The 57671-nt window shown below is 73.8% G+C and carries 41 protein-coding genes (1 of these 41 running past the window's edge); 21 read left to right on the top strand and 20 right to left on the bottom strand.

Going from position 1 to position 57671, the window contains the following annotated elements; genetic code table 11:
• From MCM47_RS35770 to MCM47_RS35755, 4 genes are all read right to left on the bottom strand, one after another.
• Nucleotides 1-1259: the 5' portion of a Dyp-type peroxidase gene (locus tag MCM47_RS35770; protein WP_238951185.1), read on the bottom strand. The gene continues 232 nt to the left of window position 1, outside the view; 1259 of the gene's 1491 nt are visible here — the first part of the coding sequence; the start codon lies at nt 1257-1259; its stop codon lies off the left edge, out of view.
• A 303-nt stretch (nt 1260-1562) separates the two neighbouring features.
• Nucleotides 1563-2447 carry a DMT family transporter gene (locus MCM47_RS35765; protein WP_238951184.1) on the bottom strand — a complete coding sequence of 295 codons (885 nt, stop codon included), beginning with the start codon at nt 2445-2447 and terminating at the stop codon, nt 1563-1565.
• Nucleotides 2448-2676: 229 nt separating this feature from the next.
• Nucleotides 2677-3468, bottom strand: a complete 792-nt coding sequence (locus MCM47_RS35760) for a trans-aconitate 2-methyltransferase (protein ID WP_238951183.1) — start codon at nt 3466-3468, stop codon at nt 2677-2679.
• Nucleotides 3469-3639: 171 nt separating this feature from the next.
• On the bottom strand, nt 3640-5013 hold the full coding sequence (locus MCM47_RS35755) for a histidine-type phosphatase (protein WP_238951182.1): 1374 nt from the start codon (nt 5011-5013) through the stop codon (nt 3640-3642).
• Nucleotides 5014-5454: 441 nt separating this feature from the next.
• On the opposite strand from MCM47_RS35755, the gene MCM47_RS35750 reads away from it, so the two are divergent.
• Nucleotides 5455-6177, top strand: a complete 723-nt coding sequence (locus MCM47_RS35750; RefSeq protein WP_238951181.1) for a hypothetical protein — start codon at nt 5455-5457, stop codon at nt 6175-6177.
• Between the two features lie 341 nt (nt 6178-6518).
• Nucleotides 6519-7919, top strand: coding sequence for a diaminopimelate decarboxylase (lysA, locus tag MCM47_RS35745; RefSeq protein WP_238951180.1), 1401 nt, complete (start codon nt 6519-6521; stop codon nt 7917-7919).
• Nucleotides 7920-7962: 43 nt separating this feature from the next.
• On the opposite strand, the gene MCM47_RS35740 is transcribed toward lysA, so the two are convergent.
• Nucleotides 7963-9411, bottom strand: coding sequence for a PLP-dependent aminotransferase family protein (locus MCM47_RS35740; RefSeq protein WP_238951179.1), 1449 nt, complete (start codon nt 9409-9411; stop codon nt 7963-7965).
• A 53-nt stretch (nt 9412-9464) separates the two neighbouring features.
• Between MCM47_RS35740 and MCM47_RS35735 the strand changes: the two genes are divergently transcribed.
• Together MCM47_RS35735 and MCM47_RS35730 are read left to right on the top strand one after the other, a co-directional pair.
• Nucleotides 9465-11003 carry a DUF885 family protein gene (locus MCM47_RS35735; protein WP_238951178.1) on the top strand — a complete coding sequence of 513 codons (1539 nt, stop codon included), beginning with the start codon at nt 9465-9467 and terminating at the stop codon, nt 11001-11003.
• Nucleotides 11000-11629, top strand: coding sequence for a LysE family translocator (locus tag MCM47_RS35730; RefSeq protein WP_238951177.1), 630 nt, complete (start codon nt 11000-11002; stop codon nt 11627-11629). The genes MCM47_RS35735 and MCM47_RS35730 overlap by 4 nt, the downstream gene beginning before the upstream one ends.
• Before the next feature lie 51 nt (nt 11630-11680).
• On the opposite strand, the gene MCM47_RS35725 is transcribed toward MCM47_RS35730, so the two are convergent.
• Together MCM47_RS35725 and MCM47_RS35720 are read right to left on the bottom strand one after the other, a co-directional pair.
• Nucleotides 11681-12847 carry a low temperature requirement protein A gene (locus MCM47_RS35725; RefSeq protein ID WP_238951176.1) on the bottom strand — a complete coding sequence of 389 codons (1167 nt, stop codon included), beginning with the start codon at nt 12845-12847 and terminating at the stop codon, nt 11681-11683.
• Between the two features lie 239 nt (nt 12848-13086).
• Nucleotides 13087-14343, bottom strand: a complete 1257-nt coding sequence (locus tag MCM47_RS35720) for a M64 family metallopeptidase (RefSeq protein ID WP_238951175.1) — start codon at nt 14341-14343, stop codon at nt 13087-13089.
• Between the two features lie 339 nt (nt 14344-14682).
• On the opposite strand from MCM47_RS35720, the gene MCM47_RS35715 reads away from it, so the two are divergent.
• Nucleotides 14683-15033, top strand: coding sequence for a hypothetical protein (locus MCM47_RS35715; RefSeq protein WP_238951174.1), 351 nt, complete (start codon nt 14683-14685; stop codon nt 15031-15033).
• A gap of 89 nt (nt 15034-15122) precedes the next feature.
• Here MCM47_RS35715 and MCM47_RS35710 read toward each other — a convergent pair whose 3' ends face one another.
• From MCM47_RS35710 to MCM47_RS42060, 4 genes are all read right to left on the bottom strand, one after another.
• Nucleotides 15123-15638: a nitroreductase/quinone reductase family protein gene (locus MCM47_RS35710; RefSeq protein ID WP_238951173.1), complete on the bottom strand. Its 516-nt coding sequence runs from the start codon at nt 15636-15638 to the stop codon at nt 15123-15125.
• Nucleotides 15639-15815: 177 nt separating this feature from the next.
• On the bottom strand, nt 15816-18740 hold the full coding sequence (locus MCM47_RS43570; protein ID WP_238951172.1) for an AAA family ATPase: 2925 nt from the start codon (nt 18738-18740) through the stop codon (nt 15816-15818).
• Between the two features lie 145 nt (nt 18741-18885).
• Nucleotides 18886-19101 carry a hypothetical protein gene (locus tag MCM47_RS35700; protein WP_238951171.1) on the bottom strand — a complete coding sequence of 72 codons (216 nt, stop codon included), beginning with the start codon at nt 19099-19101 and terminating at the stop codon, nt 18886-18888.
• Between the two features lie 83 nt (nt 19102-19184).
• On the bottom strand, nt 19185-22529 hold the full coding sequence (locus MCM47_RS42060; RefSeq protein WP_308222588.1) for a type 2 lanthipeptide synthetase LanM family protein: 3345 nt from the start codon (nt 22527-22529) through the stop codon (nt 19185-19187).
• 416 nt (nt 22530-22945) lie between these two features.
• On the opposite strand from MCM47_RS42060, the gene MCM47_RS35685 reads away from it, so the two are divergent.
• Complete coding sequence (locus MCM47_RS35685; RefSeq protein WP_238951170.1) at nt 22946-23092, top strand: hypothetical protein; 147 nt, start codon at nt 22946-22948, stop codon at nt 23090-23092.
• 1010 nt (nt 23093-24102) lie between these two features.
• On the top strand, nt 24103-24549 hold the full coding sequence (locus MCM47_RS35680; RefSeq protein ID WP_238951169.1) for a hypothetical protein: 447 nt from the start codon (nt 24103-24105) through the stop codon (nt 24547-24549).
• Between the two features lie 105 nt (nt 24550-24654).
• Here the strand turns inward: MCM47_RS35680 and MCM47_RS35675 are convergent, their stop codons facing one another.
• The 3 genes from MCM47_RS35675 to MCM47_RS35665 form a co-directional block, all read right to left on the bottom strand.
• Nucleotides 24655-25059, bottom strand: a complete 405-nt coding sequence (locus MCM47_RS35675; RefSeq protein WP_238951168.1) for a hypothetical protein — start codon at nt 25057-25059, stop codon at nt 24655-24657.
• Between the two features lie 122 nt (nt 25060-25181).
• Nucleotides 25182-26615 (bottom strand): NAD(P)/FAD-dependent oxidoreductase, encoded by a 1434-nt coding sequence (locus MCM47_RS35670; protein ID WP_238951204.1) that lies wholly within the window; start codon nt 26613-26615, stop codon nt 25182-25184.
• Between the two features lie 216 nt (nt 26616-26831).
• A complete protein-coding gene (locus tag MCM47_RS35665) occupies nt 26832-27560 on the bottom strand; it encodes a hypothetical protein (protein WP_238951167.1) in 729 nt (242 codons plus the stop codon).
• 762 nt (nt 27561-28322) lie between these two features.
• Between MCM47_RS35665 and MCM47_RS35660 the strand changes: the two genes are divergently transcribed.
• The 7 genes from MCM47_RS35660 to MCM47_RS35630 all read left to right on the top strand — a co-directional run bounded on the left by MCM47_RS35660 (nt 28323) and on the right by MCM47_RS35630 (nt 37799).
• Nucleotides 28323-29678, top strand: coding sequence for an aminotransferase class I/II-fold pyridoxal phosphate-dependent enzyme (locus MCM47_RS35660; protein WP_238951166.1), 1356 nt, complete (start codon nt 28323-28325; stop codon nt 29676-29678).
• Nucleotides 29675-31279: a carboxyl transferase domain-containing protein gene (locus MCM47_RS35655; protein ID WP_238951165.1), complete on the top strand. Its 1605-nt coding sequence runs from the start codon at nt 29675-29677 to the stop codon at nt 31277-31279. The genes MCM47_RS35660 and MCM47_RS35655 overlap by 4 nt, the downstream gene beginning before the upstream one ends.
• 8 nt (nt 31280-31287) lie before the next feature.
• On the top strand, nt 31288-33456 hold the full coding sequence (locus MCM47_RS35650; protein WP_238951164.1) for a biotin carboxylase N-terminal domain-containing protein: 2169 nt from the start codon (nt 31288-31290) through the stop codon (nt 33454-33456).
• A 285-nt stretch (nt 33457-33741) separates the two neighbouring features.
• Complete coding sequence (locus MCM47_RS35645; RefSeq protein WP_238951163.1) at nt 33742-34989, top strand: ATP-grasp domain-containing protein; 1248 nt, start codon at nt 33742-33744, stop codon at nt 34987-34989.
• The gene (locus MCM47_RS35640; protein WP_238951162.1) at nt 34986-36299 is read left to right on the top strand and encodes an MFS transporter; all 1314 of its coding nucleotides are present in this window, start codon (nt 34986-34988) and stop codon (nt 36297-36299) included. Before MCM47_RS35645 ends, MCM47_RS35640 begins: the two co-directional genes overlap by 4 nt.
• Nucleotides 36300-36620: 321 nt before the next feature.
• Nucleotides 36621-37439, top strand: a complete 819-nt coding sequence (locus tag MCM47_RS35635) for a helix-turn-helix domain-containing protein (protein ID WP_238951161.1) — start codon at nt 36621-36623, stop codon at nt 37437-37439.
• 99 nt (nt 37440-37538) lie between these two features.
• Nucleotides 37539-37799 (top strand): hypothetical protein, encoded by a 261-nt coding sequence (locus MCM47_RS35630; RefSeq protein ID WP_238951160.1) that lies wholly within the window; start codon nt 37539-37541, stop codon nt 37797-37799.
• Between the two features lie 23 nt (nt 37800-37822).
• On the opposite strand, the gene MCM47_RS35625 is transcribed toward MCM47_RS35630, so the two are convergent.
• A complete protein-coding gene (locus MCM47_RS35625) occupies nt 37823-39292 on the bottom strand; it encodes a GH1 family beta-glucosidase (RefSeq protein WP_238951203.1) in 1470 nt (489 codons plus the stop codon).
• A 316-nt stretch (nt 39293-39608) separates the two neighbouring features.
• On the opposite strand from MCM47_RS35625, the gene MCM47_RS35620 reads away from it, so the two are divergent.
• Complete coding sequence (locus tag MCM47_RS35620; RefSeq protein WP_238951159.1) at nt 39609-40634, top strand: LacI family DNA-binding transcriptional regulator; 1026 nt, start codon at nt 39609-39611, stop codon at nt 40632-40634.
• 115 nt (nt 40635-40749) lie between these two features.
• Here MCM47_RS35620 and MCM47_RS35615 read toward each other — a convergent pair whose 3' ends face one another.
• From MCM47_RS35615 to MCM47_RS35590, 5 genes are all read right to left on the bottom strand, one after another.
• Nucleotides 40750-42570 carry a glycoside hydrolase family 6 protein gene (locus MCM47_RS35615; protein WP_305068064.1) on the bottom strand — a complete coding sequence of 607 codons (1821 nt, stop codon included), beginning with the start codon at nt 42568-42570 and terminating at the stop codon, nt 40750-40752.
• A gap of 106 nt (nt 42571-42676) precedes the next feature.
• Nucleotides 42677-44203: a cellulose binding domain-containing protein gene (locus tag MCM47_RS35610; protein ID WP_238951158.1), complete on the bottom strand. Its 1527-nt coding sequence runs from the start codon at nt 44201-44203 to the stop codon at nt 42677-42679.
• 477 nt (nt 44204-44680) lie between these two features.
• Nucleotides 44681-46066 carry a non-reducing end alpha-L-arabinofuranosidase family hydrolase gene (locus MCM47_RS35600; protein ID WP_238951201.1) on the bottom strand — a complete coding sequence of 462 codons (1386 nt, stop codon included), beginning with the start codon at nt 46064-46066 and terminating at the stop codon, nt 44681-44683.
• Between the two features lie 35 nt (nt 46067-46101).
• Nucleotides 46102-47571 (bottom strand): endo-1,4-beta-xylanase, encoded by a 1470-nt coding sequence (locus MCM47_RS35595; protein WP_374209265.1) that lies wholly within the window; start codon nt 47569-47571, stop codon nt 46102-46104.
• 549 nt (nt 47572-48120) lie between these two features.
• A complete protein-coding gene (locus MCM47_RS35590) occupies nt 48121-49146 on the bottom strand; it encodes a LacI family DNA-binding transcriptional regulator (RefSeq protein ID WP_238951157.1) in 1026 nt (341 codons plus the stop codon).
• Between the two features lie 153 nt (nt 49147-49299).
• Here MCM47_RS35590 and MCM47_RS35585 point away from each other — a divergent pair, with 153 nt between their 5' ends.
• From MCM47_RS35585 to MCM47_RS35560, 6 genes are all read left to right on the top strand, one after another.
• Nucleotides 49300-50592 carry an ABC transporter substrate-binding protein gene (locus MCM47_RS35585; protein ID WP_238951156.1) on the top strand — a complete coding sequence of 431 codons (1293 nt, stop codon included), beginning with the start codon at nt 49300-49302 and terminating at the stop codon, nt 50590-50592.
• 11 nt (nt 50593-50603) lie between these two features.
• Nucleotides 50604-51566, top strand: coding sequence for a carbohydrate ABC transporter permease (locus tag MCM47_RS35580; RefSeq protein WP_255753247.1), 963 nt, complete (start codon nt 50604-50606; stop codon nt 51564-51566).
• Entirely contained in the window at nt 51566-52384 is an 819-nt protein-coding gene (locus tag MCM47_RS35575) for a carbohydrate ABC transporter permease (protein WP_238951154.1), read from the top strand. The genes MCM47_RS35580 and MCM47_RS35575 overlap by 1 nt, the downstream gene beginning before the upstream one ends.
• A gap of 8 nt (nt 52385-52392) precedes the next feature.
• Nucleotides 52393-54753 carry a glycoside hydrolase family 3 N-terminal domain-containing protein gene (locus MCM47_RS35570; protein WP_238951200.1) on the top strand — a complete coding sequence of 787 codons (2361 nt, stop codon included), beginning with the start codon at nt 52393-52395 and terminating at the stop codon, nt 54751-54753.
• A gap of 106 nt (nt 54754-54859) precedes the next feature.
• Nucleotides 54860-56209 (top strand): PHB depolymerase family esterase, encoded by a 1350-nt coding sequence (locus MCM47_RS35565; protein ID WP_238951153.1) that lies wholly within the window; start codon nt 54860-54862, stop codon nt 56207-56209.
• A gap of 773 nt (nt 56210-56982) precedes the next feature.
• On the top strand, nt 56983-57671 hold a 689-nt coding region (locus MCM47_RS35560), incomplete at its 3' end, for an ABC transporter substrate-binding protein (protein ID WP_238951152.1).

Below are 57671 nucleotides of genomic sequence, written 5' to 3'. Positions count from 1 at the left end.
TTCGGGTCGTTGGCCCAGTGCTGCTGGACCAGCTCGAACTGCATCTCCAACGAGGTGCCGTAGCAGACGAACATCAGCCCGCGGTCCTTGCCGTCGTCCGCGCCGCCCGGGAACTCGGGGCCGTAGGGGATGCCCCGGCGCATCAGCCGGTGGCTCTTGGGCTTGCCGTCGCCGATGCCGGCGAAGGCGCGCGGGTGGGTGCGGCGGATGTGCGCGACCCAGGGGGTGTGCTGGCCGATCGGGTCGTTCTCGTAGTCGAAGTCGTTGCGGTCGGACCCGAGACCGGTCAGGGCGCCGGTCGGCGGGGCGAGCGGCGTGCCGTCCTTGGCACGGCCGACCAGGCAGGCGCCGAGCCGGTTGGGGTCCATCGTCCCGGTGAAGTTCTCGACGCCCTCCACCACGGCCTTGTTCCAGCCCGCGACGTCCTGGCGCAGCCGGCGCACCACCTGGAGCGAGCCGTTCGTCATCCAGGCGGGCGCCGTCCGGTCGCCCGCCTCGCTCTTGTGGCCGAAGACGAACTCGCCGGGTTCGATCAGCTCGGTCCCGGCGTGGTTGTCGCGGAAGCCCTTGTTGTCCGGGTCCTCGCGGTGGAAGTCCTTCACGCCGGGCTGGGAGATGCCGTCCTTGTACCCGAAGTGCTCGTGGCCCTTCAGCGGGCCCGTCAGGGTGCGGCCCTGGTCCACGTGGACACGGGTGATCTGGTGCGCGTTCTCGACCGCGTCGAGGTTCTTCAGCTTCTCGTTCAGCAGCTCGTCGGTGTCCGCGGCGACGATGAGGACGGCGTGCACGACCTTGTCGCCGGTCCCGGAGCCGAACAGCCAGTGCTCGGGGCCGCTCTCGCCGGCGTCCCCGAGGGCCTCGGCCCGCGCGGCCGCGCCCGCGCAGAACGCCGGGAAGCCGCTGAGGTCCTTCTTGACCTGATCGGGGTCGACGGCGACGGTCAGCAGGCCCTCGAAGGTGAGCGAGACCCCGCAGCGGACTGTCGCGAGGGCGGGGTCGCGGCCGCTGGCCCGGCGGGCGAACGAGTACTGCTCGTTGAAGTCCTCGGTCTCGTTGGTCGTCGCGACGGTGTTGAGGATCGCGGAGAGCCAGCCGCGGCCCTTGGCGGCGTCCGGGAAGTGCAGGTAGCGGAAGTCCGTGAAGTCCTTGTTGAACGCCGCCAGGATGTTGCCCTGGATGTCGGTGTTCGTGCGCAGCTTCGGCTGGGGCAGCTGCTCGATGGACGGCACGGTGGTGGGACGGGTGGGCGTCGTGGTCACGCTCGGGCTCCTCGCGGTGGGTAACAGGCAGGAGCTGTCACGAAATGTGACAGCACCACTACCCAACGTAGCTTCGTCGTCGAGAGCGCTGTCAACCGGAGGTCAGCCTCCCGACGGGCTCACGGAGCGTCACCGGGGAGTTCGAGTGATGGCCTGCGGGGGCGGTGCGGTCCTGCCGCCGGAGCCGGAGCCGGGGCCGGAGCCGGGGCCGGAGCCGGAGCGGGACCGGCGCCGGGTCCGCCTGGCCGGCGGCCGGACCGGTCGTTCGGCCGGCCCGGCGCGGAAGGCCCGTGGCCGCTCCTGTCAGCCGCGCCGGGAGACCGCGACGCCGGCCAGGCAGAGGGCGCCGCCCGCCAGGGTCAGCGCTCCGGGCGCCTCGCCCAGCAGCGTCCACGCCATCAGCACCACCAGGGCCGGCACGGAGTACGTCGTCGCGCCCATCCGGCCCGCCGTCGTGCGGGACAGGGCGTACGCCCAGGTGGTGAACGCCAGCGCGGTCGGGAACAGGCCCAGGTACACCACGTTCAGGGTCGCGGACAGCGGGGCGTCCGCGAGGTCCGAGACCAATTGCGGCGCGAACGGCAGACAGGCCACCGCGCCGATCAGGCAGCCGAAGGTCGTCGCCTGGAGCGGCGTGGCGTGCCGAAGGGCGGGCTTCTGGCTCACCACGCCCCCCGCGTACACCGTCGCCGCCAGCAGGCAGAGCAGGATGCCGAGCACCGAGCTGCCGCCCCCGCTCGACATGGAGAAGCCCACCACGACCGCCCCGCCCAGCGAGACCGCCATCCCGGCCAGCAGCTTGGGCGGGAAGCCCTCCTTGAGCAGCCAGCCGCCCAGCAGCGCGATCAGCACCGGCCCGATGCCGACCAGCATGGCGGCGGTGCCGGCGTCGACCTGCTTCTCACCCCAGTTCAGCGCGACCATGTAGAGCCCGAACCAGAGCAGGCCCGAGGCGGCGATCCCCGGCCAGGCCGCCCGCGGCGGCAGCCCCTCCCGCCGGTACACCAGCAGGGCGAGCAGCGCCACCGCGCCCACCAGCAGCCGGCCGAGCGCCAGCGCCCCCGGCCCGAAGTGCGCACCGGCGCTGCGGATCGCCACGAACGCGGACGCCCAGAGCAGCACCGTCGTGGAAGCGGCCGCCAGTGTCCTGCCGTCGATTCGGGTCGTGCCCGCCACAGAGAGATCCATGCCGGTGAACCTACGCCCCGCACGTTTCGGCTCCCACCGAAATACCGCGGGCCGGCCCGCCGGTCCCGCCGGTCCCGCCGGGCGCGACAACCGGCCGCCTCGCCCGGTCGCACCGCCCTGATGCGTCGTCCGGCCACCTCGCCCGGCCACCTCGTCCGGCCACCTCGTCCGGCCACCTCGTCCGGCCACCTCGCCCGGCCACCTCGCCCGGCTGTACCGTCCGGAAGCCTCACCCGGCCGTTCGCGCCGCCCGCCGGACCGTCAGCATGTCCTGGGTGTGGCCGATGACGTAGCCGCCGTCCGGCTGGGCGAAGTGCCGCCGGACGTAGGCGGCCAGCTCGCCGCGGTTGGGCAGCGGGTCCATGGTGGCGAGGTCGGCCACGTTCACCATGAACTCCGCGACGTCCACCGCCTCGTCGAGGCGGTCGGTCCGGTAGCGGAGGTCGAGCGTCTCCAGCGCGTACTCGTGCGCCGGCTCGCGCTCGCGCAGGCTCTCGGCCAGCGGCCGCAGGTCGTACCGGACGCCCGTGAAGTGCGCGGCCATCCGCATGCAGGGGCTCTCCGGGTTCTGGAGGACCACCAGGAGGGTGCCGCCGGGAGCCGTCCAGTCCAGGATCCGGCCGACCACCGGCAGCCACTCCTCGGCCGGCACGTAGTACAGCACGTGCGAGAGGTGGACGAGGTCCGCCGGCTCGGGCGGCCGGGCACGGTCGATCGGTTCGGGCAGCACCAGCGCCCCGGGGCAGGCCGCGTGGAGCTTCTCGCGCATCGCCGCACTCGGTTCGACGGCCACCGTGCGCTCGAAGTGGCGCGCCAGGTACGCGGTGGTCCTGCCCTCGCCCGCGCCCACGTCCAGCAGCACCCGGCGGCGCTCCAGGCCGGCGACGACCTCGCCCAGCCGGGCGTGGGTGAGCGGCTTCTCGTCGGTCCCGGCGAGGAAGAGTTCGAAGGCCCGGCGGTACGCGGGGCCGGAGACGTCCAGCACCTGCACTGGGCCGGAATCCACGATCCCTGCTTCCATGGGAAAGCCCCCTCCTCGACGGTCCGCGTTGCCGGGCCATTGCAGCGCGAACCGGCACGCCCGCAGTGCAGTGACGTTCCTGCCCGCGTGTCGCCGCCGGGTCCCACGCCGGTGGAACGGACGTCGCCCCGTGCCGGTCGCGGACACGGGGCTCGGGTGCGCCGGACTGCGTCAGCCGCGGCCGAGGCACCGCTGGAGCTCGTCGAGGTCGTAGAAGTGGCTGAGCGGCGTCACGGGCCGGCAGGAGGGCTTGAAGGCGGTCTCCTTCTCGTTGTAGAGCATCCGCACGAGGTAGCTGGCCGGCTTGCCGCCGGCGGGCTTGTTCGCGAACAGGTCCCACTGGATGTTCGCGCCCATCGGGGAGACGTCGGCGCCGCGCCAGGGGTTGTTCCGGTAGGTGTACGGCGTCCCCGGCTCGGCGGGCTCGGTGCTGCCGGGCAGGCCCATGAGCGCGGCGAGCGGCTCGATCTCCTCGGCGTGGGTGAAGCGCAGGACGGCGCCCTTGTCGCTGGAGCCGTCCGCCTTCGCCCGGGCCTGGGCGAGGAGGTCGTCGAGGAGGACGCCGGCCATCTTGTAGGTGATCGTGCGTCCGCTGAAGGCGGGGCCCTTCTGGTAGAACTCCTCGGCGTCGTCCAGGTAGGCGAACCACCGGGCGTCGCGCGGGGCGAGGAAGCGGGAGAGGTCGACGTCCGGCGCCTCGACGCTCAGGTCGGGCGCCGCGGCGAAGAGCCGGTGGAGCGAGCGCGCGAAGGACACCTGTGCGGCGGCCGGGAGGGCGGCGACGAAGTCGCGGTGGAACAGGCGGGCGACGACGCGGTGCGCGGCCTCGGCGGTGCGGGGGTCGGCGTCGATCCTCGCGAGGACCGCGGCCAGATCCGGGTCGCTCGCCAGGTAGGCCTGGTAGTCGGCGTTCTGCGGCTGCTTGTGGAAGTACAGCAGGTTCTTGTCGGTGACCGGAGCCTTGATCACGCCTGCCAGCGCCGGATCCCCGTCGGTCAGACCACGGGTGAAGGCTGCGGCACTCGCCACGGTGCGGGTCACGCCCGACGTCTCGACCACGACGGGCTCGTGCTCGGCGGCGATCCTCTCGAACAGGGCCGGAAGGCGCTGCTCCATGCGCAGTGCGGTCTCGTGGTGCTCCTGCGCGCCGCGCGCGGAGAGGTTGCCGTAGCCGAGGGCCGACGCCGCGTCCAGGAGCGACTGCACCTGGGGGCCCAGCTCCGCGCCGAGATCGGTGAGGGCGCCCCGCTGCTCGGCCTGCCGCAGCACGGCGAGCACCGCTTCGCCGTCCGCGCCGTCCGACATGGCCCGGGAGCCGTGACGGGCGACGTTCTCGGTGAACACCGGGCTGAAGCCCTTGGGCGGCTGCTGGTAGTGGCCCGGCTTCTCCTGCGGTGCGTACGGGGCCTTCGTGCCGTACAGGTCCTGGACGGCGTGCGGGGCGCCGGTCATCTCCCGCGCGGAAGCGGTTCCTGCGGCACACAGCAGGCCGACCGTCAGGGGGACGGTCATGGCGGCGGAGAGGAGGGCGGTGCGCTTCAACACGGGTCCTTCGGTCGATGCCGGGCTACTGGCCACGGGGCTGCCGGCCACTGCTGGGCGGCCGCGGTCGCCACCAGCCTCGCGTCGCGACGGGAATCGCCGCCGACACCGCGCCGTGAACCGGATGAAGGGTGGCTTAACGCTGGTGCGCGCGGGCCCGTTGCCCGCGGCCGCGGCGCCTCGGTGCCGGTGCTCGCACGCCCCGCCGGAACGGCGGGCGTCGGGGTGAGGCGTCGGGCGTCGGGGCGCTGCGTCGGGGCATCGGGGCGGGGCGTCGGGCGTCTGGGCGTCTGGGCATCTGGGCGCCGTGCGTTGGCAATTCGTTCGCCCTGACGGCGGCGACCAGCGAGGATGTCCGGATCAGGGGGCTGCGGTGCGCCCCGCCGTGGCCTCGGGTGCGGCGGCCGGCCACAGCGTCGACAGGACCGAACGGAGAAGAGACGAGTGACGATACATCTGGTCGGCGGCGGACGTGACGAAGGGCTCGCCAGCGAGCTGTACGGGCCGTTCCTGGCCGACGCGGGCAGCGATCCGGTGGTGGCCTGCCTGCTGCTCGACGAGGGCGACGTGCCGGAACAGTTCGAGCGCTGGACGCGGATCCTGACCGCGGCGGCCCCCTGCCGTCCACGCGCCGTCCCGGTGGCCGTCGGCGAAGCCTTCGAACCGGCGGTGCTGGACGGTGCGGACGCCGTGTTCGTCGGCGGCGGGCTGACGCCCGAGTACCAGGCCTCGCTGGCCGGACCGCTCGGCGCCGCCCTGGCCGGGCGCCGGCTGGCGGGCCGTCCGCTGCCGTACGCGGGCTTCTCGGCGGGCGCCGCGATCGCCGCGCGGCAGGCCGTGGTCGGCGGCTGGCTGGCGGCCGGTGTGCCGGTCTGCCCGGAGGACGCGGCGGAGGACCTGGAGGAGGTCACGGTCGGCCCCGGCCTGGCCCTGTTGGCGCCGGCCATCGAGGCGCACGCAGCCCAGTGGGGCACCCTGGCCCGTTTGGTCGAGGCGGTCGCCGCCGGCCTGGTGCCGTACGGGATCGCCCTGGACGAGAACACCGCGCTCTCCGTGAGCGACGGGGTCGGCCTGGTGCGGGGCACCGGCCGGGCCCATGTGGTGCGCCCGGACGGGGACGGCGTCTCTGTCCGTTCCCGTGCCGCCGGCGCGCGGCTGGCGCTCTGACGCACGGTCCAAGCGGGACGCACGGTCCAAGCGGGACGGGCGGCACGAGCGGGACGAGCGGGACGGGCGGCGGGTCGCGGCGGGTGGCGTGGTGGCGGGCGCCCGGACGAGCGCCCCGTCGCGCCCGGTGGGCGCGGCTCGCGTCGGGGCCGGGGGCGACGGGGGTCACCGTCCGTCAACGTCGCGGCAAAACCGGGCCGGTCCGTGTAAGGCACGCGTCAACGCAGGCGCCACGGGGTGGTGGCGGGGGTGCACTGGAACCGCGGGCGGAAGCCGTCGGGGCGATCCGCCCCGCGAAGCAACCCGCGCCGTCCTCTCCCACCCGAGCAGGAGCCTGTCCCATGACGACCACCGCCGCAGCCGCCACGTCCGCGCCGTCCGATCCGTCCACTCCGGCGAGCCCGTCGGGCGCGTCCGCTCCGTCCGGCCCGGCCGGTCGCGCGCTCGGCAGCCCGTGGCCGGCCTCGGCCCGGCCCGGTGCCGCCGGTGAGCTGCTGATCGGCGGCGTCGGGCTGGCGGAGGCCGCGGACCGCTTCGGTACCCCCCTGTACGTGCTCGACGAGGACGAGGTCCGGGCCCGCGCCCGGGCCTACCGCCGCGCCCTGCCGAAGGCCGACGTCCTCTACGCCGCCAAGGCGTTCCTGTGCAGCGCGATGGCCGGCTGGATCGCCGAGGAGGGGCTCGGCCTGGACGTCTGCTCGGCCGGCGAACTGCGCCTGGCCACCGCCGCGGGGTTCCCACCGGAACGGATCCTGCTGCACGGCAACGCCAAGACCCCGGAGGAGCTCCGGCTCGCCCGGCGACTGCGGGTCGGCCGGATCGTGGTCGACAGCCTCTCCGAGATCCCCCGCCTCGCCGCCCTCGCCGTCGCCGACGCCCCGCAGCGCGTGCTGGTACGGGTGGTGCCGGGCGTCGCCGCCGGGCACCACAGCGCCGTCCGGACCGGCGTCGACGGGCAGAAGTTCGGCTTCCGGATCGCCGGCGGCGACGCCGCCGAGGCGGTCGACCGCATCCTCGCCCAGCCCGGCCTCGAACTCACCGGCCTGCACTGCCACCTCGGCTCGCAGATCACCGACACCACGCCCTACCGGACCGCCCTGGACCGCCTCGTCGAGCTGCTGGCCGACCTCCGCGACCGGCACGGCGTCGAGCTGCCCGAGCTGGACCTCGGCGGCGGCCACGGCGTCCGGTACCGTGCGCAGGACGAGGAGTTGGGCCCTGACCGGTTCGCCGCCGGGACCACCGCCCACCTCGCCGCCCGCTGCGCCGAACACGGCCTCGCCGTGCCCCGGCTGCTCGTCGAGCCCGGCCGGGCGGTCGCCGCACCCGCCGCGGTCGCGGTCTACCGCGTGCTGGCGGTGAAGCACACCGCCGACGGCCGGGCCTTCGCCGCCGTCGACGGCGGCATGAGTGACAACCCCCGTCCCGCCCTCTACGGCGCCGCGTACGACGTCCGGCCGGTCGGCCGGCCCACCGCGGGCACGACGACGGGCGCCTTCGACGTCGTCGGCCGGCACTGCGAGGCCGGTGACGTCCTGGTCCGCGGCGCGCGGCTGCCCGCCGACCTGCGGCCCGGCGACCTGCTCGCCGTTCCCGCGGCGGGGGCCTACCAGCTCTCGATGGCCTCCGGCTACAACCTGGTCGGCCGGCCCCCGGTGGTGGCCGTCCGCGACGGCCGGGCCCGCCTGCTGATCCGGCGCGAGACGATCGAGGACTTCCGCGCTCGCGAGGTCGGCCGCTGACGCCGCGCCGAGCCCTGCCGCCCCGGCCCGGGGTGACGTGCCGTCAGCGGAGCAGGGCGCCCCAGGCCGAGGTGAGGCGATCGACCAGGGCGGCGGCGGTGTCGGGGACGAAGGAGAACGGCAGCCGGAGGTGGTCGTCGTGGGCGCCGGTCGGGTCCATGGTGGCGCCCGGGACGACCTCCGCGCCGTGCCGCAGGGCCAGTTGGGCGTAGACCCGCGCGTCGGTGCCGGCGGGGAGCCGGATCCACAGCGCGGAGCCGCCCTGCGGGGGCTGCCAGTGCCAGTCGGGGAGGTGTTCGGCCAGCAGCCGGGTCATGGTGGCGAGCCGCTCCCGCCGGAGCCGCTCCCGCTCGGGGGCGAAGGCGGGGAGGGTGGCGAGCAGCCGCGCAGCGAGGGCCTGGTCGAGCAACGGGCTGCCGAGGTCGTCGAGCGCCTTGAGGCGGGCAAGGCGCGCCGCGGCCTCCCGCGGCGCGCGGATCCAGCCGATCCGCAGGCCGCCCCAGACCGCCTTGGCCAGTGAACCCACCGTCACCACCGTGCCGCCTGCGGGGTACGCGGCGATCGCCGGCGGGACCTGTCCGGGCGCGAGGGCCGCCGCGTGGGCACTGTCCTCCACTATCGGCACACCGTGCTCCGCCGCGAGTTCGGCCACCCGGCGTCGGCGGCCGGCGGACATCAGGGTGCCGGTGGGGTTGTGGAAGGTCGGCATGACGTAGAGCAGCGCGGGCCGGTGCTCGGCCAGCGCGGCGGCGAGCCGGTCGATCCGGATGCCGTCGGAGTCGAGCCCGACGCCGACCAGCCGTGAGCCGGCCGCCCGGAGGACGTCCAGGCAGCCCGGCCACCCCGGGGATTCCACGACCGCCGTCGCGCCGCGTCCGAGGAGGAGTCGGGCGGTCAGGGTGACGGCCTGGGTGGCGCCGGTGGTCACCACCACCTGATCGGGCGTCGTCGGCAGGCCGTGCGCGCCGTGGTGGTCGGCGATCGCCGCCCGCAGCGCGGGCAGCCCGGCCGGGTGGTAGCCGGCGTCGCGGAGCAGCTCGGGCAGGTCCTCGCGGACGAGGTCGAGCAGCGCCCGGCCCAGGTCCGGCCCACCGGCCTCGGCCGCCTGCCCCAGCGAGATGACGTCCGGAGGCTGCGTCAGCAGTCGCTGGATCACCGCGGTGGCCTGCCCCCCGGGCACCCGCCCGTCCGGCGGGGTCCGGTGGGCGGCGGCGCCTCGCGCGATGCGGGTGCCGCTGCCCCGTCGGGTCTCGACCAGTCCCGAGCCGCGCAGCGCGTCGTAGGCGGCGACCACCGTCGCCCGGCTGACCGAGAGTGCGTCGGCGAGCGGGCGCTCGGGTGGTAGCCGGTCGCCGGGGCGCAGGTCCCCCGACCGTACGGCCCGGACGAACGCCTCGGTGAGCCGCCGGTACAACGGCCCCTCGGCCGAACCCCAGTCCCCCAACAGATCGATCAGCTCGGCGGGCTCCGCCGTCCCCCGGTTCCGGTCCACTTTCCCCTCCATTGGCACGGGCGGACGAGCCGCCGCCGACCGAGGCTAACGGCATGACATCCACCGCACTCCCCGACCCCCGACTGGCCGCCGTCTGCGACCTCTCCGTCGTCACCGCGCGGGACGGCGCCGGCCTGCACCGCTACGACGGCACCGTCCAGGACCTCTCCCCGGACGGCGTGCGCCGCGGCCTCGCGGCGCTGGGCGGCCCGGCCGGCACCGAGCCGTACCCGGACCCGCACGACGAGGCGCACGCGGCCGCCGCCGAGGAGGCCCTCCGGGTCCGCTTCGGCGAACTCGAACTGCACCGGAGCAACCCGCTGTGGCACATCGAGAACCTGGACCTGGCCGGCTACGACCGCCCGTACGCGCCGCAGCCCGAGCGGGACGCCGCCAGGCGGGCCCACCTCGACCGGTGGCCGGACGCCGTCGACGCGGCCGTCGAGGCACTGGACCGCGTGCCGGCACCACTGGCCGAGGCCACCCTGCCGCTCGCCCGCGGGCTGGCCGCCTTCATCGACCCCCGCGGCGGCCACGTCCACACCGCCGCCCGCCGGGCCCTCGCCCGGCTGCTGGCCCACCTGGAGCGCGCCGCCGCCCTGGGCCCGGAGTCGGCGGCGCTCGGCGGACCCGCTCTCGCCCGGCTGCTCGGAGCGGCCGAGGCCGACACCCTCGACCTCACCGCGACGTCCGCCCGGGTGGACGCCGAACGCGACCGGCTGCGCGCGCTGCTCGACGAGTCGCTGCGCCGCATCGCCCCCGGCGCCGCGCCCGCCGACACCGTTCGGGCCCTGCAGGCCGACCACCCCACCGCCGAGGGCCTGCTGGCGGAGTTCGGCGAGCTCGTCGACGAGACGGTCGCCTGGACCGCCCGGCACGACCTGGTGCCCCACCATGACGTAGAGGTGGTCGTCGAGCCGATGCCCGACTCCCAACGCCGTTCGCAGGCAGGACTGTTCGCGGCCGCGCCCTACGAGGCCGACGCGCCCGCCGGCTTCCGGGTCAGCCTCCCGGACACCGGCTGGAGCCGGGCCGAGCGCGACCAGTGGCTGGCGACCGGCTTCAACCGCACCCTGATGCCCAACATGGCCGTCCACGAGGTCGCCCCCGGGCACGCCAGCCACGGCCGGGCGCTGCGCCGGGCGCCGACCGCCGTCCGCCGCACGCTCCACTCGGAGGCGTTCGTCGAGGGCTGGGCGCACTACTGCGAGGAGTTGGCCCTGGAGCAGGGATACCGCGACGGCGACCCGCGCTTCGCCGTGGCCGTCGCCCAGGACGCCCTGCGCCGGGTGACCCGCTTCGCCTGCGCGATCGGGCTGCACACCGGCGCCATGACCCTCGCGGACGCGGCGGCGAGGTTCACCGAGGACGTCGCCCTGGCCGGCCCGGCCGCCCTGCACGAGGCCCGGCGCGGGCTCTTCGACCCCACCTACGGCCGGTACACCTGGGGCAAGTTCGCGATCCTCGACCTGCGCGAGCAGGCTCGGGCGCGTTGGGGCAGCGCGTTCTCGCTACGGCGCTTCCACACCGCGCTGTTCGACTTCGGCGCGCCGCCGCTCGGCCTGCTGCCCACGGCGCTGGACCGCGGATGACCTCCCTCGCCGGATTCCTGCTGGCCTCACTGGCGGTGGTCGCGGTGCCGGGGCCCAACCTGGTGCACATCGTCACGCGGAGTGCGCAGGACGGGCGGCGGGCCGGCGTCGTCGCGGCCCTCGGTGTGGAGACCGGCACGCTCCTGCACGTCCTGGCCGCCGTCGGCGGGCTGGCGGCGCTCGTCTCCGACCACCCGCTCGCCTTCACCGTGCTGCGTTACGCGGGCGCCGGCTACCTCGCGTACCTGGGCGTCCAGGCCCTCGGGCGCCGGGCGGCCCCGGAAGACGACGGCGCCGCGGACGACGACCGGCCGGCCCGGCGCCGGCTGCTCCGGGTCTGGGGCGACGCGGTGCTGATCAACCTGCTCAACCCCAAGGTGGTCCTGTTCTTCGTGGCCTTCCTCCCGCAGTTCGTGCCGGCCGGGCTGTCCGCCGCCGGCACGCGGGCCCGGATGCTCGTCCTGGGCACGGCCTTCCTGGCCCTCGCCCTCGCGCTGGACCTCTGCTACGCCCTGCTCGGCGCCGCGCTCACAGGTCGGCTCCGCGGGACCCCGCGCCGGGAGCGGCGGCTGTCCTACGCGATCGGCGGCGTCCACCTCGGACTGGCGGCCCTGGTGTTCGTCTGACGGCGGGCACGGGACGGCGGGCGCCCCCGGTTCGTCCCGTGGGGCCGCCTCCTACGACGCGGCCGCCCCGGTGACCCGGCGCCGGGCGGCCCGGCGGTACTTGGCGAGCTTGGCCAGGGCGAACACCACCGCGGCGGCGCAGCCCACGGCCGCCCACGCGGGCAGGAACACCGATGCCGGCACCAGCCCTGCCAGGGTGAGCACCAGACAGGGCAGGTACCAGCCGAGGACGGTGCGCACCGGATCGCCGTACCGCAGGGAGATGGCGGCGTTGGCGGAGTAGAAGGCGAGGACGCCCCCGCACAGCGCCCAGCGGGAGCCGGGCGGCAGGGCATGGTCGGGCTCGGCCACCGCGGTGCCGAGGGCCGCGGCGATCACCGTGATGCCCGAGACGAGGACGAACGGCAGATACATCACGGTGTCGCGGATGGCCCGGTCGGCGCCGCCGGCCTGCGCCCGGCCGAGTCCGCGGGCGGCCTCCGTGGTGCCCCAGGTGAAGAAGATCATCGCGAGTTCGGCCACCACCACGAAGGCGAGCAGCGCGGCCAGCGCGGACGGCCGGGTGAAGTGCTCGGCGAGGGTGAGGACGACGGTGTAGACGCTCTCGCCGAGCACGATGACGACGAAGAGCCCGATCCGTTCGACCAGGTGTTCCGTCGAGAGCCGGCTGTAGAACTCCGCGGTGACGCCGGCGCGGACGGCCAGCAGCACCACCTCCACTGCGACCGCGACGATCCAGAGGACGAACCTGCCGGGGCTCGGCACGGCCGCCGACACTACCCAGAGCGTCGCGGGCACCAGGCAGTAGAGCACCGGCCGCCAGACGGGCAGCGGGCTCCCGGGGTCGCGGGCCGGGCCGATCCAGATGGCGAAGAAGCCGAGCCGCACCCACGCCGCCCCCAGCGCGTACGCCCAGGCCCGGTCGCCCAGCCCGTCCGGCGCCGCGGCGGCCATCAGCCCGAGGCCGGGCATGGCACCGAGCAGCAGCGCCTGACTGCGGGCGTTGTCGGAGCCGAACACGTTGATCGTGACCGTCAGGTTGGCCCACGCCCACCAGGCGGGGAAGAACAGCACCAGGAAGGTGCCGAACTCCTTCGCCCCCGGATCGCCGTGCAGGTCGTGCGCCAGCACGGCGACGGTGGCGACGAACACCAGGTCGAAGAAGAGCTCGAACCAGCCCGCCCGCTGCTCCTGCGGCGCCGCGCCTTCCGATTCCATCCCCCCACTCTGCCCGCCCACCGCTCCCAGCGGTCCGGGGCGCGCCACAAGGCGGGAGCCCGACTGCCGGCGAGGACGCCCCAGGGCCGGGCGCATCTCCTTCGGCCCGGCACGGAGTCCTGGCAGGCTGCACGCCATCGCCGACTCTCGGGCTCGACCGGTCCTTCGTCGTGAGGGCGATCGACCGGACGGGCCGCGTCCCGGCGGGGACGCGGCCCGTCGGCGACATCCTCGGGACGTCAGCCGGTGACCCACCAGGACAGGGTGCCCGTGAGGGACGGCCGCAGGGCCGGGTCGAGCACGTCCGGCGTGGGGTCGGTGGCGACGGCGGTCAATCGGTAGCCGATGCCGCGCGGGCCGGCGGCGAAGCCGAAGGAGGAGAGCGGGATGGTGGTGCGGCCGCGCAGGTGCGTCAGCTCGCGCCCGTCGGAGTACCAGCGGAGCGTGGTGCCGGGCACGGGGAGATCGACGGTGAGCCGGCCGGACGAGTCGAGCGTGGAGTTCGCGGGCGTGGTGCTGGTGATGGTCGTGGCATGCCGGTAGAAGCCGGCGATCATCGCCTCCCGCCCGGGGAGGTTGAACTCCCGGCCGAGCGAGCGCATGATCGAGTTCTCCGTCGGCCGGAAGATCCCGTCGGGGTAGTAGCCGCCGCCGAGGTACGCGCCGACGGTGCCGCCGTCCGGTGAGGTCCGGCCGAGCCACCGGTACCACTTGGCGCGTTCGCGGCGCATCCGGTCGGTGGTCAGGGTGCTGATGTTCGACTCGACGGGTTCCGCGCCCTGGTAGGTGCCCTGGCCGTCGTAGTAGTACTCGTCGGCCAGCTTGCCCAGGGAGTGGCCGGTCTCGTGCACCGCGATCTGCCCGGAGCGCTGGTTGCCGCCGGCCACGGTGGCGATGCCCTCGTACCCGAGCGGGGACTGGACGTCGTTGTAGCCGGCGCCGCCGTACTTGGCGCTGTTGGCGACCACGAGGACGAGGTCGGCCTGCGGGGCCTTGGCGGCGTACCGCTCCACGGCGTGGACGTCGACGCAGAGCAGGCGCTCGATGTCCTCGCACCAGAAGTACGACCCGAGGGCGGTGTCGCGGACGGCGGCCCGGTCCGGGTCCCCGGTGACGCCGGACTGTGCCGAGACGGCCTCCACCGCCCAGACGTTGAACAGGTTGCGGTAGGTGGCGTAGGGCTCGACGGCGCTGACCTCCTGCCACTTGGCGGCGGCGTCGGCGCGGAACTTCTCCTGCTCGCCGGCGGTGTAGCCGTCGCCGATCACCACCACGTCCAGTTTGGTGTCCGTGCTGCCGTTCTGGACGAGCGGGGTGACGGCGCCGTCGGCCGCGAGGGCCTGCGGGCGGTCCGCGAGGTAGGGCGAGGCGGGGGAGACGCTCGCCCGGCCGATCCCGCCGTCCTCGGCGAAGACCTCGACCTGCTGCCGACCACCGGGCGTCTGCCCGTGCGTGCCGGACGCCGCGTAGGCGGGTGCCGTCGCGAAGATAGACATGGACATGACAGTCATCAGGATGGCAGAGGTCCACCTGCGTTTGCGCACCGGGGCTCCTTCGACGGGGACTGAAGGCCGATCGTACATATGTGACATGGCATCAGGCCAGCGGTCGGACCGCGCCCGCGCGGGCTACCCTCGCCGCGGCGGCTCCGCTGGGCGACGCGCGGTGCGCCGTGCGACATGAGCCGGGGCGAACTCCTCGCCGCCTGCCGGGAGATCTATCCTCCGGAGAAGGAGGCGCTCGGCGTTCTCGCCATCCACCTGCGGCTCCTCCCGTGACGACGCCCGGCGGGTGGTCCGACGGCGGCCCGCCGGACCGGTGCGATGATGTCCGGTATGACGGACCCGGACGCCCACGACGACCTGCTGCGCGAGGCCGCCGCCGACGCGGCCGGGGCGCTCTGGCGGCTCACCGGCGACGACCGGCAGCTCGACGCCAACGTGGTGCGGCTGCGCCCGGACGCCGCCGTCGCCGAGCACGTCGAACCCGAACTGGACGTGCTGGTCGTCGGGCTCTCCGGCGCGGGCACACTGCGCTGCGCGGGCACCGCCCACGACCTGCGGCCCGGCGTGCTGCGCCTGCTGCCGCGCGGTGCCGCGCGCGGGGTGTCGGCGGGGCCGGACGGCGTCGTCTACCTGACGGTGCACCCTCGCCGCCCGGGCCTGGCCGTGCGCCCTCGTCCGTGACGCCGGCCGCGGCTACGGCTCCGACGCCTCATCCGCCGCCGGGTTCGCACACCTGACGCCCCGTGCGCTCACCGGGCGGCACGGCGGTGTCAGCCGGTCCCCGCCGCGCCCGGCGATGCATCGGAGCGTGGCGCCAGCACCACCACCGCCGTCTCCAACGGCCGTAGCGCCGCGAAGGCGTCCAGGTTCGCGTCGACGGTGAGCCAGCGCGCCCACAACCGCTGCCGCTCCTCGCCCGCCGCGGCGTGCGCGCGCACCGGCCGCCGCCCGTCGACCAGGTCGACGACCGCATCCGCTTGTGCCTGCAGGTTGAGCCACCAGGCGGGCTCCGCATCGCCCCACCCGTTCATCGCCAGCGCGACGAGGTTCGGCCCGTCCTCGAAGTACCCGATGACGACGCTGCGCTCCCGGCCCGTGCGACGCCCGGTGGTGGTCAGCCTCAGCGTGCCCCAGCCCTTGCGCCCCGGCCGCCACAGTGCGACCCGGCGGCCGAGGACGCGGTAGATCCCCCGGTGCACCGACCAGGCCAGCCGGACGAACCAGCGCGGGGGGACCCGCGGCGTCCTGGACGGCCCGGGCGTTCCCGACGGGCGTTCGACCGACATGGCGACCTCCCCGGTACTGCGCTCCCGACAGGACGATAGCCCCGGCCGCCCACGCCGCCCAGACCCGCGACACACCACCCCGAGCCGGCGGCGACCGACCGCTCGGCCGTACCGCACCGGTGACCGCCCGGGCGTGCTTGCCTGCGGCGGCACCACGGACGAGCCGGCGCGGTGCTGTCAGGGGCAGTGGCGGACGGCGAAGTCGCAGAGGTCGGTGCGGTTGGGGCTGTCGGTCTTGGTGAGCAGGCTGGCGACGTGCTTCTCGGCGGTGCGCGGGGAGATGAACAGGCGGCGGGCGATGTCGGTGTTGCCGTAGCGCAGCGCGAGCAGGACGAGGACTTCGTACTCGCGGGCGGTGATGCCGCGTCGGCGCAGGCCCTGCGGGACGCGGGTGTGGCCGGAGCGCCGCTGGGTGGCGGGGAGGCCGGCCCGGCGCAGGAGGGAGCGGCAGGCACTGGCGGCGGGGGCGATGCCGGCGTCGTGGAAGTGCTCCTCGGCGGTGCGCAGCCAGCGCGACGGCTCGCCCCAGCCGTCGGCGAGGGCCGCCTCGGCGGTCAGGCGCAGACCGAGGTGGCGGGCGAGCGGGAACGGCTGGGCGGCGTCGAGTGCCGACGTCAGGGCCTCGGCGGCCTCCGCGGGCCGGCCGGCGCGGCCGAGCAGCACGGCACGCGCGAAGTGGACGAACTGCAGGTTCCAGCGCAGCCGGGTCGGGGCCTGCCGGGCGGCCTCGTCCAGGCGCGCCAGGTCGAGGTCGGCGTCGACGGCGGCCACCAGCAGCTCCAGGCCGTGCCGCCCGCCGAGGAAGTAGGTGGTGGGCCGGCCCTCGTCCCACGCCCGGGCCGCGGCGAGGGCGGCGCGGGCGGCGGGCCGGTCCTCCGCGAGCAGAGCGGAGACCGCCTCGCAGAGCCCGAGCACGATGGGCGTGTACTCGCTGTGCTCGCCGCCGAGTTGCCGGTACTCGGCGAGTTTGCGGGCCAGTTCCCGAGGCCGTCCGCGGTGGGCGGCGAGCATGGCGTCGATGACCCGGACGTAGGTGAGGTCGCCGGTGTGGCCGAGGCGGGCGAGGACGGGTTCGCAGCGGGTGGTGATGCACTCGGCGCGCTGGTAGTCGCCGCGCAGGACGGCGAGCAGCGCCAGGCTGGCCTCGGTCTGGTGGGCCGAGGTGATGGCGCCGCTGCGCAGGTACACCTCGTGGACGTGTTCGAGCTGGTCCGTGCTGCCGGAGAGCAGGCCGTGGTTGCCGGCGAGGCGGCCGACGGCGCGGGCCCGCCAGAGCGGGAGACCGTGCTGGTCGGCGATGGCGACGATGCGGCGCAGGCAGGCGTCGGCCTCGTCGAAACCGCGGGAGCGGGCGAGGAGGGCGAGCAGCTGCAGGCCCTGACAGGCGATCACGGGCAGGTCGAGGCGGATCGCGGTGTCGGTGGCGGAGCGGACGAGGTCCTCGGCCCGGCCGGCCGCGCTGCCCGGGGTGGCACGGCCGTCGCGGACCTGGACGTACCCGTCGACGATGTCGACCGGGATGCGCTGCGCGGGGGTGCAGTCGGCGGTGAGCAGGGCGCGGGCTGCGGCGACCTGTTCGGCGGCCTCCTCCCACCGGCCGACCATGGCGGCGGCCCAGGCGAGGCGGGCGTGCAGACCGGCGCGCCGGCCGGGGTCGAGCTCCATGGCGGCGGTGGCGGCGACGGATCCGGCCACGGCGAAGGCCCGCTCGATTCGCCCGGACTCGGTGAGGGCGTTGAGCAGCGACTCGACGGCGTCGGCCCAGGCGCTGCGGTCGCGGTGGGGGTCGAGCAGCTCGACGGAGCGCTCGAGCAGGGCCGCCGCCTTGTCGGCCAGACCCTCGCCGATGGCCTGGCGGCCGGCAGCGGCGAGGTGCAGGCCGGCCTCGTGGTCGTCGCCGGCCTGCCGGCGCAGGTCGGCGGCGAGTTCGCGCAGCTCGCAGGAGAGATCGGTGTCGCCGGCCTCTAGGGTCTCGGCGGCGCGCCGGGCGAGGGCGGCGCGTTCGCCCGGGAGCAGCCCGGCGAGCAGGGCCTCGGCGGTGAGCGCGTGCCGGAAGACGTAGGTGTCGCCGTAGCCGCTGTCGGGGTGGATGAGGCGGGCGTCGACGGCGGCGCGCAGGTGGATGTGGAGACCGCGGTCGTCCAGGCCGGTGACGGTCTTCAGCAGGGCGGGGGAGAAGCTGCGGCCGAGGACGGCGGCGGCGTCGAGGGCGGCGCGGCCCTGCGGGCCGAGGCTGTGGGCGCGGGCGGTGATGCTGCGGGCGAGGGTGGCGGGCACGGTGGTGTCGAGTTCGCGGGTGAGCTGCCAGCGGCCGCCCTCGGCTGGGCGCAGGGCCTCGGTGGCGATCATGCCGTTGAGCAGTTCCTCGACGATCAGCGGAGTGCCGTCGGCGTCGCGGTGCAGCCGCCGGGCGACCGGCTCGGGCAGCGCCTCGGGCGTGGTGTCGAGGCAGGCGGCGGCGAGGCGGGTGACCGCGTCGTCGGTGAGCGGCCGGAGTTCGACGATGCTGCCGGTCTGGTGACGGCGGCACTGGTGGGCGAGGTCGAGGGCGGCTCCGGCCCCCGGACGCAGGGTGGCGACGAGGGTGACGGGCAGTCCGGCGAGGTTGTCGACGAGGTACTCGGTGACGGCGATCGTCTCGGTGTCGGCGTCGTGGAGGTCTTCCAGGACGAGCAGGCAGCCGTGCTCGCGGCCGACGGCGGCGAGGAGCCGCAGGATCGCCTCGGCGAGCACGATCAGGGACTCCGGCTGGTGCGCGGAGTCGGGCCGGCGCCACTCGGGGACCAGCGGGGACAGCGCCGCACGGTAGGGCTGGAGCTCGGCGTCCTGCGGGGTCAGGCCGGTGCGCACCAGGGAGAGCAGGGCCTCGGCGAGCGGGCGCAGGGCGATCGGCGCGCCGGCGCTGCTGCAGCGGCCGCGCAGGACGGCGGTCCGGCCGCGGGCGCGGTCGGCGGCCTCGGTGACCAGCCGGGTCTTGCCGATGCCGGCCTCGCCGACGACGAAGACCGCTGCGCCGCGGTGGTCGCAGCCACGGCGGACGGCCTCGGCGAGCAGTTCCAGTTCGTCGTCGCGGTCCACGACGGTCGGCGAGTTGGCATGCACCTCACCACCGTAGAACGGATCGCTCGATATTCAATCATGGAAATATCACATCGACCGCCGTCCTCCGCTCGGGGAGGGCGGCGGCCGGCCCGGCCGGACCCCTGTCCGGGGTACGGGCCGGGCAACCGGCCGGGCCGACGGTCCGTCAGAGGAACGCGGCGGAGATGGTCTCCGGATCGGTGCCCGCGGCCCAGCCGATGACCAGGCCGGCGACGATCAGCGGCTTGACGCCGACGGCGACGCGCATCAGGCCCGCGATCCGGTCCCGCGGCGCCTCGGTGCCCTCGGGACAGCCGGAGCACGCAGCCTGGTCGGCGTCGTGCTGCTGCTCGCTGCCGTGCTCGTGGTGCTGGTCGTTCATTGCGGAGTTCTCCCCTGCGCAGTGGCGATCCGTGGTGCCGGTCGCTCTAGTGGTGTCGTGCGCCGTCGGCGGCCGTGGTACGGCTACCGGCTGCGCGGTGGTTGCAGCGCTGCCAGGGATGGCACCCGGCCTGCGTCTGCACGTCTGAGCAGGCCGTGGCCGATGCCGGCCAGGCCGTTCATGAGGTCGGGCGAGTCGGTGCCCGCGGGCACCGCGCACCGGGGACCGCCGCGGCCGAGCCGGACGAGGAGGCGGCCGGTGTGGTCGGCGAGTGCCTGCCGGGCACCGGGAAGGCCCGCCCGTGCGGCGGCGGCGAGGAGTTCGAGCCGGCCGGTCTCGCCGCGGGCGAGGCTGTGGTCGGGCAGCGGACCGGCGTCGGCGGCGGTGCGGACGGCGCGCAGCAGGTCGGGACGTCGGAGGTCCCGGCCGAACGGGCCCGGGCCGTCCAAGGCGCCGGCGGCGTCCGAGTCGCTGGCGGTGCCCACCGTGCCCACCGTGCCCACCGCGTCGGCGGCGTCCAGCGTGTCGGCGACGGCGAACGCGGCGCCGGCCAGGCCGTGGCTCCAGGAATGGTCGGCGAGGTCCACGGGCTGCGCCAGCAGCCGGGCGGCGGTGATCAGCGCGGCGTGCCCGGTCGTTCCGGTCGCCCCGGTGGGGTCGACGAGCTCGCGGACGTGGCGGGCGAGCGCCCAGCCCACGCCGTGGGCGCCGTGCGCGAATCCGGCGGGCAGCGTGGCGGGCGCGGCCGCCGTGAGGCGCTCGGCGCAGAGCGCGGCGCCCCGGGCGGCGGCCGGCAGCGCGGTGTGCCGGTGGACGGCGTCCAGGGCGGCCAGACAACCGGCCAGGCCGCCGGCCACGGTGAGGTCCTCGGTCCGCTCGGCGGTGTGGACGGCGAGGGTGACGGCGGGTTCGATCAGGGCGGCGAGATCCCGGTCCGCCAACAGGGCGGCGAGGTGCGTCAGCGCGTAGGCGAGTCCGCCCAGGCCGTGCGCGGCGCCGCAGCCGACGGCCGCCCGCAGGTCCGGCCGTGCGGCGAGGTGGTCCACCAGGCCGGGCAGCGCGGTGACGGCGCGGCGGGCGGCCTCGGCGTACCGGTCGGCGTCGGTGAGGTCGGCGAGCTGGGCCAGGAAGACGGCGGTGCCGGTGTAGCCACCGGCGAGCGCGGCGCCGAGCGGCAGGACCGCCCACTGCCCGGGGCGGACCTGCTGGGGGCCAAGCCAGTTGACGCGCCGTTCGTCGGGGAAGGCACCGGCGAGGACGGTGTCGGCGAGGTTCCGGGCGGCGGTGACCAGCTGCTCCGGCGACGGTGTTGCCCGCCCGTCGGTGGCGACGGCGGTGGCGGAGAAGGCGGCGCCGGGTGCGGGGAGCGTGGCGGTATCGGGTGCGGGGGCACCGGTCGCCAGCGCGGCGCGGATGATCCACTCCTGGTCGTAGCGGTCCACCGCCCCCATCCCGGCGATCTTGGCGAGGACCTGGTCGAGGGCGGGTGCGGCGAGCTCGCCCGCCCGCGCGCCGTTCGTCACGAGGGCCTGCGCGTCGGCCCGCGCGCCGTTCGTCACGAGGGCCTGCGCGTCGGCCCGCGCGCCGTCCGTCACGAGGGCCCGTGCGTCGGCCCGCTCGCCGATCGCCGGACCGCCGTGGACGGCACGCTCGCGCGGGCGGTGGGTGAACAGCGGCACGTCACCGGCCCAGAGGTCGGCCCGCTCGTGCGGCCCGGGCCGCAGGCCCGCGCCGCCGCGCGCCGGCACGGACTCCAGTCCGTCGAGCGCCCGGTCGCGCTCGGCGGCATCGTGGAGCAGCCCGGGGTCGGTGAGCTCGTCCAGCAGGACGCCGTACAACCGGGTGGGGCGCAGGACGACGCGCAGCTCGGCGTCGGCGAAGGCGCGTACCAGGCCCCCGGGGGCGGTGAGTTCGGCGCGTCGCTCGGTGATCAGGTCGTACCCGGCGCGGAAGCCGGCGACCAGGGAGTCGGCGTAGCGGGCCGGATCCGCCGCGGTGCCGTCCAGCACCGGCCGGTTGGCGGCCTCGGCGAACCGGGCGGGGCGGCGGACCAGGTGCATCCGGTCGGTCCCGGGCGCTGCCCAGCCGGCGGTCACCAGCGGGAGTTCGCCACCGCGGCCGCCGCCCAGGCCCGACACGTCCCAGCCGCCGTCGGGGCCGTACACGAGGGTGGGCAGCAGGGAGATCCGGAGCACGCTGTGGTCCAGGGCGCGCTGCGCCGGGTCGGCCTCATGAGCGCCGCCCGTCGCCCCGTCCGTCGCCCCGTCCGTCGCCCCGGCCGATGCGCCGTCCGTGGAGCCGTCCGAGTCCGGGGGAGCGGCCGTCACCGGGTGGAAGAGCGTCTCCAGGTCGATCAGGACGGGCTGGTCCGCGCAGGCGATCAGGTTCTCGCAGTGCATGTCGGTGGCGTTGAGCGCGTGCAGCACGGCCGTGAGCACGCCCAGGCGCCGGTAGAACAGTTCTACCTGCGCAGGGGTCCGGCAGGGCATGGCCTCGGCGTACTCCACCCATCCGTGCGTGCCGCGGTCCAGCAGGCGCAGGGCCCGCGGCGCGACCTCGGGCAGCGCGGCACCGACCCACGCCAGCAACGCGTTGAAGTGCCGATGGGCGGCCACCGGGCGCGGCTTGTACACGACGCGCGTGCCGTCGGCGAAGTGCAGGACGGCGACGGCGCGGCCGCCCCGGTGGGCGTCGCCGGTAGCGTCCACCGCGGTGAGCCGGCCCGGATCCCGGCCGCCGAGCAGCTCGGTGACGATCCGCGCGCGGTCGTCGGCCAGCCGGCGGACCAGCTCGGACTCGGCGTCCGCCGATTGCCGACAGGCCTGGGCGAGGAGCCGGGCGAGGACCGGATAGCGGGTCAGCAACTGCGTCAGCCCGGCGCGTCCCGCGGTGTTGCGGACGAAGGCGGCGAAGCGCTCTTCCGGGGTGGGGCCCGTCAGTTCGCCCCGGTCGCGGGCGGCGGCCAGCTCGGCGACGAGGCAGCGCGCGGCCAGCCGGGTGAGCCGGGCGGTCAGCCGGGTGGCGAAGGCGCGCTTCAGCAGCGCGGCGTCGGCGGGCAGGCGGGGGGCGGCGAGGGCGAGGGCGTGGGCGAACCGCTCGCCGGCCACCTCGGTGAAGGGCGCACAGACGAGCCCGAAGGCCTCCTCCCACGGCAATCCGGCCGCGGCCGGGCAGGCGGCGGACCGGGGCGCAGCGGCGAGCGCCCGCTCGGCGTACTGCGCCCAGGCCGGCCACTGGGCCTCGCTGAGCGGCATCGCGGCGCCCGCACCGACGGGCTGCTCCGCACCCGCAGGCCGGGGCGCCACCACAGGTGCGGTCCCGCCCACGCCGCGCACGGGAGCGCTCACGGCCTCCGCCGGCCGCAGGCCACGGGTCCACCAGCCGGGCGCGGGCGGTGCCACGTCGTCGATTGCCTGCTGCCTTTCCACGCCCGGTACGGTTCCACGGACCCGCCGCCCGTACATGGGGGAAAGGCCCCCAGAATTCTCGCGCGTCCGCTCCCCGCCGGAGACGCGTGCGCCGCCTGCCGACCCGGCCGGTCGCCGACCGCGGCGTTCCGTCGGTCGCCGCGCCCCGGCGACCGACGGCCGGCAGTTCCCGCGTGCGCCGTCCACCGCCCACTCCGGGGGGCGCCGGAGCTGCGTCGACCGGCCGTCCTCCACCCGCCGCCTGCGGCAGCGTCGCCGCCCGAGGGCCCGCGGCCCACTCCGCTGCGGGCGCGGCCCCCAGCAAGCCCGACGACCGATGGAGAAACCGGGGTTGTGCAACCCAGGTGCCCGCCGCGGCAACCAGGCAGATTTCTTCCCGTCGGCAACTCGGCCGACACCGACGGAAGGCTGAAGCCATGCAGGGCGCCCAGGCCCTCGTGGACCTCGTCATCACCGACGTCGTCGAGCGCCGTCCGCTCGGCGTCGAGTCGATCTGCTGTGGTCTGAGCAACTGCGGTCGGACCGACTGCGGTCGAGCCAGCAGTACCAGCGACCACTCTTGAGTCCCCCGGTCCCGCGCCGGCCGTGCCCGTGAGGGCCGGCCCGCGGCCGACGTGACCCGTCCGGGTCACCCCGAGGCACCCGGCCACCGCCGCGCACCACACTCCCAACATGGTGGCGGCCGGGGGGCGCCCCGCACCCCGCGTGCGGGGCGCTCGACTCTTCTGCCGTCCGCACTCCCATCGGCCGCCCTGTCGAGACGGCCTCCCGCACGCCGCCCGGCCGCGCTCATCGCCGTCCGGCCGGCCGTCCTGGACGTCACCCTCCTCCCGCACTGCGCCGCCCCCGCTGCCACGCCCTTCCGCCGCCCTCCCCACCCGTGGCGCCACCCGGCTCCGGGAGGGCCGTCGCGTGACGGACCGCTTCCACACAGCGGACAGCCGTGACGACGGGCCCCGGGGTGCGGCCGTTGCGGGGCCGAGGCCCCGGGTGGGGGCCGGGACCGGGTCGGGGCGGCTGCCTCATGCCGGTGGGTCGGTCGAACCGGGAGGGTGGAGGGCGCAAGCACACCCGTCCGGGAGAACCACCGTCATGTTGCACTACGAGTTCCACAAGCTGCACGAGGCCGATCTGCTCCGTGAGGCGGATCGGGGGCGGATGCTCCGCGCCGCAACCGCGGGCCGGCCGCTGCCGGTCCCGGACACGCGCCGCACCCGCGGCCTCGCCCCACCCCGGCGCCGCCGCGAAGCGCGCGGGTGTGAGCACGGCTCGGACCGGCCCACCTGAACACCGCCCCGCGACTCCGGGCCACGAGCGCCACCGGCGGAGCAGTTGCCCGGAACTCCCGAGAGGCCGGCTCCGCCGGGTCTCTCGGGAGCGGGCCGGGAACCGAAATTCCACACAATGTCGAATGCACTTCTTGTCATTCGAATGAAGTGACTCGCAAATTCAAGCGAACGGTTCGAGTCATGCTCAACCGGGGGAGTTTCTTTGCGCGCCCGCTCGGGAATGTGTGGTGAAGTTGGCTCACGAAGCACCGACCACGCGTCACGTCGAACCAGAGGGAGCCGCCATGCCTCCGATCCCGGTCAAGCCCGGCATCTACAAGATTCACGCTCACATCATCGGCCCGGGTGCGGTGGTGACCGCGACCGAGTACGCCGTCAAGCACGGCGCCCCCGTCATCGTCGACCGCCTCAACCCCCTCCCGATCGAGCAGGAATGGGTGATTGAGCCCACCGAGCAGGTCCCGGGGGCGCCCTACGTCGCCCGGCTGGCCGCCCACGAGACTGCGGGGCTCGTCCTCGCCGAGGACAAGCTCTACGTCAACAGCGTCCCGCGCGCCGAGTGGGCGAAGTTCACCTTCGAGGCCGTTCTGGGCGGCGTCAAGGTGATCTCGGAGAAGGGGCTCGCCATGCGTGCCGGCCACCGCGGGTCGCAGATCGAGTTCACGCCGCCCCAGCCCGACTTCCAGGAGACCTGGACGCTGGAGTTCGTGCGTCCGATCGACGAGGAATAGGCCGAAGACTGCTGAAGTACGGTGAGTCCTGGGTGGCGCCCGGCTTTCGGAAGCCGGGCGCCACCTGCGTTCCGCGCCGCCGTTGCGTCCCCCATGGGCGCCGGATCAGCGGCCGCTGAAGGCCCGGTAGGCGCCCCATGCCTCGATGAAGCCCTGCACCGCCCGCATGTCGCTCGCGAAGGAGGCGGACCGCCACTTCGCCTTCCGGCCGTCGCGGTAGTACAGGTCGATCCAGACGGAGATGCTCACCATCGAACTGTCGGAGGAGCTCTGACCACGGACCTGCAGCTCGATGCCGGCAAGCTCGCGGAAGGCCACGATCGCCGGCGGCTTGTGCTCGTTGGCGTACTCGACGGCGCCCTCGGGGGTGATGACCAGCAACGGGTCCGGATCGTGCGACGTCCCGTGCAGGAAGCCGGAGAGCTTTCCGCGCCGCTTGGTGAAGACCCGCCAGTTCTCCGGTACGGGACCGTAGCGCGCCTGCCCGAGGATCATCTGCGGATCGGTCATGTCACCTCCGCCGGTGCCATCCGCGACCGGGACCGCGTCCGGCGTCGCCGGCCACGTCCACAACCACCAAAGATTCTCCGTTCCCCGGTGCGCGCCCGCCACTGCAGGACACCCCGGGTGCGCTACCCGCCCCCGCCGGCTCCGCGACCGCCGCGGCGCCCGCCGAGGTCGCGAAGTGCGGCCTCGGCGGCGTTGGCGCCGCACATGCCGTGGACGCCGGGGCCGGGCGGGGTGGCCGCGGAGCAGAGGTAGTGGCCGGGGACGCCGGTGGCGTAGGGGCGGAGGGTGACGCGGGGACCGAAGACCACCTGCGGGACGTCCTTGGCGCCGGTCATGATGTCCCCGCCGACGAAGTTGGGGTTGTCGGCGGCGAAGGCGGCGGTGGTGCGCACGGCGCGGCCGACGATCCGGTCCCGGAACCCGGGGGCGAACCGTTCGATCTGGGCGGTGATCGTCTCGGTGGCGTCGCCGTCGTACCCGTGCGGCACGTGGGCGTAGCTCCACACGGGGTGGACGTCGCCGACGGAACGCTGCGGGTCGGCCAGGTACTGCTGGCCCACCAGGACGAACGGCCGCTGCGGCATCCGCCCGGCGCACACCTCCCGCTCGGCGGCGGCGACCTCCTCGAACGTCCCGCCGAGGTGCACCACGCCCGAGCGCCGCGCGGCTTCGGCGGTCCACGGGACGCCGCCGGCCACCGCGAAGTCGACCTTGAAGGCACCCGGCCCGTGGCGGAACCTCCGGTAGGCGCGGGCCACGCGCGGTGGCAGGCGGTCGCCGAGGACGTCGGCCACGGCACCGGGTGCCAGGTCGAGCATGGTGATGTCCGCGGGCGGGAGCTCGGCGGCCGAGCGGATCCGCCGGCCGGTCTCCACCGTGCCACCGAGGTCCGCGAGCAGCGCGGCCAGGGCCCGGGTGATCGAGCCCGATCCGCCCTCGGCCACTGCCCAGCCGTACCGGTGGCCGGCGGCCAGGATGCCGAGGCCGATGCTCGCCGTGAGCGGCCGGTCCAGCGGCCGGAAGGCGTGGGCCGCGACGCCGCCGAACAGGGCGCGGGCCCGTTCCCCGGCGAAGGCCCGGGCCAGGACCGAGGCCGGCAGCACGGCCGTGGCGCCGAAACGGGCGAGGCGCAGCGGATGGCGTGGGAGGTGCAGCAGCGGGCGCATGATGTCCGCGGCGAGCTCCTCGTAGCCCGCGGCGGGTGCGGCGAGCAGCCGCCGCCAGCGCGGGCCGTCGGCGCCGAGCCCGGCCGCGGTCTCGTCGACGGAACGGCGCAGGACGCCGGCGGTGCCGTCGTCGAGCGGGTGGACGCAGTCGATCTCCGGAAGGCGCCACCGCAGGCCGTAGCGGTCCAGGCCGAGCCCACCCAGGAAGGTGGAACCGACGGTGATCAGGTGGACGGCGGAGCAGTGGTCGTGCAGCAGCCCGGGGATGATCGCCTCCCCGCTGCGGGCACCACCACCGATCTCGTCGGCGGCCTCCAGCACGGTGACGCTGAGGCCGGCCCGGGCCAGCCGGACGGCCGCGGCCAGCCCGTTCGGACCGGCGCCGACCACGACGGCGGTGCGTCCGTCGTGCCGTCCGTCCAGCCGTCGTGGGTGACGACCGTCGTCTCCAGGGGTGCCGTCCACGCCACCAGTCTCCCGTCGGGAACCGCTCGCCGCCCCGCACCACGACGACCGAGCCGTCGATCCGTCGGTGCCGCCGATCGGTTCGCTGCCGCCGATCCGTTCGCTGCCGCCGACCCGCCGACCCGCCGAGGCGGCGGAGCGTCAGCGGTGTGGCGTGCCGCCCACGGCGTCCTTCAGCGCGTCGATCCAGGTGCGGCGGTCCGGCGGGTAACGGCGGGCGGCGCGCTCCGCCCGGCGCGAGCCCGGCGGATAGCGCCAACGGGCCCACGGGGAGGACGGCTTGGCCAGGCGGACGGAGGCGACCACGGAGACCAGGGGGACGAGCAGCCCGATCACGCCGACGGCCGTCTTGCCCTTGAGGATCGCGCAGACGCAGAACGCGACGTTCACCAACATGAGCACGGCGAAGGCGAGGTGGTTGGCGGTGCCCGAGCCGACGTCGGAGAACGGGTTGAAGCCGGCGACCAGCAGCAGGCCGACCGCCACCGCCAGGAACGTCGCGTCGACCGACTTGCGGCCCTCGCTGCTCCAGTAGACGTCCTCCAGGTGCAGCCAGAGCGCGAACTCGTCGAGCGTCAGGGCGGCACCGGCGCCGAACATCACCGCCAGGACCTGTACGCCGGGACTGTCCGGCCGGTAGGCGAACTCGATCGCGCCCGACACCAGCATTCCGATGATGCCGTACACCTCGTGGTGCAGGTGGGTGCCGCCGACGCTCACGTCGCGGAACGGCCCGCGGCCCGCCCGGATCATCCTGGTGATGGCCCGGGTGCCCGCGAAGGTCAGGATGAACGCCCCGAGCATCCAGAGCCCGATTCCCTGGTTGGGCACGGTGATGACCACTTCGACCTCGACTGCGTCGTGCCGCACGGCCGCCCCGTTCCGTCAGCTTGGTGCGCGGGCACCGGGAGTGGGTCGCGAACTGGGCGGAGGGCAGGCAGCGCCGTCAGAGCGGCAGGCCGGTTGCCGGCGCCTCCTCCGCACTGCCGAGCGTAGGCCACTCCGCGGCGCGTCCGCGGCACCGACCCGCTCCCGGCGGTGCCGCGGCGCCCGAGGGTCAGGTGTGACGCGGGTCGTCGGAGGGACCGGGGTGCGTGTCCGCTCCTCCTCGTGATCGCGGCCGGCCGCCGCTTCGCCGCCCGCCCCGCCTTCGTCCGAGCGGCGTGCCCTGACGCCGATCCGACCCCGTCGCCGGAATATCCGCCCGGCCGCCGGACGTCAATGCCTGCCGACCGGCAAATAACTTCCGGTGCGACCGGCGCATGACGGTCTGTCCGGTTTTGCGAAGCGGCAAATAGTTTCCGGTTGACAGTCGCCCAGGTGTATTGAATTCTTTCAATCGCCGGGGCGAGCAGCTCCCCGGATTGTCGGGAGAGGCTCCGGGGCCGGTGCCGCCGACGGTTCAGGAATTCACCGGATCGAGGCCGGGACCGTTCTGCGCACCGCCGCCGATGCCCTCCCGCTCGGTCGACGTCGGCCTGCCCGGCCTGCTCGGGCATCGGTCCGGCCGTGGTTTCCGTACGTACTCTGGACGGTTCTGCGGGCACCTGCCGGTAGCCCGGAATTCGCGAATTCCGATCGGGCCGGCCAGCGGGCCCGGAATTTCCGTGCCGAAATAACAAGGAACGTGGCGTGCACTCATACATGAACATCAAGAAGTCCGCGCGGATCAGCCACGACTTCTGGGAGGTGACCGCCGGGGCCGGGATGTTCGACATCGTGGTGTCCGGCCTCGGTGACGGCCGGCACCGGGCGCTGGCGGACGGCCACGAGTTCGTGAACATGTCCTCGTACTCCTACCTCGGCCTGGACACCCACCCGCGGATCGTGCAGGCGGCCGCCGACGCGGTGCTCGCCGAGGGCGCGCTCAACAGTTCGACGTCCCGGATGCGGATCCGGTTCGGCTCGCTGCGCGAGGCGGAGACGGCGCTCTCGGAGCTGTTCGACGTCGAGGCCCTGACCGTGGCTTCCTGCGCGGCCGCCGCCTGGGCGAGCCTGCCGCTGCTCGCCTCCGGCCTGCTGACCGGCGACACCCCGCCGCTCATGGTCTTCGACAAGAACGCGCACTTCTGCCTGAACGCACTGAAGCCGGCCGTGGCCGACGAGGCCGAGATCGTCACCATCGCGCACAACGACGTGGACGCCCTGGAGGACCTCTGCCGCAAGCACCCGCAGGTCGCCTACGTCGCCGACGGCGTCTACAGCACCGGCGGCGCCGCGCCCATCCCCGAACTGCTGCGCCTGCAGGAGAAGTACGGGCTCTTCCTCTTCTTCGACGAGGCGCACGGCGTCTCCACGGTGGGCGAGCGCGGCCGCGGCGCGGTCCTGGAGGCGATGGCGGCGAACGGCGGGATGAACGACCGCACGCTGATCATCACCTCGCTCAACAAGGGCTTCGGCGCCTCGGGCGGGGCGATCTTCCTCGGCCCCAACGGCTCCCAGCGGCTCCGCGACACCGCGCTGCGCAACGGCGGTCCGCTGATGTGGTCGCAGCGGATCAACACCGCCGGGCTCGGGGCGATCCTGGCCTCCGCCGAGCTGCACCGCACCGCGGAGCTGAAGGAGCTTCAGCTGCGGCTCCAGGACAACGTCGCGCTCTTCGACTCCCTGGTGGAGACCTCGTTCAGCGGGGACGGCCTGCCGATCCGCTTCGTCGACATCGGCTCGGAGGAGGCCACCATCCGGCTCGCCGGCGAGCTGCTGCAGCGCGGCTACTACACCTCGCCGATCTTCTTCCCGGTGATCGGCCGAGGCAAGGCCGGCCTGCGGCTGATGCTGCGCGCCAACATGGCCGAGGCGGAGATCCGCGACTTCTGCGGAGCGCTCGCGGAGGGCCTGCGCGCGGAGGGTCTGAGCGTCAACAGCCCGAGCGTCAACAGCCCGAGCGTCAACAGCCCGAGCGTCAACAGCCCGGGCGCCGACGGCCCGAGCGCCGACGGCCCGAGCGCGCCGGTCCTGGCCGGCCCGACCCGGGGACAGGCACGATGACGGCCCTGCGCTCCCACGTCGACACCACTTCCGAGGCGTTCCGCCGCAACACCGAGGCCTTCGACGAGAAGCGGCAGACCATCGCCCGAGCCCGGGCCGCCGCCGTCGCCGGCGGCGACGAGCGCTCGCGCCGGCGCCACACCGAGCGCGGCAAGCTGACGGCCCGCCAGCGCGTCTACCAGCTGCTCGACCCGGGCACGCCGTTCATGGAGCTGGGCCAGCTCGCCGGGCACGAGGTCTACGACGAGCACGTGCCCTCGGCGGGCCTGGTCACCGGCATCGGCGTGGTGAGCGGCCGCCCCGCGGTGGTGTTCGCCAACGACGCCACCGTCAAGGGCGGCAGCTACTTCCCGCTGACCGTGGAGAAGCAGCTGCGTGCCCAGCTGGTGGCCCGGGAGAACGGCCTCCCGTGCATCTACCTGGTGGACTCCGGCGGGGTCTACCTGCCGCTGCAGGAGCACCTGTTCCCCGGCGAGCACCACCTCGGCCGGATGTTCCGGAACATCGCCGAGCTCTCCGCGCTCGGCCTGCCGCAGATCGCCGCGGTCATGGGCAGCTGCACGGCCGGCGGCGCGTACATCCCGTCGATGTGCGACGAGACGGTGATCGTGCGCGGCACCGGCACGGTCTTCCTCGGCGGCCCGCAACTGGTGCGGGCGGCCACCGGCGAGATGGTGGACGCCGAGACGCTGGGCGGCGCCGATCTGCACACCCGGGTCAGCGGGGTGGCCGACCACCTCGCGGAGAACGACGAGCACGCGCTGGCGATCGTCCGGGAGATCATGGCGCGCGACGCCCGCCCGGCGCCGGCTCCCCCGCCGCAGGCCCCGCGGCCGCCGCTGTACGACCCGGCCGAGCTGCCCGGCATCGTCAGCGCCAGCCTCCGCGAGCACATCCCCGCCCGGGACATCCTGGCCCGGCTGCTGGACGGCAGCGAGTTCACCGAGTACCGGGCGCGGTACGGCCCGACCATCGTCTGCGGCACCGGCCACATCGGCGGCTACCCGGTCGGGGTGCTGATCAACGACGGGGTGCTCTTCCCGGAGAGCGCCCAGAAGGCCGCCAACTTCATCGAGCTCTGCACCCAGCGCGACATCCCGCTGCTCTTCCTGCACAACATCAACGGCTTCATGGTCGGTGCCGAGTACGAGGCCGACGGCATCGCCAAGCACGGCGCCAAGCTGGTGAACGCGGTCTCCACCGCGAAGGTCCCCAAGTTCAGCCTGGTGATCGGCGGCAGCTACGGCGCGGGCAACCTCGCCATGTGCGGTCGCTCGATGGGCCCGCGGCTGATGGCGATGTGGCCGAGCGCCAAGTCCACCGTGGTCGGTGCCGAGCAGACCGCGACGGTGATGGCGCTGATCCGCGGCGACCAGCTGGCCAAGGAGGGCAAGGTCCTCTCCGCCGAGGAGGAGGAGTCGATCAAGCGCCCGATCATCGAGACCTACGAGCGCCAGTCCCACCCGCTCTACTACGCCGCCCGGATGTGGGTGGACGCCGTGGTGGACCCGACCGAGACCCGCGAATGGCTGGCGCTCTGCCTGGCCATGTCCGCCGACGCCCCCAAGCAGGAGACACGCTTCGGCGTGTTCAGGATGTGATGACGGAAATGATCAAGCGTGTCCTGATCGCCAACCGCGGCGAGATCGCCCGGCGGATCGCCCGCACCTGCCGCCGACTCGGCATCGAGTACGTCGCCGTGCACTCCGACGCCGACCGCCACTCCGCCCATCTGGCCGGTGCCGTCGAGCAGGTGCGGATCGGCCCCGCGGCGGCGGCCGACAGTTACCTGAACGTCGGTGCCCTGGTCGACGCCGCCGTGCGGACCGGCTGCGACGCCGTCCACCCCGGTTACGGGTTCCTCTCCGAGCACCCCGGCTTCGCCGCCGCGGTCGCCGGGGCCGGCCTGGTCTGGATCGGGCCGGACGCCGAGATGATCACCGCGATGGGCGACAAGGCGACCGCCCGGGCGCTGATGGCCGCCGCCGGCGTCCCCGTCCTCCCCGGCTCCGAGACCGCCACCGAATCGGCGGAGGAGATCCTCGCCGACGCCGAGCGGATCGGCTACCCGGTGATGCTCAAGCCCGTCGCCGGCGGGGGCGGCAAGGGCATGCGCGTCGTCCGCGCCGCCGCCGACCTGCCCGACGCGGTGGCCGAGGCCGTCCGCCTGGGTCGCAGCAGCTTCGGCGACGGGCGGCTGCTGGTCGAGCGGTACGTGGAGCACCCGCGCCACCTGGAGGTGCAGGTCTTCGGCGACCGGCACGGCGACGTGGTGCACCTCTACGAGCGGGAGTGCTCGCTGCAGCGGCGCCACCAGAAGATCGTCGAGGAGGCCCCGGCCGCCAACCTCTCCGCCACCGTCCGGGAGGAGCTGCTGGCGGCCGCCGTCCGCGGTGCCCGGTCGCTGGGCTACGTCAACGCCGGCACCTTCGAGTTCATCCTCGACGCCGAGGAGCGGTTCTACTTCCTGGAGGTCAACACCCGGCTGCAGGTCGAGCACCCGGTCACCGAGGAGATCACCGGGGTCGACCTCGTCGAGTGGCAGCTCCTGGTCGCCGACGGGCAGCGGCTGCCGCTCGCCCAGGACGAGATCACCGCCACCGGGCACGCCGTCGAGGTCCGCGTCTACGCCGAGGACCCGGCACACGGCTTCCGGCCCGCACCGGGCCGGGCGTCCGCCGTCCGCTGGCCGGCCGGGGTCCGGGTGGAGGCGGCGTTCGACGACACCTCCTCGGCGTACGGCGGCCCGCCCGCCGACGGTCCCTCGGCCGGCGGAGCCGAGCCCGTGGCCGGAACGCCGGCCCCGTTCCACGGCGGGGCGGCGCCGGCCTTCGGGACCGGAGCAGACGTCCCGCCGTTCTACGACCCGATGTTCGCCAAGCTGGTCGCCCGCGGCCCGGACCGCCCGGCCGCGCTGCGCCGACTGCTCGCCGCCGTCCGCGGCACCGCGCTGCCCGGTCTGACCACCAACCTCGGCTTCCTCGCCGAGCTGCTCCAGGCGCCGGCGGTGGTGGCGGGGCGGATGGACACCCATCTGGTCGACGCCCTCACCGCCGCCGCGGCGGCCCCCGCCGGGCTCGGGGACGCCGAGGCCGCCGCCCCGTCCCCGTCCGCGCCCGCGGGCCGCGGGGACCGTGTCCCGGCCGCGGCCGCCTGCGCGGCGGCCATGCAGCTGCCGCCCCTCGGGGAAGCCCCGGCCTCGCCGTGGCATGGCGCCGTCGGCCCGTTCGACCGGCTCCGGCTGGACCCGCTCGCCCCGCTCGGCCGGATCGTGCTGCGGCACGGCGGCCGGACGCTCGACGCCGGCCTGCTCGCCCGCCGCGGTGCCACCGTCGACGTCCAGGTGGAGGGCAGCCGGTTCACCGTCACCTCCGCGGCGGTGCCCGGCCACGCCGGGCTCGTCCAGGGCGCCGTGGGCGACGCCCACTGGACCGGCCTGCGCACCGCCACCGGCTGGGAGATCGCCGTCGACGGGCACCGGGTGGCACTCGCCGGGCAGAGCTTCGCCGCCGGAGCAGGCGGGGCCGCCGACACCACGGTGACCTCGCAGATGCCGGGCACGGTCGTCGGGCTGCTCTGCGAGGTCGGCGACCGGGTCGAGGAGGGGGACGCCCTCGTCATCGTCGAGGCGATGAAGATGGAGAACCGCATCCTCGCCCCCTTCTCCGGCGTCGTGACGGGGATCCGCTGCGCGGTGCGGGACCTCGTGGCCGCCGAGCAGGTCCTCGTCGAGCTCGACGGCGCACCGGAGGAGGCGGTGGCGGACCGGGCCGCCTGACCCGCCGCAGCGAGGTGCGCTCCGCCGGGCCGTCCCCCGGCGGGGCGCCCTCGTGGCCCGGCGTCCCCTCAGGCCCCGGTGCGGCCATCCCGCCTCCCGCGGTGCGGCCATCTCGCCTCCCGCGGTGCGGCCATCTCGCCTCCCGCGGTGGGGCGTCCCGCCTCCCGTCCCACCCGTCGTTCCCTCGGACCCCCGCCCTCCGCCCTCCGCCCTCCGGTTCGGACCCGCAGGCCGAGCCGCCGCTCAAACCCCACCCCACCCACCCCTGATGCAAGGAGCCCTCGAATGCCCGCAGATCCCACCCCCGCGAAGCTGCTACTGGTCGGCGGGGTCCGGGCGGTCCCGCTCGGCCTCGACATGGCGGAGCTCGCCCTGGACCAGGCCCACAGCCGGGGGCTCCGGACCCACCTGACCAACCAGGAGGCCGTCCTGGCCGCCACCCCGGCCGTCACCCGGCGCGCCGGCGCCGTCTCCGCGGTCGACTTCGCCCTCCCCGGCCAGAGCGCCGCCTGGGCCCGCACCCGGGCCGAGGCCGGCGAGCGCTTCGACGCCGTCCTGGCCCTCCAGGAGATGGCCCAGGTCGCCGCCGCCGAGACCGCCGACGCCCTTGGGCTGCCGGGGAACCCGCCGGAGGCCGTCCGCCGGGTGCGGACCAAGGACGCCTGCCGGGAGGCGCTCGCCGCCGCCGGGTTCCGCCAGCCCGCCGTCCGGCTCTGCGCCGACCCGGCCGAGGCCGAGGCCTTCCTCCGCGCCTCCACCGGCCCGTGGATCGTCAAGCCCCGCGACGCGATGGGGAGCACCGGCGTCAGCCGGATCACCGGCCCGGCCGACCTGCCGGCGGCCGTCGCGCTGCTGCCCGGCGAAGGGCCGTTCCTCGTCGAGGAGTTCGTCCAGGGCGCGGAGTACAGCGTGGAGGGACTGTTCCTCGAGGGCGCGCCGGTGGTCCTCGCGGTGACCGAGAAGGAGAAGGTGGAGCCGCCGTTCTTCGTCGAGGTCGGCCACATCCTGCCCGCCGAACTCCCCGAGGCGACACGTCAGGAGATCGAGCAGCAGGTCGCGCAGGCGCTCACCGTTCTGGGCCTGCGCTCCGGCGGCTTCCACGTCGAGCTCTGGCTCAGCCCGGACGGCGTGGTGCTGGGCGAGGTGCACGGGCGGTTCGGCGGCGACTGGATCCACCGGATGCTCGCCCACGCCGTCCCCGGCCTGGAGCTGTACGGCCTCATCTACGACGACCTGCTCGGGCGGCCCCTGCCGGACCGGGTCGCCCTGCGGCCCGTGCGGGCCGCCGCGGTCCGCTTCCTCACCCCGCCGCCCGGCCGGGTCGTCGCGATCGACGGCTGGGCCGAGGCCGCGGGACACCCCGACGTGCTCCTCGCCGACCTCGCCGTCGCGCCCGGCGACACCGTCCGGCCGCTGCGCACCTCCGGGAACCGGGTGGGCGCCCTCGTCGTCGGTGCCGACACGCCCGACCAGGCCCGCAAGCTCGCCCGCGAACTGGCCGACTCGGTCCGCTTCACCGTGGAGCCGGAGTGACCACCACCGCCACCCCGCCCCGGGCCGCCGGCCTGCTGGGGCGTCTGACCGCCACCCTGCTGCCCGCGTCCCGGCAGGGCCGGATCATGGCCGCGGGCACCACCGTCGACGCGGTCGCCAACGGCCTCTACCTGGCCACCGCGACGCTCTACTTCGTCCGCTACCTGGACATCACCGCGGTCGCCGTCGGCACCGCGATCGCCGCCGCCAACATCGTCGGCCTGCTCAGCCCGCTGGTCTTCGGCCCGCTGGCGGACCGGCTCGGCGCCCGGCCGGTGTACGTGGCGCTGACCCTGGTCCGGGGCGCCGGCTTCATCGGGTACGCGCTGGTCGGCAGCTACGCCGGCTACCTGGTCGTCACCTGTCTGATCATCGCCGCCGCCCGGGCCTGCTCACCGCTGCTCCAGGTGATCGTCGGCGAGTTCGAGGGAGCCGCCGAGCGGACGAGGACGATGGCCTCGCTGCGGGCCATCACCAACATCGGCCTCACCGCCGGCTTCCTGCTCGCCGCACTGGTGCAGGCCGCCCACTCCAGGGCCGCCTTCGTCGCGCTGTTCCTCTTCAACGCGGTGGCCTTCGCCGCGGTGGCCCTCGCCGTGGTGCGGGCCGGTCGGGTCGCCGGGGGCGCGGAGGCGCCCGGCGGGGACGCCGCAGCTCCGGCCGCGGAGGCGAACGCGGGTGCCGGGGGTGACGGGTCGCCCTACCGCGACCGGCGGTTCCTGCTGGTCACCGCCGCCAATGCCGTCCTGATGCTGCACGACTGCGTGCTCTTCATCCTGCTGCCGCTCTGGGTGGTGGAACGCGCCGGGCTGCCGGCCAGCGCCAGCTCGGGCCTGCTGGCGGTCAACACCGTGCTGACCGTGGTGCTCCAGCTGTCGGTGGCCCGGCTCGCCCAGGGGCTCGCCAAGGCGCTGCGGATGCTCCGGACCGCCTGCCTCTTCCTCGTCCTGGCCTGCGCGTTCTTCGCCTTCGCCGACGGCAGGGGCAGGGGGCTGGCGCTGGCCGCCGCGGTGGTCGCGGTCGTCCTGCTGACCGTGGGGGAGAACCTGCACGCGATCTCGCGCTGGGAGATCTCCTACGAGCTGTCGCCCCCGGCGGGCCGGTCCCGCTACCTGTCCCTCTTCAGCACGGGGATGAGCGCGCAGCTGATCGTCGGGCCGTTCCTGGCGACCGGCGTGCTGCTGCCGGCCGGGGCCGGCGGCTGGATCCTGCTCGCCGCCCTGTTCGCGGGCGCCACCGCCGTCACCGTGCTCGCGGCGCGCACCCCTGCAGGGCCCGAGGACACCCCCACGGAGGCGCTGACCGGCTGATGTCACTCTCCGTTGGTTGATTGCGTACAACCAGACAGGTAGAGTCGCCCCCGAGCGTGCCGGTGAGCACGCGGGCACACTCGGGGGTGGGAGACATGCTGCAGCACTTCGCAACGGCCGCCCCCGGCCTGCCCTTCCGATGTCGGTCGTCCCGCTGAACAAGCCGTTCAGAAGAGGGACTTGTCATCGTCGGCCGGGGTCGACCGCTCAGCGGTCCGCCCGTTCGGCGCCTCCGGTGTTCCGGTCTTCCGGGCTGCCCGGGATTCGACACGTCCCTCGGGACCCCACCGTCGAATGCAGGACACGGACCCGGAGTAGAGCATGGTGCTGCGCGAGGCACTGCACGTCCCCATCCCCCTCGACGACGAGGAGTCGGCCACCGCCGAACTCCCCGGGCTCGCCAGCCTGTTGCGCGACTGGCGCGGCCGCGCCGGGCAGAGACTCGGTCTGGGCAAGCCGCTCCCTCAGATGACCGTCGCCACCGGACTCGGCATGAGCGAGCGCTGGTACCGCGACCTGGAACGCGGCGGGACCGCCCGCTTCGATCCCCGCGTACTCGCCCTGCTCGCCGACGTGCTGCTGCTCGACGCCGACGAACGCGCGACCCTCTACCTCTACGCGATGGGCGGCACCCCGTCCGCCGGCCCGGAGCGGCCGGAGGACCTGCGCTCCCTCCAGGAGCTGGTCGACCGCCAGATGCCGCGGCCGGCCTACCTGTCCGACCGCGCCTGGAACATCGTCGGCCACAACGCCGCCGCGGCCGAGTGGTTCCCGTGGATGACCCGGCCCGGCGCCAACTTCGCCCGCTGGGCGCTCACCGACCCGGAGGCCCGCGAGCAGGTCCACGACTGGAACTGGGAGGCGCGGATGACCCTGGCGATGATCCGCTTCGCCCTCGCCCGCTACCCGGGCGACGAGTCACTGGTCGCCCTCCTCACCGACGTGCTGCGGGACCCGGTCTGCCGGCGGCTCTGGGCGGGGCGCGCCTGCGTGGTCGCCAACCGTGACGGCGGACGCTTCCGGCTGCGCCTGCCGCACATCGCGGCCGAACCCGTCGAGGCGATCGCCCAGGTCCTCAGCCCGGGCGGCCGGCCCGACCTCCACTTCGTCGTCCTGACCCGCCCGGACAGCCGCTGGTAGTCGCAGCGGCGAGCGGTTCGCCGATTTCCCGGCGCCGGCCGTCTCCGCCCGGGGAGAATGGGGGTCCGCGACGAGGGCCGAGGGGTGGTGGAACCGCGAGTGACCGACCGGCCCTGGCCCGCCCGCCTCTCCCCGCAGGCCGCGAAGGTCCTCGCCGCGCTGCCCCCGCACGGCCGGGAGACGGTTCGCGACGTCCTCGACATCGCCTCCCGCACTCCCTGGGGGTGGCCGGCGTGGGACACCACCGACCCCGAGGGCGAGGACCTGCGCACCGCCGCCATCGGCGCGCTCACCGTCGTCTACCTGGTCAACCGCCTCGCCGGGCGGCTGCACGTGATCGACATCGTGTGGCTCGGCTGACCGGCGCGACGGCCGGGGGCGGCTCACGGGTGGTCGCGCTCCGTGGGGCGGGCGGCACCCTCGGTCGGTGCGGCACCATCGGCCGGTGGTGCCGACGGCGGGTGCAGTTCGCCGCTGCGGGCCACCCGGGCGTACCAGCGGGCGCTGGCCTTGGGGGTGCGGGCCAGGGTGGCGTCGTCGACGCGGACCAGGCCGAAGCGCTTGTCGTAGCCGTACGCCCACTCGAAGTTGTCCAGCAGCGACCACGCGAAGTAGCCGCGCACGTCCGCGCCGTCGGCCAGGGCGCGGTGGGCGGCGGCCAGGTGGGCGTGGAGGTAGGCGGTGCGCTCCGGGTCGTCGACCGTGCCGTCCGCGCCGACCTCGTCCTCGTACGCCGCGCCGTTCTCGGTGATGATCAGGGGCAGGTCCGGATGGCGACGGGCGAGGTCGGTCAGCAGCTGGTGAAGGCCGGAGGGGTCGACGGCCCACCCCATCGCGGTCCGTGCGCCCGGCGCCGGGTGGAAGCCGACCCGGTCCGCGCCCGGCCAGGGCGAGGCCGTCCCGCCGCCGTGGCCGTCCTCGCGGGCGGGGGCGGTGCCATCGGCGCTCGCGGAGACGACGGTGGGCGTGTAGTAGTTGACGCCCAGCCAGTCCAGCGGCTGGTGGCTCTCCTTCTCGTCGTCGGCCCGGACGAAGGACCAGTCGGTGAGGTGGGCCGTGTCCGCCAGCAGGTCCTCGGGGTAGCCGCCGTTCAGCATCGGGCCGAGGAAGACCCGGTTGCCGACGGCGTCGATCCGGCGCACCGCGTCCCGGTCGGCGTCGGACGCGGTCAGCGGGCGCAGCACGTGCAGGTTGAGCGAGACGGACAGCTGCGCGTCGGCGGGCAGCACGCCGCGCAGCGCCGTGACGGCCAGGCCGTGGCCGAGGTTGAGGTGGTGGGCGGCGCGCAGGGCGGACACCGGGTCGGTACGGCCCGGCGCGTGGACGCCGGACCCGTAGCCGAGGAAGGCGCTGCACCAGGGCTCGTTGAGGGTGGTCCACTGGCCGATCCGGTCGCCGAGGGCCTCGCCCGTCAGCGCGGCGTACTCGGCGAACCGCTCGGCGGTGGTGCGCTCGGGCCAGCCGCCCGCCGACTCCAGCTCCTGCGGGAGGTCCCAGTGGTAGAGGGTGGCGACGGGGGTGATCCCGGCGGCGAGCAGCTCGTCGGCGAGGCGACGGTAGAAGTCCAGGCCGCGCTGGGAGGCCGGGCCGTGGCCGGTGGGCCGCACGCGCGGCCAGGAGACGGAGAAGCGGTAGGCGGTCAGCCCGAGTTCGGCCATCAGCCGGACGTCCTCGCGGAAGCGGTGGTAGTGGTCGACCGCGACCTCGCCGGTGTGGCCCCGGAACACTCTGCCCGGCGTGCGGCAGAAGGTGTCCCAGATCGAGGCGGTGCGGCCGTCCTCGGCGGCGGCGCCCTCGACCTGGTAGGCGGAGGTGGCCGAGCCCCAGAGGAAACCGGCCGGGAACCGGGGCAGCGGGGCGGACTGGCTCTGGGGGAGCGGGGCGGACCGGGCCTGGGGGAGCGGGTGGCCGGGGGGAAGGGGCACGGGCTGCTCCTGACGACGAGCGGACGGCACATGTGGGAGCGCTCCCACGCCACACGCGGAAGGTTCCTGCTGAGCTGATCCGCTGTCAAGGGATCTCACAGAACTGCCCTCCGTCGCCCCGTCGTCGGAATGCCGCCGCTACTTCCCGATCGCGGACATGCCGTGGCGGCGCCCAGTGCCGCTGATCTAGGATGCGCAGCCAAGCGGCGGAAGGCCGGCGACGGCGGCGGAAGGCGCGTGGGCGGTGAGCGGACGGCAGACCGGAAGACCGACCCTGGAGGAAGTCGCGGCCCTGGCCGGTGTCGGGCGCGGCACTGTGTCCCGGGTGATCAACGGTTCGGCGCGGGTGAGCGACCGGGCGAGGGAGGCGGTGGCCCGGGCCGTCGCGGAGCTCGGCTACGTGCCCGACCGGGCGGCCCGGGCCCTCGCCGGAAGCCGCACCGACGCGGTCGCACTGGTCGTCCCCGAGACCGAGGCGCGGCTCTTCGCGGAGCCGTACTTCCTGGACGTCATCCGTGGCGTGAGCGCCGAACTGGGCGCAGCGGACAAGCAGTTGCTGCTCACACTGATCCGCACCGAGCAGGAGCGGCAGCGCTTCGAGCAGTACCTCGCCGCCCAGCGGGTGGACGGCGTACTGCTGGTCTCGGTCCACCGGGACGACCCGCTGCCGGACCAGGTGCGCGCGCTGGGCCTGCCGGCCGTGCTCAACGGGCGCCGCTCGCCGCAGGAGCCGCTGGCGTACGTCGACACCGACAACGTGGGGGCCGGTCGCTCGGCCGTGGACCACCTGGCCGGGCGGGGCCGCTGCCGCATCGCCACCATCACCGGCCCGCTCGACATGGACGCCGCCCAGGGGCGGCTTTCCGGCTACCGTCAGGGGCTGGCGGCGGCCGGCCTGCCCGAGGACGAACGCCTCGTCGCCACCGGGGACTTCACGGAGGACGGCGGCCGCCGGGCGATGCGCGAGCTGCTGGCGCGCTGCCCCGACCTGGACGCGGTGTTCGCCGCCTCCGACCTGATGGCGGTGGGCGCCCTCGCCGTCCTGCGGGCCAGGGGCCTGGACGTACCCGGTGACGTCGCGTTGGTCGGCGTCGACGACTCACCGGTGGCCCGCCATCTCGACCCGCCGCTGACCACCGTGCGCCAGCCGATCGAGGAGATGGGCCGCAGGATGGCCGGGATCCTGCTGCGGCAGATCGCCGGCGAGGGCGGCGTGGAGCCGTCCCGTCTGGTGCTGCCGACCGAGCTGGTGGTGCGGAGGTCCTCCTGAGAGGACGCCCCTCCGGGGGAGAGGCCCTCCCGGAGGGGCGTCCTGAAGAGTCGTGCCAGGGCCCGTCGACCGGCCGGAGCACCGGTGGCCTCCGACGGTCGACGGGCGTTCGGTGCTACAGCGCCGGGTAGGCGTTCTTCAGCAGCTGCTGGAACTGGGCGGAGAACCACTCCCCGGCCAGCGGCGCGTCCGGCAACGCACCGGACATGCTGTAGTTGTTCCGCGGGTTGCCGGTGTAGGTCGGGTCACACATCCGGTCGAAGCCCTTGCCGTCGTTGTTCGGGATCTCCTTGCTCGCCCCGTCCGACTCGCCCGGGGGCTTCATCCAGACGTAGGCGTCGATGCCCGTCGCCGGGTCCGCCTGCGGCCGCTCCCCGAGGCCCGCGCCGGCCTGGTTGCACCAGTTGCCGGTCTGGAAGCGCCGGTCGTAGCGCCCGCCGTCCACGTACGCGTCGACGCTCGTCCTCGGCCCGGGCCCGGACGGCCGGGCGGTGCCCCCCCAGCCGTTGCGCGAGGTGTCGATCAGCATGCCGAGGTGCGGGTCGAAGCCGATCGAGACCAGCTTGGCCCGCATCGCCTGCGCGTAGGACAGCTCGTCGGTGTACCGGTTCCAGTCGACCCACTTGGACTGGCGGACGGAGGTGCCGTTGACGCTGTCGTCGATGGTGAAGTTGTTCTCCTTGAGCGCGCTGTAGTTCGCGGTGTTGACGATGAAGCCGGCCACGTTGGCGGGAGTCGAGCCCTCGGCCGTCGCGGCCTGCTTGAACAGGTCCGCCGACGCGCCGAAGTTGTCGTCCCAGCCGAGCCAGCCGTGGTGCCCGGCGTCGACGTAGTTGTACACGTTGGGCACGGCGCCCAGCTTCTTGAGCGCGTAACCGACGCCGGTGATGTAGTTGCCGTTGGTCTTCATCACGTCGCACACGGGGGTCGCGGTGGCGCGCGGCGTGGTGTTGGTGGCCAGGTTCGGCAGCGAGTCGATCTCCACTGCGGTGACGATGCGCAGCCCCGCGTACTTCGGGTCGGCGAGGATCGCCGCGATCGGGTCGATGAACTCCGTCTTGTACCGGCCGATCTCGGTCGGGCCGAGCTCGCCGTTGGAGGCGAGCGCCGAGCAGTCCCGGCCGGGCAGATCGTAGATGACGAGCTGGACGACGAGTTCGCCGCCGCCCTTCTGGCGCAGCGCCTCGTCGAGGTGGGCGCGCAGCCCCATCTTGCCGTTGGCGCCGGTGATGGCGGCGATCCGGTCGATCCAGATGCCGGTGGGCTGGTTGGCGACCTTGCCGCCGCCGGGCTCGGCGGCGGCGTGCGCGGACCACTCGGGGTTCACGTAGACCTTCGCGCCGGCGTAGGGGTTGTCGACGCGGCCGCCGGGCGGGGTGGTGGGGGTGCCGGTCGGGGTGGCGGTGGGCGAGGTGGTGGGCGTGCCCGTCGGGGTGGGAGTGGGTGTCGTGGTGGAGCCGTCGCAGAGCACGCCGTTGAGCTTGAAGGCGGTCGGGACCGGGTTGGCGCCGCTGTAGGAGGCGTTGAAGCCGAAGGAGGTGGAACCGCCGGTCGCCAGGCTGCCGTTGTAGGAGACGTTCCGGGCGGTGACGGCGGCTCCCGACTGGCTGATGGTGGCGTTCCAGCCCTGGGTGACCTGCTGGCCGCCGGCGAAGGTCCACTCCAGGGTCCAGGAGGCCAGCGGGTCCCCGGTGTTGGTCACGACGACGTTGGCGCCGAAGCCGGTGTTCCACTGGTTGGAGACCTGGTAGTCGACCCGGCAGCCGGCCGTGGCGGCGCCCGCGGAGGCGGACAGCACGGTGGCGGTGGCGCCGCTCGCGGTGATCAGGGAGAGGGCGGCGAGCAGGGCCGTCCGGCTGCTGCGCAGCCTGGTGAGGGCGGGGCCGGTGGGGTCGGTGGTGTGCGTGGTGCGCGGGGTGCGCGGGGTGCGGCTCATGATCCGGGTGTCCCTTTCGGTGAATCGGTGTCCTGGTGCGTCGGTGTACCTGTGTGTCGCGCGTTCTGTGTCGCGCGTACCCGTGTCGCGGCGTCCCGGTGTTCGCTCAGCGTCCGTTCAGGCTGCGCAGGTGGTCGCGCAGCCCGGTGCCGTACGCGGTGGGAGTGCCGTCGTAACCGCTGATCAGGGCAGGACCGGAGGAGCAGTCCCAGGTGTTCCAGGTCCAGCCCAGGTAGGAGAGCCCGCGGTCGTCGGACCACTTCATGACGCGGTCGACGAACGCGTGCCCGCAGGTGTTCTCACCGATCTCGCCCGCCACGAGCGGGACCCGGGCGGCGATCGGAGCCAGGGTGGAGGTCCAGCAGGTCTCGCTGGCACACGAGTTGAAGTTGTACACGTGCCAGGCGGCGGCGAGTTGGCCGCTCGGATCCGACGGGGCGTGGGCGAGCCAGCCGCTCAGGTCGTTCGCGTAGGCGATACCGGGGACGAGGACGACGTTGCGCGAGCCGGTGGCCCGGACGGCGTCCACGAGGTCCTGCATGCCGGCCACCTCATAGCCGATGCCCGGGCAGGTGCCGCCGTCGCGCCAACAGGCCCAGGCCTGGTCGGTGGTGGCGGTGGCCCGGTCCGGGTAGGGCTCGTTGAACAGGTCGAAGACCACCCGGCGGTCGTCCTTGAAGGTGTCGGCCACCGAGGTCCAGAAGGCCGGGGCGTACCGGGCGTCCGGCATCGGCTTCTGGCAGGAGGCGTGCACGTCCGAGCAGCCCGCCGAAGGACCGGTGTACTGTCCGTACGTCCAGTGGAGTTCGACCACGGGGGTCATGCCGTGCCCGAGGACCCGGGTCACCAGCGCCTTGACGGCGTCGACGTACGCGGTCCCCCGGTACTCGGGCCGGATGTTGTCCAGGCCGAGCCAGCACTCCTCGTTGAGCGTGATGCGGACGGTGTTGGCCCGCCAGTCCGCGATCGCCTGGACCGCGGGGTCGTCCACCGGGCCGTCGAAGATCCCGTGGCCCTGGACGCACATGAACTCGCCGCCGGAGCGGTTGACGCCGAGCAGTCGGCGGGTGGTGCCGCTCGGGTCGGTCAGGCGGTTGCCGCTGACGCCGAGCTCGGGCGCGCCGGTGGGTGTGCCGGTGGGTGTGCCGGTCGGGGTCGGTGTGGTCGGCGACGTCGTCGGGGTGGGGGTGGGAGTGGTGGACGAACCACCCGTGCAGGCAGAGCCATTGAGGCTGAAGTCGACCGGCGCGGGATTGCTGCCGGACCACGAGGCGATGAGGCCGAGGGTGACGGTTTCGCCGCTTCCGAGCGAGGTGTTCCAACTCTCGTTCACCGCCGTGACGGTGGTACCGGACTGGGACCAGGTGGCGTTCCAGCCCTGGGTGAGGTGCTGGCCGCCGGTGAAGGCGAAGCCGAGGCGCCAACCACTGGTGGGCGCGCCGTTGTTGGTCACGGACACGGAGGCCTGGAAGCCGCCGTCCCACTGGTTGACCGTGGAGTAGGCCACCGAGCAGGCGGAGGGTGCGGCGGCATCCGCACCCGCACCCGCTGCGGCGGACACGGCGGATACGGCGCTCACCAGGGTGAGCACCGTGCCGGCGAGCAACGCCGAGAAGCGTGGGGAGTGTCGCATGAGCGACTCCTCGCAGCGAGGACGCGCCGCTCCCGGCGCGTCGACTGACGGAATCGCTCCCACTGGTGGGCACCGACCGTAGCGCCAACTACCGCTAAGGAAAAGAGGAGTTGCGCGGATTCCTCGGCCAAGGCGTTCGACTCTTCAAGCCCCTTGACCGACCCGGGGGCATCCCTCACAGTGGGAGCGCTCCCACTGGTTCGAGCATTGTTCTGGCGCGTACTCATCCCGCCGCCGTAGCTGAAACCGGCGGAGAAGGGCTGGGTCGTGTCGACGTACGGACCGGCCTCGAACGGCCGGGTCCGGTCGTCGACGAAGGTGACGTCCTGGCCGAGGCCCTGGGGCGGCGACGAAGACGGTGCCGCTGCCCGCGTTGTCCGCCAGGCGCCGGACCGGCCCTCGGTGACGCCGGCAGGCTGACGGGGAGGGAACCCCAGCCGTGATCGGCCGGGGCTCCCCGTGGTGGATCAGGCAGGCTCAGCGCTGGAGGGTGAGGAGGCCCGGGCGCCAGGGGAGCTGATCGTAGGGCCCGGTGGCGGTGGGGGACTTGCCCTGGTAGAGGAGCTGGAGGTGGCAGGGGTCGATGGTCATGGTCTGGTCGGGGTTGTCGCGGACGAGGTCGCCGTGGCTGATGTCGTCGGTCCAGGTGGCGCGGCTGTTGGCCTTGCCGGCGAAGGGGTTGTTCTCGCTCGCGGCCTGCGGGGTCCAGGAGCCGTTCAGGCTGGTGGCGGTGAAGGAGCGGAAGTAGCGCTGCTCGCCGGCGCCGCGAGCCTCGACGATCATGAGGTACTGGTTCTGGCCCTTGACCCTGTAGACCTGCGGGGCCTCGAAGAGGTTCTTCACGGTGTCGGTCATGACGGTGGTGTAGGAGGAGCCGAAGTTGCCGGGGAAGTTGCCGATCGGCATGCTCGCCCGGTAGATGCTGCCGTTGTCACCGGCGAAGAACAGGTACATGTTGCGGTCGTCGCCGATCAGCGTCTGGTCGATCGGGGCGGCGCCGCCCGGGAGGCCGCCGGTGAACAGCGGCTGCGGCGCCGACCAGCCGTTGGGGTTGGTCGGGTCGCTGGAGGTGCGGTAGATGAAGGGCCACTGGCCCCACTGGTAGGCGAGCACCCAGACGTTCTTGGGCGCGAAGTAGAACAGGGTGGGTGCCACCGCGTTCTGGTTCATCCCCGTCTGGGGCGCTGAGGCCATGTCCGACCAGTTGGTGAAGGGGGCGAAGGCCATCGAACCGTACGAGGAGCCGTTCACGTTCGATGCGTAGACCAGGTGCTTGCCGTTGTACACCACGTCGGTGAAGTCCTTCAGCGAGGCCCATCCGTTCGCCGGCTGCGCCAGCGCACCGGTCGAGGACCAGCGGTACGTCGACGGCAGGGCGCAGGAGCCGCCCGGCGGGGTGGAGGAGAGGCCGGTCCAGTTCTGGTTGCTGCCGCCGTTGCACGTCCAGATCTGCACCGCCGTGCCGTTGGCGGTGCCGGCGCCCGTGACGTCCAGGCACAGCCCGGACTCCACGCCGACCACCGTGCCGTCGGCGTTCACCCGCCACTGCTGGTTGGCGCCGCCGCTGCAGGTCCAGATCTGCACCCGGGTGCCGGCCGTGGTGGCGTGGCCGGGGACGTCGAGACACTTGTTGCCGTAGACGGTGAGCTGGTTGCCGGACGTGGCCGTCCACTGCTGGTTGGTCCCGTTCGAGCAGTCCCAGATCTGCACGGACGCGCCGTCGCTCTGGCCGGCGTTCTGCACGTCGAGACACCGGCCGGAGCCGACACCGCGCAGGGCACCGCTGGTGGCCGCCCGGGCCGCCGGACCGGCGACGAGCATCGCCGCCAGGGCCGCCACGACCGCCACCACGGCGGTGAGCATCACGGACGCACGCGGGCCCGACACCCGCGGGCGGCTCACTTGAAGCTCCAGTGCTGGTTGGTGCCGCCGGTGGCGTCCCAGATCTGGACGGGGGTGCCGTTGCCGGTCCGGCCGCCGGGGGTCTCCAGGGCGCGGCCGCTGGCGACGTTGGTCAGGGTGTAGGTGCCGTCGGCGTTGCGGGCGGCCTTCCAGCGCTGGTTGGCGCCGCCGTTGGGGTCCCAGACCTGCATCCTCGTCCCGTTGCCCGTCTGGCCGCCGGGCTGGTCGAGGACCCGGCCGCTGGCGAGGTTGGTCAGGGTGTAGGTGCCGTCGGCGTTGCGGGCGGCACGCCACTGCTGGTTGGTGGCGCCGCTGGCGTCCCAGACCTGGAGCGGGGTGCCGTTGCCGTTCTGGCCGGCGGGTTCGTCGAGGACGCGCCCGGCAGCGGCGGCGGCGAGCGTGTAGACGGCACCGGAGACGATGTCCCCGCTCGGGGTGCCGTCGCCGGCGCCGTCGAGGGTGGTGAGTACCGCGCCGTAGGCGGCCTTCCGGTTGCCGTTGCCGTCGAACAGCAGCGGGTTCTCACCGGTGCGCCAGGAGTCGCTGTCGCGGATGCCCCAGACGGTGATGCCGGTGCAGCGGGGTGTGTCGAGGCAGGCCCGGACGGTGTCGGCGTAGGCGTTGGCGGGGGCCTGGGCGATGTCGAGTTCGGTGAGCTGGACGTCCACGCCGAGGGCGGCGAAGTTGGCCAGGGTGGTGCGCAGGCTGGCCGGGGGGCCGCCGGCCCCGAAGTGGCTCTGGAAGCCGACGCAGTCGATCGGGACGCCGCGGGACTTGAAGTCCTTGACCATGCGGTAGACGCCCTGCGTCTTGGCGTCGGACCAGTTCTCGATGCTGTAGTCGTTGTAGCAGAGCTTGGCCGCGGGGTCGGCGGTGCGGGCGGTGCGGAAGGCCTGCTCGATGAAGCCGTCGCCGAGGACGTCCTGGAAGACCGAGCTGCGGTGGCGGCCGCTGCCGTCGTCGGCGAAGGCCTCGTTGACCACGTCCCAGGCGTAGATCCTGCCCTTGTAGTGGGTGGCCTCCTGGGTGATGTGGTTGTTCATCACGTTGCGCAGGGTGGTGGCGTCGCCGATGGAGCGGACCCAGCCGGGAAGCTGGGAGTGCCAGACCAGGGTGTGGCCGCGCATCTTCTGGCCGTGTGCGGCGGCGTGGTTGACGACCGTGTCGGCGGGGCCGAAGTTGAACGACCCCCGGGAGGGCTCGGTCGTGTCCCACTTCATCTCGTTCTCCGGGGTGATCGTGGTGAACTCCCGGTCGAGGATGGTGGAGTACGTCGAGTCGCCGAGCCGGCCGGCGGCCACCGCGGCGCCGAAGTAGCGGCCGCTGCCGGCTGCCGCCGCACCCAGCGTGCTCGCTCCGGCGCCGTGGGCGGCGGGGCTCGCGGTGAGGGTGACCGAGCTGACGGCGAGGCACGCGGCGGCCGTCAAGAGCTTGCGGGGACGCTTCCTTTGAGTGAGCCATGACATGACGGATCGTGCTCCTTCGGGTGGGGAATGGCCTCCGCGCCGATGGGTCGGCGCTTCGTCCCGACGGGAGGGCTCGTCCTGACGTGGACGTGCCTGTGAGCGTTAACAATCGACGCGAAGGCGCGCCCTGACCGACACGTCGAGGCGGCCCTCGGGCAAGGCGATGCGCGTCGTCCGCAGGTGCCTGACGGCGGCGCGGAGGCGGTGCACGGAATCGACCGGTCACCAACGCCGCTGACCCCGACGGTGGCTGACGAACACGACCCGGAACCGAGGCCGCAGTTCGGACTTGTCGACGGCGACAGTGTTGGCACGGCTCCAAGAGGCTGTCAACGCTTTCGGTCGGAACTCCGCCATGTTCGGCGCGCTCTCGCACCGGCGAATCGGGACATCCGGCGGCGTCGGCCCTGGTGGCGGCGAACGCGGGAGGTCCGGCGGCAGGTCCGGCGCCGGGGACCGCCTTTCGAAAGTTTCGGGAGCCGTGACCGCAAGATGGACCGGGCTGGGCCGGCCCGGCCGGTCGGACCGTGCCCGGCTCAGCTGCCCGGCTCAGCGCCGGCCGGGCGGCACGGTGCTGGAACGCACCACCAGGGTGGTCGAGAGTTCGAGGCGGGTGGGGGTGGCCGGGGCCTCCCCGGCCCGCAGCGCGAGGATCAGACGGGTGGCCTGTTCACCCATCTCGCGCAGGGGTTGGCGGACCGTGGTGAGCGCGGGGCTGCTCCACTGGGCGATGTCCAGGTCGTCGTAGCCGACGACGGACAGGTCCTCGGGCACGCGCAGGCCACAGACCCGGGCGGCCTCCATGACACCGAGCGCCTGGAGGTCGCTGCCGGCGAAGATCGCGGTGGGCGGCTTCGGGAGCTCCAACAGTTCTTTGGCGCGGGCGAATCCGCCCTCGGCGTGGAAGTCGCCGAAGGCGGTCAGAGCGGGGTCGACCCCCAGTCCGGCCATGGACATCGCGGAGCGGTAGCCGTCCAGCCGGGCCAGCGAGCAGAGGGTGTCCGCCGGGCCGGTGACGATGGCGATGCGCCGGTGGCCGAGTTCGATCAGGTGCCGGGTGGCGGCGAGACCGCCGGCCCAGTTCGCCGAGCCCACCGAGGGCACGTCCGGATCGGGGTTGCCGGCCGGGTCGATGATCACGAACGGGATGGACCGCGCCCGCAGTTGGCGCTTCAGCTCGGGCGGCAGGCCGGAGAAGACCAGGACCACCCCGAGGGGGCGCCGACGCAGCACCGCCTCGATCCACTCCGGTCCCGGTGCGTGGCGTGAACCGCTGCGGGTGACCACCATAGCCGCGCCGTGCTCGCTCGCCACGGCCTCGACACCGCGCAGGAGTTCCATCGCCCAGAGGCTGTCGAGCTCGTGGAAGACGATCTCGACGAGGGGCGCCTCGGCGCTGCTGCGCGCGGCGCGGCGGTAGTCGTGGGCGCGCAGGATCCGCTCGACGCGGACGCGGGTGGGCGCCGAGACATCGGTGCGGCCGTTGAGGACCTTCGAAACCGTCGAAACGGAGACCTCGGCCTCGCGCGCGACGTCGGCCAGCGTCACCCGCCCCAGTTCATCGCCCTTGTCCATGGACGCAGCATAAGCCATGCGCGACGCAGGGCAGTTGACGCATCACGCTTCAGTAACCGTCGGTACGAGGGATTGACCCGAAACGTCTCCGCAACCTAGCGTCCGGCGCAGCGTGGATTTCGAGAAGCGGGTCGAAACTTTAGGAGACTGCTGATGAAGCGACGCGCGTTAGCCGGTGCGCTCGGTCTGGCCGTGGCCGTGGTGGGGATGACCGCCTGCGACAGTGGAGGGTCCTCCGCGAGCGGGGACTCCGGCACGATCCACGTGCTGGTCTACGGGGACGCCAGCAACAAGGTCGAGAAGCAACTGGTCGAGACCTTCAACAAGAGCTCCAAGGTCAAGGCCGTCCTGGACACCATCCCCGGCGCGGACTACCAGGCCAAGCTCAACACCGTCATCAACACCCCGCAGGCGCCGGACGTCTTCTTCAACTGGGGCGGCGGGAGCATCCAGCCCTACGTGAAGTCCGGCCTGTTGCTACCGTTGGACGACATGATCGCCGCGGACCCGGGGCTGAAGAGCAACTTCCTGCCCTCGGTGTTCAACACCGCGGTGATCGACGGCAAGTCCTACGGCATCCCGATGCGCGGCACCCAGCCCGTGCTGCTGTTCCACAACAAGAAGGTGCTGGCGGACGCGGGCCTGAACGTCCCGAAGACCTGGGACGACCTGCTCGACGCCGTCCGGGTGCTCAAGGCCAAGGGCGTCACCCCGTTCGCCCTCGGCGGTGGTGACCAGTGGCCGACCCTGATGTGGTACGAGTACGTCTTCGACCGCGTCGCGGGCCCCGAGCTGTTCCGGAAGGCGCTGTCCGGCGACAAGGGCGCATGGGAGAGCGAGGACGCGAAGAAGGCCCTGGGCATGCTCAAGAAGCTGCTCGACGCCGGCGCGTTCGGCTCGAACTTCGACTCGGTGAAGTTCACCGACGGCGGCTCCCCGGCGCTGCTCGCCAAGGGCAAGGCGGCCTTCGAGCTGATGGGTTCCTGGGAGTACGCCACCCAGCAGGACGCCAACCCCGACTTCGCCAAGGGCAACCTCGGATACGGCGCGTTCCCCGGCGTCCCCGGCGGCAAGGGCGACGCGGCCAACGTGGTCGGCAACACCAACAACTTCTACTCGGTGCTGAAGAAGAGCAAGCACCCCGAGGCGGCGGCCGCCTTCCTGAAGCTCATGTACTCCGACGAGTTCGTCAAGGCGCAGCTGGCGATCGGCAACCTGCCGACCACCACCAGCACCGAGCAGTTCCTCGGCACCGCAGCCAACCCCGACTACTCCAAGTACCAGTACGACCTGGTCAAGGCGGCCCCCTCGTTCCAGCTGTCCTGGGACCAGGCGTACCCGCCGGCCGCCAGCACGCCGATCCGCACCGCCGTCCAGCAGTTCTTCGACGGCAGGCTCGACGTGGACGGCTTCGTCAAGGCCATGCAGGCCCTGCCCGCCTCCTGAGGGGAACCGCCATGAGTGCTTCCTCCTTCGTGTCCGCCTCCGGCCGTCGCAGGCGGGGCGCCGGTCCGGTTCCCCGCCCACGGGCGGCGAGCCGGACCGGCGCCGGGGTGACCCGTCCGGGCCTCGTCTGGGCGGTCCCCGCGACGGTGTTCTTCCTGCTGTTCGCGATCGTGCCGCTGGTGCTGGTGGCGGTGCTCTCCTTCACCAGCTGGAACGGCGTCGACGCCCCGACGTTCAACGGCCTCGCCAACTGGAGCAAGCTGCTGCACGACCCGGTGATGACGCAGAGCATGTGGCTGACCCTGCTGCTGACCGCGGCCGGCGTGGTCGTGCAGACCCCGGTGAGCATCCTGCTGGGCGTGTGGGCGGCCGGCCACCAGCGCAACCGCGCCGTGCTGTCCGCGGTCTTCTTCGTCCCGCTGCTGCTGTCCGCGACCGCGGTCTCGGTGGTCTGGCGCGCCATCCTGGACCCCAACTTCGGCGTGCCCTCGGAGCTGGAATGGCTCTTCGGCGACGGCAACCTGATGGGCAGTCAGGGCAGCGCCGTCGCGGTGCTCACCTTTGTCGGCATGTGGCAGTGGACGCCCATGCACGCCCTGCTCTACCAGGGCGGCGCCCGGGCGATCCCGCAGGTGCTCTACCAGGCCGCGTCGATCGACGGCGCGGGCAAGGTACGGCAGTTCCTCCACATCACCCTGCCGCAGCTGCGCAACACGGCCATCACCTCGATGATCCTGATGGTGGTCGGCGGACTCACCACCTTCGACACCGTCCTCATCCTCACCCAGGGCGGTCCCGGCACCGACACCACCAACAGCGCCTACTACATGTACCGACAGGCCTTCAAGAGCTTCGACTTCGGCGCGGGCTCGGCGATCGCCCTGGTCCTCGTGATGGCCGCCACGCTGATCTCGCTCGCCGTCGTGCGCCTGTCCGGCTACGACAGGATGCGCAGCACCACGGAGGGACTGTGATGCGCCGGCGTCCCAACCACCTCGCCGGGCTCGGCTCGCTGGTCTGGCTGGCCCTGGTGGGCTTCCCGCTGTACGTCCTGCTGGTCTCCACCTTCCGGACCCGCTCCGACTACTCCTCGCAGGGGCCGCTCACCTTCCCCTCCGAGCTGACCCTGCAGAACTACGTCGACGACTTCTCCAACGGCTTCGGTCGGGACTTCCTCAACACGCTGGTGGTCACGGTGAGCGTGGTCGCCATCGTGCTGCTCGTGGTGCCCCCGCTCGCCTACGCCATCGTGCGGGTCCGGGGCAGGACCATCGGCACCGTCTTCCGGATCTTCCTGCTGGGTTTGGCGATCCCGGCGCAGGCCGTGATCGTGCCGATGTTCTACGTGATCAGCAAGGCCGGCCTCTACGACCACCTGATCGGCGTCATCCTGCCCACTGCGGCGTTCTGCCTGCCGGTGTGCACGCTGGTCCTCACCGGGGCCATGCGGGACGTCTCCGGCGAGCTCTACGAGGCCATGGCCCTGGACGGCGCCTCGCCGTGGCGGGGGTTCTGGCAGCTGGTGGTGCCGCTGTCCAGGGGCGGACTGTCGTCGGTCGTGGTGTTCGCCGCCCTGCAGGCGTGGAACGGCTTCTTGTTCCCGCTGATCCTCACCCAGTCGGAGGGCACCAAGGTCATCACCCTCGGCCTGTACGACTTCCAGACCGAGCACGGCGTCGACGTGCCCGGCCTGCTCAGCGCCGTCGTGCTGTCGATGCTCCCCGTCCTCGTCGTCTACCTGTTCGCCCGACGTGCCCTGGTCCAGGGCCTCATGGGAGTGGGAGGAAAGTGACCGGCAACATGAACCTCGCCGCCCCGGCCGCCGGCCCGACCGACCGCTGGCGCGACCGCGCGCTCAGCCCCGAGGAACGCGCGCACGCCCTGATCGCCGAGATGACGCTGCCGGAGAAGCTGGCCCAGCTGGTCGGCGTCTGGGTCGGCGCCTCCGACGAGGGCGGCGACGTCGCCCCGCACCAGCACGACATGGAGGAGGCACCCGACCTCGACGACCTGCTCCCCTCCGGACTGGGCCAGTTGACCCGGCCGTTCGGCACGGCACCGGTCGACCCGGCGCTGGGCGCGCTCTCGCTCGCCCGCAGCCAGCGACGCATCGCCGCCGCCAACCGGTTCGGCATCCCCGCCCTCGCGCACGAGGAGTGCCTGGCCGGGTTCGCCGCCTGGGGCGCCACCGCCTACCCGGTGCCGCTCTCCTGGGGCGCCACCTTCGATCCGGACCTGATCCGGCGGATGGCCGCCGCCATCGGCCGTGACCTGCGCGCGGTCGGCGTCCACCAGGGCCTCGCCCCGGTCCTCGACGTCGTCCGCGACGCCCGCTGGGGGCGGGTCGAGGAGACCATCGGCGAAGACCCCTACCTGGTCGGCACGGTGGCCACCGCCTACGTCCAGGGCCTGGAGTCCGCAGGGATCGTGGCCACGCTCAAGCACTTCGCCGGCTACTCCGCCTCGCGCGCCGGACGCAACCTCGCCCCCGTGGGCATGGGCGCCCGCGAACGTGCCGACGTCATCCTCCCGCCCTTCGAGATGGCGGTGCGCGAGGGCCGCCCCCGGTCGGTCATGCACGCCTACACCGACACCGACGGTGTCCCCTCGGCCGCCGACGAGGAGCTGCTCACCGGACTGCTGCGCGAGACCTGGGGCTTCGAGGGGACGGTGGTCGCCGACTACTTCGGCATCGCCTTCCTCAAGCTGCTGCACGGCGTCGCCGGGGACTGGGCCGAGGCGGCCGCCCTCGCCCTCACCAGTGGCGTGGACATGGAGCTGCCGACCGTCAAGACCTTCGGCGAGCCGCTGCTGCGCGCCGTCGAGGACGGGACGGTGCCCGAGGCGCTGGTCGACCGGGCACTGCGCCGGGTACTGGTGCAGAAGGCCCAACTCGGCCTGCTGGACGAGGACTGGGACGCCGTCCCGACGGCGCTCTCCGGCCGCCCGCTCGACGATCCGGGAAGGCTGCGGGGCTCGGTCGACCTGGACGGCCCGGAGAACCGCGCGCTGGCCCTGGAGATCGCCGAGCGGGCCGTGGTGCTGCTGCGCAACGACGGCACCCTGCCGCTGCGACACCCCCGCCGGATCGCGCTGATCGGCCCCAACGCCGACACCCCGACCGCGGTGCTCGGCTGCTACGCCTTCCCCGTGCACGTCGGAGGCCAGCATCCTGACGTCCCGATCGGCATCGAACTGCCCACGCTGCGCCAGGCCTTGACGGCGGAGTTCCCCGGCAGCGAGATCCGGACGGTGGCCGGGGCGAGCATCGACGGGTTCGAGACCTCCGGCTTCACCGAGGCCGTCGAGGCGGCCCGGCGCGCCGATGTCGTGATCGTCGCCCTGGGCGACCGGGCCGGGCTGTTCGGGCGCGGCACCAGCGGCGAGGGCTGCGACGCCGAGTCCCTGCGACTTCCGGGCGTGCAGCAGCAGTTGCTCGACACGTTGCTGGACACCGGCACGCCGGTCGTGCCGGTGCTGCTGGCCGGCCGACCCTACGCGCTGGGGCGTGCGGTGACCGAGGCGGCGGCCCTGGTGCAGACCTTCTTCCCCGGCGAGGCCGGCACCGAGGCGATCGCCGCGGTGCTCAGCGGCCGGACCGACCCCTCGGGCCGGCTGCCCGTCAGCATCCCGGCGCGCCCGGGCGTCCAGCCCTCCACCTACCTCGCCGCCCGGCTGGCCGGCCCGAGCGAGGTGTCCAGCACCGACCCCACCCCCGCGTTCGGGTTCGGGCACGGCATCGGCTACACGACGTTCGCCTGGACCGACCTCGAGGTGGAGCAGGACACCGTCGCGACCGACGGGGCGGTCGCCCTCGCCTTCACCCTGCGCAACACCGGCGACCGGACCGGCAGCGAGACCGTCCAGCTCTACCTGCACGACCCGGTCGCCAGCGTGGTCCAGCCGGTGCAGCGGCTGATCGGCTACCGGCGGGTCGCCCTGGCCCCGGGCACGCGGACGCGGCTCCGGGTCGGCATCCCGGCGGACGTCGCGTCCTTCACCGGGCGCGACGGGCGGCGCATCGTGGAGCCGGGGGAGTTGGAGCTGCGCGTCGCCGCCTCCAGCACCGACATCCGGCTCACCGCGACCGTCCGGCTGGACGGGCCGGTCCGCGTCCTGGACCACACCCGGCGCCTGCATCCGACGTTCCACTGCGTTTGACGCGCGTACCGGCGGAGGTCCCCGGTGCGTACCGCAGGTGCCGGCACGCCGGTGGTGGCACCACGACCTCCCTCCTACCCACGACACACCCGAACGGAGAGGCTCCATGTTCCGCTTCCGCTCGTTCACGTCCCGCTTACCGGGCCTGCTCGCGGCGGTCGGCCTCGCGGTCGGCCTGAGCCTGCAGGCGGCCCCGCAGGCCGCCGCCGCGTCGCTGACCCAGATCACGAACTTCGGCACCAACCCGACGGGTCTGCTGATGCACCTGTACGTGCCGAACAACGTCAGGCCCGACCCGCCGATCCTGCTGGCCCTGCACGGGTGCCAGGGGACCGGGCCCTACATGTACTCCAGCACCGACTTCGGGTCGCTGGCCGACCGGTACGGATTCCTGGTCATCTACCCCTCGACGAACCCCGGCGGCAGCTGTTGGGACGTCTCCTCCGACCAGGCGCTGACCCGCAACGGCGGCAGTGACCCGGTCGGGCTGATGTCGATGATCACGTACACGGAGCAGCACTACGGTGGCAACGCCAACGCCGTGTACGTGACCGGGGAGTCCTCGGGCGGGATGATGACCAACGTGATGCTCGCCGACTACCCCGACGTGTTCAAGGCGGGCGCGGCGTTCATGGGCGTGCCCTACCACTGCTTCCACACCGGCACCGTCCGCGGCTGGAACGGCCCCTGTGCCCAGGGCCAGGTCTCCATGACCCCGCAGCAGTGGGGCGATCTGGCGCGCGGTGCCGATCGCGGCTACACCGGTCCACGTCCCCGGGTGCAGCTGTGGCACGGTACCGCCGACACCGTTCTCAGCCACAACAACCTCGGTGAAGAGATCAAGGAGTGGACCGACGTCCTCGGCGTGAGCCGGACCCCGTCGGCCACCGACACCCCCGCCGCCAACTGGAACCGCACCCGGTACGACAACAGCGCCGGCGTCACCCAGGTGGAGGCGTACAGCATCGTCGGGGCCGGGCATCAACTGCCGGTGCAGGGGACGGCCATGGCGGCCACCGCCGTCCACTTCATGGGCCTGGACGGGGGGACGTCCGGCGGCGGCACGGCCGGCGCGCTGAAGGCGGTGGCCGCGGGCAAGTGCCTCACCGACGCGAACGGCACGGCGCTCGGAACGCAGCAGCGGATCTACGCCTGCAACGGCGGTGCGAACCAGGCCTGGACCCGTACGGCGTCGAAGCAGCTGACGGTGACCGTGGGCGGCAGCACGCTGTGCCTGGACGCCGAGGCGCACGGCACCAGCCCCGGCACCAAGGCGATCGTCTGGTCCTGCAACGGCCAGGCCAACCAGCAGTGGCAGCTGAACCCGAACGGCACGGTCACCGGGGTGCAGTCGGGGCTCTGCCTGGACGTGGCCGGGCTGGCCACCGGTGACGGCACGCCGGTCCAGCTGTGGACCTGCAGTGGCGGCAGCAACCAGCAGTGGAAGCTGGGATGACACCGGGCGCGCGACTCCCTGCGCGCCCGGCTGCGACCGCCCGACCGTGACGGAGCCCCGCCTCCGCCCGTTCCCGTCCCCGGCGAAAGCGGTCCGGCGGCGCGGAGGCGGACCCGGCTGCCGATCACCCGCATGCCCCGGAACCGGTCGGCCCGCCGCACCCTGACGGTGCGGCGGGCAGCCGGCGTCGACCATGTTCTCGGCCCGGTCGCCGGTGTCGCACCAGCCGCCGGGGACGTCCGACCGGTGGTCTCGCACGCCGCCGGGCGCGGGACGCTCGTGTCGCCCCTGTTCGGCGCCCCCCCCGCCGGTGGCCGGCGGGGCCCGGAGCACGGGGGAGCCGGTGCAGGGGAGCCCAGTGCAGGGGAGTCCGATGCAGGGGAGTCCGATGCATGGGAGTCCGATGCATGGGAGTCCGATGCATGGGAGTCCGATGCATGGGAGTCCGATCCGTGGGAGCGCTCCCATCGCCGTTCAGCCCAGCTCGGCCATCGGAGCGTCAAGGGGCGGTAACAGGCCGGAAATCGGCCAGGACCTCGCCGCGCCGCAGGTCAAGATTGGGTAACGGGCGGGGGCGGGTCTTGTCGACCCGATTGTTAGCGCTAACAATCTCGTCTCGAGCGCAACCGCGTCACCACCGCGCCCGGATGGACGGGATGGTGCCGCGTCGCCCCTGGGCCGCACCTCGGCCCCTCAGTCGCTTCGCCCCACCCCGTGAACGCGGGCCGTTGCCGCCGTCCGTGCGATCGACGATTCCGAGAGGAAGTCCCCACATGTCCAAGAGAGTTGCTTCGGTCCTGGTCACCGGTGCGATGGTTGCCGTCCTCGCCGCCTGTGGTTCCGGCGGCGGAGGCTCGGCCGACAAGGGTTCCGGCCACAAGCTCGTCGTGGGGTTCTCCCAGGTCGGCGCGGAGAGCGGTTGGCGCACCGCCAACACCAAGTCGATCCAGGAGGCCGCGAAGAAGGCCGGCGTCGAGCTGAAGTTCTCCGACGCGCAGCAGAAGCAGGAGAACCAGATCAAGGCGATCCGCTCGTTCATCCAGCAGAAGGTCGATGTGATCGCCTTCTCCCCGGTGGTGGAGTCGGGTTGGGACACGGTCCTGAAGGAGGCCAAGGACGCGCACATCCCGGTCATCCTGACCGACCGCGCGGTGGACTCGAAGGACGAGTCGCTCTACGTCTCCTTCCTCGGCTCGGACTTCGTCGAGGAGGGCAAGAAGGCAGGCGAGTGGCTGGTCAAGGAGTACGCGGCCGCCAGTGGTGACGTGAACGTCGTCCAGCTGGAGGGCACCACCGGTTCAGCGCCGGCCAACGACCGCAAGTCCGGCTTCGCGGACGCCGTCAAGGGCGAGCCCAAGTTCAAGGTGGTCGCCTCGCAGACCGGCGACTTCACCCGCGCCAAGGGCAAGGAGGTCATGCAGGCCTTCCTGAAGTCGCAGCCGAAGATCGACGTGCTGTACGC

Origin of the sequence: Kitasatospora sp. A2-31 (assembly GCF_022288725.1) — a bacterium.
Classification (GTDB): Bacteria; Actinomycetota; Actinomycetes; order Streptomycetales; family Streptomycetaceae; genus Kitasatospora.
The sequence above is the reverse complement of the archived record's forward strand: the minus strand, read 5'-3'. Positions and strand labels throughout refer to the sequence as shown.

Excerpts from the sequence above, each read along its gene's own strand:
- MCM47_RS35765 (WP_238951184.1), bottom strand. The coding sequence starts at position 2,447 with ATGGATCTCTCTGTGGCGGGCACGACCCGAATCGACGGCAGGACACTG.
- MCM47_RS35760 (WP_238951183.1), bottom strand. The coding sequence starts at position 3,468 with ATGGAAGCAGGGATCGTGGATTCCGGCCCAGTGCAGGTGCTGGACGTC.
- lysA (WP_238951180.1), top strand. The coding sequence starts at position 6,519 with ATGACGACCACCGCCGCAGCCGCCACGTCCGCGCCGTCCGATCCGTCC.
- MCM47_RS35735 (WP_238951178.1), top strand. The coding sequence starts at position 9,465 with ATGACATCCACCGCACTCCCCGACCCCCGACTGGCCGCCGTCTGCGAC.
- MCM47_RS35730 (WP_238951177.1), top strand. The coding sequence starts at position 11,000 with ATGACCTCCCTCGCCGGATTCCTGCTGGCCTCACTGGCGGTGGTCGCG.
- MCM47_RS35725 (WP_238951176.1), bottom strand. The coding sequence starts at position 12,847 with ATGGAATCGGAAGGCGCGGCGCCGCAGGAGCAGCGGGCGGGCTGGTTC.
- MCM47_RS35720 (WP_238951175.1), bottom strand. The coding sequence starts at position 14,343 with ATGTCTATCTTCGCGACGGCACCCGCCTACGCGGCGTCCGGCACGCAC.
- MCM47_RS35715 (WP_238951174.1), top strand. The coding sequence starts at position 14,683 with ATGACGGACCCGGACGCCCACGACGACCTGCTGCGCGAGGCCGCCGCC.
- MCM47_RS35710 (WP_238951173.1), bottom strand. The coding sequence starts at position 15,638 with ATGTCGGTCGAACGCCCGTCGGGAACGCCCGGGCCGTCCAGGACGCCG.
- MCM47_RS35700 (WP_238951171.1), bottom strand. The coding sequence starts at position 19,101 with ATGAACGACCAGCACCACGAGCACGGCAGCGAGCAGCAGCACGACGCC.
- MCM47_RS35685 (WP_238951170.1), top strand. The coding sequence starts at position 22,946 with ATGCAGGGCGCCCAGGCCCTCGTGGACCTCGTCATCACCGACGTCGTC.
- MCM47_RS35680 (WP_238951169.1), top strand. The coding sequence starts at position 24,103 with ATGCCTCCGATCCCGGTCAAGCCCGGCATCTACAAGATTCACGCTCAC.
- MCM47_RS35675 (WP_238951168.1), bottom strand. The coding sequence starts at position 25,059 with ATGACCGATCCGCAGATGATCCTCGGGCAGGCGCGCTACGGTCCCGTA.
- MCM47_RS35655 (WP_238951165.1), top strand. The coding sequence starts at position 29,675 with ATGACGGCCCTGCGCTCCCACGTCGACACCACTTCCGAGGCGTTCCGC.
- MCM47_RS35650 (WP_238951164.1), top strand. The coding sequence starts at position 31,288 with ATGATCAAGCGTGTCCTGATCGCCAACCGCGGCGAGATCGCCCGGCGG.
- MCM47_RS35645 (WP_238951163.1), top strand. The coding sequence starts at position 33,742 with ATGCCCGCAGATCCCACCCCCGCGAAGCTGCTACTGGTCGGCGGGGTC.
- MCM47_RS35635 (WP_238951161.1), top strand. The coding sequence starts at position 36,621 with ATGGTGCTGCGCGAGGCACTGCACGTCCCCATCCCCCTCGACGACGAG.
- MCM47_RS35615 (WP_305068064.1), bottom strand. The coding sequence starts at position 42,570 with ATGAGCCGCACCCCGCGCACCCCGCGCACCACGCACACCACCGACCCC.
- MCM47_RS35610 (WP_238951158.1), bottom strand. The coding sequence starts at position 44,203 with ATGCGACACTCCCCACGCTTCTCGGCGTTGCTCGCCGGCACGGTGCTC.
- MCM47_RS35600 (WP_238951201.1), bottom strand. The coding sequence starts at position 46,066 with ATGCTCACCGCCGTGGTGGCGGTCGTGGCGGCCCTGGCGGCGATGCTC.
- MCM47_RS35595 (WP_374209265.1), bottom strand. The coding sequence starts at position 47,571 with ATGTCATGGCTCACTCAAAGGAAGCGTCCCCGCAAGCTCTTGACGGCC.
- MCM47_RS35590 (WP_238951157.1), bottom strand. The coding sequence starts at position 49,146 with ATGGACAAGGGCGATGAACTGGGGCGGGTGACGCTGGCCGACGTCGCG.
- MCM47_RS35585 (WP_238951156.1), top strand. The coding sequence starts at position 49,300 with ATGAAGCGACGCGCGTTAGCCGGTGCGCTCGGTCTGGCCGTGGCCGTG.
- MCM47_RS35580 (WP_255753247.1), top strand. The coding sequence starts at position 50,604 with ATGAGTGCTTCCTCCTTCGTGTCCGCCTCCGGCCGTCGCAGGCGGGGC.
- MCM47_RS35575 (WP_238951154.1), top strand. The coding sequence starts at position 51,566 with ATGCGCCGGCGTCCCAACCACCTCGCCGGGCTCGGCTCGCTGGTCTGG.
- MCM47_RS35570 (WP_238951200.1), top strand. The coding sequence starts at position 52,393 with ATGAACCTCGCCGCCCCGGCCGCCGGCCCGACCGACCGCTGGCGCGAC.
- MCM47_RS35565 (WP_238951153.1), top strand. The coding sequence starts at position 54,860 with ATGTTCCGCTTCCGCTCGTTCACGTCCCGCTTACCGGGCCTGCTCGCG.